Source organism: Bradyrhizobium sp. IC4060, from assembly GCF_020193715.1.
In the GTDB taxonomy this organism is placed as follows: domain Bacteria; phylum Pseudomonadota; class Alphaproteobacteria; order Rhizobiales; family Xanthobacteraceae; genus Bradyrhizobium; species Bradyrhizobium yuanmingense.
Genome location: NZ_JADYVJ010000004.1, coordinates 57,197 through 113,803 on the forward strand (window position 1 = coordinate 57,197; position 56,607 = coordinate 113,803).

Below are 56,607 nucleotides of genomic sequence, written 5' to 3' on the forward strand. Positions count from 1 at the left end.
GGCCTATGACTACGTCGTGTCCGAGGGCCGGCCGGAGTACTATCAGGAGTTCATCCGGATGTACCCGCACGACCCGCTGTGCGACCACATCCGCTGGCTGCTCAACAACATCCTGATCTCGCAGGCCTGGCACAAGGCGGTGCTCGCCAACTCGCCGCTCGCCTACAAGAGCTTCTATGACAGCTACGGCAACAGCCCCTATGCGCAGGTCGCGCTGAAGCTGCAGACGCAGCCGAAGCAGATCCCCCTGATGCAGGCGACCAAGTTCCTGGCGCCGCAGACCATTGCTCCGACGATCAAGATCGGCAATCTCGGCCAGCCCAAATACATGCCGCTGATGCAGCAGGGCAATGGCGCGCAGGTGAACGGCAATCTGCCTGTCGTGCAGAAGCCGCTCGACGGTAACGTCCTCGGCAAGCTCGGCAATGGCGGCCAGATCGTCACCCTGCCTGCCGGCAACAACCAGCCGAACCCGCAGAACGGCACGCCGCCGCAGACCCCGAGCAAGATCGTCACGCTGCCTGCGCCGACCAACACGATCAACGGCAAGGTCGGCATCGGCAAGATCGTGACCCTGCCTGCGACCAGCACCATGCCGAATGGCGGCACCGTCAAGCCGGGCAAGATCGTGACCATGCCGGTGAATGTCGGCAAGGGTGGCCCGAACATCGAGTCGAAGCCGGTCAACGTGCAGACTCCGAACCGCCCGATCCGGCTCAACAACGGCAACACCGGCATCGTTAAGCTCAACAATAACCCGTTGGATAAGGGGCAGGTGCAGAACAACGTGCAGAACACCCGCCCGCAGATCAACACGATGCCGAGCCGCATGGTCAGCAGCAACAACAACTTCCGGCAGTCGATGAACCAAGCGCCGAGCATGAACAATGGCGGCAACCGTCGCGGCGGCTTCACGCACTGATTGCGGCGAGCGAGACGACAAAGGGGCAGAGCGGAAACGCTCTGCCCCTTCTTCATGTCTGTTCTTGGTCATTCCGGGATGCGCCGTAAGGCGCAGGCCCAGAATCCATACTCCCGATCGTGGTTATGGATTCTCAGATGCGCAATTGCGCATCATAGCTCTCGCTGCGCGAGCCCCGGAATGACGATCAGGCCACCAGCTCCGCGAACAGTTCCGCATCGACATTGCCGCCTGACAGCACGATGACGACGTTCTTGCCGGCCACATCAAGGCGGCCCGCGAGTAGCGCAGCAAGCCCCACCGCGCCGCCGGGCTCCACCACCAGCTTCAGCTCGCGATAGGCAAAGGCGACCGCCGCGCCGACTTCCTTGTCCGACGCCGTGACGCCGCGCGCCAAGAGCTTGCTGTTGATAGCAAACGTCATCTCGCCCGGCATCAGGGCCATCAGCGCATCGCAGATGGTGCGGCCGGCCGGCGGATGCGGCTCGCGATGGCCTGCGCTGAGTGAAATGCCGTGATCGTCGAAGGCCTCGGGCTCGGCGACCACGATCTCGGCTTGCGGATAGCGCGCCTTCACGGCGGTCGCGACACCCGCGATCAAGCCGCCGCCGGAGGCCGGCGCCACCACGATGTCGGGGCCGAGCCCGAGCGTTGCCATGTCCTCGGCGATCTCGCGGCCGGCGGTGCCCTGCCCTGCGATCACGAACGGATCGTCGTAGGGTTTGACCAGCGTCGCGCCGCGCTTCTCGGCAATGCCGCGCGAGATCGCCTCGCGGTCGTCCTTGTCGCGGTCGTACAGCACGACCTCGGCGCCGTAGGATTTGGTGCGCTCGCGCTTCGACAGCGGGGCGTCCGCTGGCATCACGATGGTGGCCTGCATGTCGAGGATCTTTGCCGCCGCCGCCACGCCTTGCGCGTGGTTGCCGGAGGAGAACGCGACGACGCCGCCGGCGCGCTTGTCCTGCGGGATCGAGAACACCTTGTTGAACGCACCGCGGAACTTGAACGAGCCGGTGCGCTGAAGCATCTCCGGCTTCAGGAACACTTTCGCACCGACGCGCTCGTTGAGCACGGGGAAGGACAACAGCGGGGTGCGGATGGCGTAAGGCGCGATCACGCGCGCTGCGGCATCGATGTCGGCAGGGCCGACCGGAAGGGCCTGTTCGGTCATGGCGGAATGCTATCGCGGCCAATCAGGCCCGGGCAAGACACCTCCGCGAGAGGATTTCTTGCCTCAAGCCACGAAACGCGGCTGTTCCGCGCCGGTCCGGCCGGGCAGCACCGCCCCGACCGCCAAAATGCTGTCGATAAAGACCGTTGCCGAGGCCTCCCAGGTGTAGTTGGCGGCGAACGCGACGCAGTCCCGCCGGGAGATATCGAGCGCCGCGAAGCAGGCATTGCGCAGATCGTGATCGAGCGCGCCGACCGGCGCATCGCCAATCACGTCGCGGGGACCCTTCACGGGGAAGGCCGCGACCGGCAGGCCGCTCGCGAGCGCCTCCAGCAGGACCAGGCCGAAGGTGTCGGTCTTGCTCGGGAACACGAACACGTCGGCGGCCGCGTAGATATCCGCCAGTTCCTCGCCGTGCTTCTCGCCGAGGAAGATCGCATCGGGGTAGACCTCTTCCAGCGAGGCGCGCGCCGGGCCGTCGCCGACGACCACCTTGGTGCCGGGTAGGTCGAGGTCGAGGAACGCCTCGAGATTCTTCTCGACTGCGACGCGGCCGACCGACAGGAACACGGGTGCCGGCAGGCAGAGATCGATGACGCGCGGGTGGAACAGCGTGGTGTCCACGCCGCGCGGCCACAGCACGACATTGTCGAAGCCGCGCTCGGTCAGTTCGCGCGCGAGCGCCGGCGTCGCCGCCATCACGGCGCGGCTGGCGCTGTGGAAGCGCCGCAGCGCCCGCCAGATCAGCGAGCCCGGCACTGGCACGCGGGCGCGGACATATTCGGGAAAGCGGGTATGGAAGCTGGTCGTGAACGGCAGCTTGCGCTGGCGGCAATAGCGGCGGACCATCAGGCCGATCGGCCCTTCGGTCGCGATGTGGATGCTGTCGGGACGCGCCTCCTCGATCAGCCTTGCGATCCGGGCCGGGCGCGGCATGGCGAGGCGCACGTCGCGATAGCTCGGCATCGCGAAGGTGCGGAACGATTGCGGCGTCAGGAACGTGAACTCGACGCCGAGCGCTTTTGCAGCGTCAGAGAGCTTGGTCAGCGTCCGAACCACACCGTTGACTTGCGGGTGCCAGGCGTCGGTCGCGACCAGGATGCGCATCAAGAGGTCCTTGTTATGCAGCTCTGGCTGCGACCTGTGGCACCTGCTCCGGCTTCCGCAACTGATCCGCCCAGGTGATGATCTCGAAGTGACCGTCGTCATGCTCGACCAGGGCGGTGCAGCTCTCCACCCAGTCGCCGCAATTCATGTAGCGGATGCCGCCCTCGTCGCGGATCACGGCGTAGTGGATGTGGCCGCAGATCACGCCGTCGGCCTGGTGACGCCGCGCCTCGGCGGCGAGCGCCTGCTCGAACGCGCCGATATAGTTGACGGCGTTCTTGACCTTCTGCTTGGCCCATTGCGACAGCGACCAATAGGGCACGCCGAACAGGCGGCGGAAGAAGTTGACCAGGCGGTTCATCTGGATCGCGAAGTCGTAGGCCTTGTCGCCGAGATGGGCGAGCCAGCGCGCGTTCTGCACCACGAGATCGAAGATGTCGCCGTGAATGACCAGATAGCGCTTGCCGTCGGCGCCGGTGTGAACCGTGTTCTCGACCACGTCGATGCCGCCGAAATGCGTACCGTAATAGTTGCGCAGGAACTCGTCGTGATTGCCGGGAATGTAGATGACCTTGGCGCCCTTGCGCGCCTTGCGCAAAAGCTTCTGGACGAGGTCGTTATGCGATTGCGGCCAGTGCCAGCTCGATTTCAGCGCCCAGCCGTCGACGATGTCGCCGACGAGATAGATCGTATCGGCATCGTGGTAGCGCAGGAAGTCGAGCAGAAGATCGGCTTGTGAACCGCGGGCCCCGAGATGGACGTCGGAGATGAACAACGTGCGAAAGCGCCGCTCCGGGCTCTCGTCACTCACATCGTAACTTCCCATGCGCCAGCCTGTAACAATGTCCCGTGACAGGGGGATGACCGATTGAACCCTTGAGGCACCTTCAAATACGAATCACGCCTTGCCTCGCCCTCCCCGCGAATATCAGTCGCATGCGACAATCAGGCGACATGGCGCCGCAGGGTAGGTGCGCTCCCTCCCGCTTGCGGGGGAGGCGAAGCAAGCCCGCCTCAGTAGAACTTGTGGAAATGATGGATCGGCCCATGGCCGTGGCCGACGCTGAAGCGGTCGGCGGCGGCGATCGCGGCGCTGATCCAGGCCTTGGCGTTGCGCACGGCGGCCTCGAGGTCCTCGCCCCTGGCCAGCCCGGCCGCGATGGCGGAGGACAGCGAGCAGCCGGTGCCATGGGTGTTGCGGGTGGCCACACGCGGCGCGGCGAGCGCGATCGCGGTCTCGGCAGTGACGAGATAGTCGGTGCTCTCGGCGCCCTCGCCGTGCCCGCCCTTGATCAGGACGGCGCGGCAGCCCAGCGCCAGCAGGCGGCGTCCTTGGCTTTCGATCTCGGCCTCGCTCGCCGCCACCGGCGCATCGAGCAGGGCCGCAGCCTCCGGCAGGTTCGGCGTGATCACGGCAGCCAGCGGCATCAGCCTGGTGCGCAGGGCGTCGACGGCTTCAGTGGCGAGCAGGCGGTCGCCGGAGGTCGCCACCATGACGGGATCGAGCACGACATGCCGCGGCGCCCAGCGCGACAGCGCGGCCGCGATGGCATCGATGCTGGCGGCCTGGGCCACCATGCCGATCTTCACCGCACCGATGTCGAGGTCGGAGAACACCGCGTCGATCTGCTCGGTGACGAACCCGGCCGGCACCGCGTGAATGCCGGTCACGCCGCGCGTGTTCTGCGCCGTCAACGCCGTGATCACGGAGGCGCCATAGACGCCGAGCGCGGCAAAGGTCTTCAGGTCCGCCTGGATGCCGGCGCCGCCGCTCGAATCGGAACCGGCGATGGTGAGTGCGACCGGGGTCGTCATCGCGGGAGACATGTGCTTGAGGAGGCCGCCATGGCCTCTCGTAGCGCGACCGTGGAACGTCAGCAAGCGCGCCGGGCCGCCGCCAGGCGTGATTCGCGAACCGATTGCGCGCCTTGCGAATCAGTCGGACACCGCGCGGACCAAGGCCCGAAATGATGCGGGCTTGAAAATGCAACGGCGCCGGACCCTTGCTATAGTCGCGTACCTTAGCGTGCTTCGCCGGTTACGCGAGACGTCAGGTGGTGGAACCGTCCAGCGCCCCCATGTTGCGGGCCGCCGGCCCCGCAAGCCACCTGAACAAGACTCCTTGGGGTGGAACGATGTGGGCCTTCTTCGAACGTCTCCTCGACTCGTCCATGCTGTCGCCGCACGGCATCTGCCTTTTGTGGGAGCCTGAGCTGATCTGGCTTCACGTCGTTTCCGACGCCAGCATTGCCGCCGCCTATTTCTCGATCCCGTTCGCCCTCGCCATCCTCGTCACCAAGCGGCGCGACCTCAAATTCGGCTGGGTCTACTGGGCGTTCGCGATCTTCATCATGGCGTGCGGCCTGACCCACGTGCTGTCGATCTACACGCTCTGGGTTCCGATCTATGGCATCGAGGGCATGGTCAAGGCCGCCACGGCGGTCGCGTCGGTCTTCACCGCCGCCGCGCTCTGGCCGCTGCTGCCGAAGATCCTCACGATCCCCTCGCCGTTCGAGCTACGACAGGTCCAGGCCGCGCTCGAGGAGGAGGAAATCAAGAGCCGCGACGCCACGCTGCTGCTGCAGCAGGTCCGCGACGCCCAGCGCGCGATGCGCGAGAGCGTGGCGCGCCTCACCGCGATCGTCGAGACCGCGGTCGACGGCGTCATCCTGCTCGATGCGCAGGACCGCATCCTGCTGTTCAATCCGGCCTGCGAGCGCTTGTTCGGCTACCGTGCCGACGAGGTGATGAACCGCAACGTCGGCATGCTGATGCCCGAGGCGGATGCAGCATCCGAGCGCCAGGCGCGGCATTTCGCGACCAGCGGCGAGGCCGTCGGCCTGCGCAAGGACGGCACGACGTTTCCGATGGAGCTGTCGGTCGGCCAGGCGCGGCAGGACGGCGAATTGATCTTCGTCGGCATCGTCCACGACCTCACCGCGCGCAAGCTGACCGAGCAGCAGCTTCAGCAGGCGCAGAAGATGGAGACGGTCGGTCAGCTCTCCGGCGGCATCGCGCATGACTTCAACAATCTGCTGACCGTCATCATCGGCAATGCCGAGCACCTGAGCGAGCAGCTCAAGGCGAGGCCCGACCTCGGGCGCTTTGCCGACGACATCTGCCAATCGGGCGAACGGGGTGCCGAGCTGACGCAGCGCCTGCTCGCCTTCAGCCGCCGCCAATTGCTGCGGCCTCAGACGATCGATTGCCGGAGCCTGCTCGATTCCATGTTCAAGCTGCTCAAGCGCACCTTGCGCGAAGATATCGAGATCAGGACGACCTCCGGGCCCGGCACGATCCTGGCCTTTGCCGACCGCGCCCAGCTCGAATCCGCCGTGCTCAATCTCGCGCTCAACGCGCAGGATGCCATGCCATCGGGAGGCCACCTCACGCTGGCCACGGAGCTGATCACGATCGAGGATGATGACGGTGCCGTTCACCGGGAGGTCGCACCCGGCAGCTACGTCCTGATCGCGGTTACCGATGACGGCGAAGGCATGACGCCCGAGGTCGCCGCACGCGCGTTCGAGCCGTTCTTCACCACCAAGGAGGTCGGCAGGGGCTCGGGCCTCGGCCTCAGCATGGTCTATGGCTTTGCCAAGCAATCAGGCGGCCATGTCTCGATCTACAGCGAGGCTGGCCTTGGGACCACGGCCAGGATCTACCTGCCGCGCGCGAGCACCGGTAGGTCGCAAGCCGATCTTCCCGACGGCGAGGACACGGCGCCGCGAGGCTACGAGACGATCCTGATCGTCGAGGACGATCCGTTCGTCCGCTCCTCCGTCATTCGCAGGGTGGAAGCGCTCGGATATCGCGTCGTCGCCGCGGTCAACGGCAAGGATGCCTTGCAGCAGCTGCAGGGCGATCCCGGCATCGACTTGCTGTTCACCGATATCGTGATGCCGGGCGGCATGAGCGGCTGGGAGCTCGCCGATCAGGCGCGGCGGGTGCGTCCCGGCCTGCCGGTCCTGTTCACCTCGGGCTACGCGCTGGAGACCTTGGTCGAGCAGGGCCGCGCGCAGGCGCGAGCGGTCGTGCTGACCAAGCCCTACCGCAAGGTCGAGCTCGCCCAGCGCCTGAGGGATGCATTGGCCGCCGCAGTGGTCCCATCCTAGCATCGCGCCCGAATGCACCTCGGATGATCCAGCAAGTTCGCTTGCTAAATCCAGCCGGTTTTGGCCTATTAGCCGGAAGAATACGCTTTCGGAGTGCCCGCGATGGTTCCTTTTTTCGTTCAGATCAAGTGCAAGCTCGGCCAGTCCTATACGGTGGCCAATGCGCTTGCCGAAGCCGAGATCGCCTCCGAGATCTACTCCACGGCCGGCCAATACGACCTCCTGGTGAAGTTCTACGTCGACAAGGATACCGACATCGGCCACTTCGTGAATGAGAAGGTGCAGGTGCTGCCGGGCATCCAGGACACTCTCACCATCATCACCTTCAAGGCGTTCGGCACCGGCTAAAGCATGATCCGGAAAAGTGCGAAGCGGTTTTCCGGAAAGATCATGCGTAAACAACAACCTAAAGCGCGATGATGATTCATCCCAATCTCATCGCGCTTTAGATCACGCGCAAAACAACGGCCGAAGCGCCGGCAGCGCTAGCCGCCCTCCTTGCGCTTGGGCGGTGTCGGTCCCTGCACCGGCGGCAGCGACTTCAGATAGGCGGCCATCGCGGCGCGGTCTTCCGCGGTAAGTTGCGCCAGATTCTTGATCACCGCCCGCATCGCGCCCGAAGCGCTGTCGCCCTCGGGCAGGTCGCCGGTCTCGAGAAAATCCGCGATATCCTTCTCGCTCCAGTTGCCGATGCCCTGCTGCGTGATGTTGGGCACCCAGCCCTCCCCTTCGGGATTGGGCCCACCGGCAAAGCGCTGGCTGGCGATGATGCCGCCGAGCGCATTGCGCGGGCTGTGGCATTCGGCGCAATGGCCGAAAGCGTTCACGAGATAGGCTCCGCGATTCCATTGCGGCGAGCGCGCGGCGTCCGCGACGAACGGCGCGGTGTCCATGAACAGCAGCTTCCAGATGCCGACATTGCGGCGGATGTTGAACGGAAACGGCAGCGCGTGGTCGCCCACTGTGCCGGACACCGACGGAAGCGTCTTCAGATAGGCAAAGAGATCGCGGACGTCGTCGACACTGGCCAGATGATAGGACGTGTAGGGAAAGGCGGGGAAATAGTGCGTGCCCGTGGGCGAGATGCCGCGCATCACGGCGTTGACGAAATCGGCCTCGCTCCAGCGGCCGATCCCGTAGGCGGGATCGGGGGAAATATTGGGGACGTAGAACGTCCCGAACGGCGAGCCCAGCGCCAGCCCGCCGCCGAGCCGCAGGCGATCGGGCTGATTGGGGGTGGCATGACAGGACGAGCAGCCGCCGGCGTTGAACAGCTCCTGCCCGTTGGCGAGATCGGGGTTGCGTGTCGGCGCCGGCAAGGCCAGCACGGCCGGGGCGGTCAACCACCAATAGAGTGCGAACGCCGCGGCGGCGGCGATCAGGGCGGCAAGGAGCGTTCGTCGCAACATTCGATCATTCCATCGTGAACGCGCGAACTTAAGGGTCATGCCGCGCTCGATCCAACCACGAATATTTTAGACGGCCCGGATGTAATGCCGGAATAAACCGCATGACGCACTGTTTGAAAAGCAATCAGGCGTCAACAGGAGAAAGCCATGACCAAAGCCGTTTTTGCCACACTGGTACTCGGAGCCGCCGTTGCGTTCGCCGCCCCGGCCAGCGCGGAGAAACTGAAGGCGACGCTGGACGGCAAATCCGAAGTCCCCGCCAACACCAGCAGCGCGACCGGAACGGCCGATCTGGACTACGACGCTGCCAGCAAGAAGCTGTCCTGGACCGTCACCTATTCCGGCCTCTCGGGCCCCGCCACCGCCGCGCATTTCCACGGGCCTGCCGAAGCCGGCAAGAACGCCGGCGTCGCGGTCCCGATCCCGAATGCAGCCTCGAGCCCGGTCAAGGGCGAAGCCACGCTCACCGACGCGCAGGCCGCCGATCTGCTCGGCGGCAAGTACTACATCAACATCCATACCGCGGCGAACCCGGCCGGCGAGATCCGCGGTCAGGTGACGAAGTAAAGCGAAAACGCGGGCTTCGTCGCGGAAAGGCCGGACGCAAGGAGGGAGCGTCCGGCCTTTTCGATTCCAAGCAACTTCGTAGCCCGGATGGAGCCAACGGTCGGCGCGAAGCGCCGCCCGTTGGTGCAATCCGGGAGCCCTGCGCGTTGCGGACAGGTCCCCGGATTTCGCTGCGCCCCATCCGGGCTACGACGCTACGACTCTGACCGTGCTCAAGCCGCGTTCAGCGCCTGCGCGAGGTCGGCGATCAGGTCCGACGGGTTCTCGATGCCGATCGACAGCCGGATCGTGGAATCGAGCACGCCGATCTTTTGGCGGATGTCGGCGGGAACGCCGGAATGGGTCATCGTCGCCGGCAGGCTTGCGAGCGATTCCGTGCCGCCAAGGCTCACCGCCAGCTTGAGGATCTGCAGCGCGTTGAGGAATTTCACCGCCGCCTCCTTGCCGCCGACGATGTCGAACGAGAACGTCGAGCCCGCGCCCAGGCATTGCCGCGCGAACACACGGCCGGACAGCGAGCCCTGCTCGTGGTGACCGAGGTAGTGCACCCTGGCGACCTTCGGATGGTCGCGCAGGAAGTCTGCCACGAGCCGCGCATTCGCATCGGCCTTCTCCATCCGCAGGCTGAGCGTCTCGAGCGAGCGGTTGATCATCCAGCACGAATGCGGATCGAGCTGGGTGCCGATGGCGCCGCGCAGCGCCTTGATGCCTTTCATGATCGCCTTCGATCCGAGCGCGGCGCCCGCGATCAGGTCGGAATGACCGCCGACATACTTTGTCAGCGAATACAGCGACAGATCCGCGCCGTGCTCGATCGGCCGCTGAAACACCGGCCCGAGCAGCGTGTTGTCGCAGGCGATGACCGGCGTGTGTCCCTGGGCCCTGCCGATGGAATCGGCGATGCGGCGGATCATTGCGATGTCGACGAGGCCGTTGGTCGGATTGGCCGGCGTCTCGATCAGGATCATCGAAACCCGCCCCTTGCCCATGGCCTCCTCCGAGGCCTGCTTGACCGCCGTCTCGTCGATGCCGTCGGCAAAGTCGACGGCGCCGATCGACAGGCGCGCGAGCGTGTTCGTCAGCAGCGTCTCCGTCCCGCCATAGAGCGGCTGCGAGTGCAGGATGACATCGCCCGGGCGAACAAAGGCCAGAATCGTGGTTGCGATGGCCGCCATGCCGGACGAGAACAGCGCGCAACTCTCCGTGCGCTCGTAGATCGCGAGCCTGTCCTCGACGATCTCGCTATTGGGATGATTGAAGCGCGAATAGACCAGGCCGGCGCCCATGCCTTCCGGCGGCTCGCGCCGTCCGGCGACGTAGTCGAAGAAGTCCTGGCCATCCTCGGCGGTCTTGAACACGAAGGTGGAGGTCAGGAACACCGGCGGCTTGATGGCGCCCTCGGACAATTGCGGATCATAGCCATAGGTCAGCATCAGGGTTTCCGGATGCAGCATATGACTGCCGATATGGGTCTTGGAGGGGAACGGTTTTGCCATGGCCTGTCTCGCTGTTGATCGAGGTGCTCGCCGCGCGCTGGGAATCCCGACGTGAGGATGCCGGGAGGAGACTCGTGTGAGCGCACGGCCGTTGGCGCAAGGATAGCCGCTCTCGCGGCAATCCGTCAGGCCTTGCGGACGGAAGTTCCTGCGGGCCGCGGTCAAGAAAAAGGCGGTTGCTTTCGCAACCGCCCTTCTGAAGTCCTTGGTAGCCCGTTAACTGCGCCCGCTATTTCAATTTCACGCGATAGGTTTCGTGACAATCATTGCAGCGGTCGTTGATCGCCGTGTAGGCCGCCTTCAGGCCCGCGACATTGGTGATCTTGCCTTTGGCGTCGGCGATCGCCTTCTGCACCGGCGGGATCTTGGCATCGAAATCGGCCTTGTTCTGCCAGACCTTCGGCGACGAGCCGTAGGTCGCGTTGACGACATCCTGCTTGGGATTGATCTCGAAGGTCTTGGCGATCTTGGCAACATCGGCCTCGATGCTGGCGATGGCCTCATCGGCAGCCTTCTTGTCGAAGGGAATATCGCCCTTGCTCATCTTCTGAAGCACGCCATACTGATTCTTGGCGATCGCTCGCATCAGATTGTCCTGCTGGACGGCAATCTCCTGTTGCGCCATGACGGCGCCCGCGCCCAGCACGAGGGCGCCCGCGACAATCATCGTCCGTTTCATTGGTTCGTTTCTCCGGCTCTCGAGACGTTCGGGGAATGAGACTGTCACCGGCTTCGCGCGAAGCCGGGACCCATCATGGGTAGAACCCCGCGCGGCGGGTTTATTCCCGTGCGCGCGGGAAGCGCGGCTTCACAAGCTGTGACGGCGGTGATGCTCGCTGATCGCAACCCACACCCGCTCGGGCGTTGCCGGCATGTCGATGTGGTCGATCTTGTACTCGCGCCAGAGCGCATCGACGATGGCGTTGACCACGGCCGGACAGGAGCCGATCGCGCCGGCCTCGCCGGCCCCCTTCACGCCCATCGGATTGGTCTTGCAGGGCACGTTGTGGGTCTCGAACACGAAGGCCGGCCCGTCCGCCGCGCGCGGCAGCGCATAGTCCATGAAGGTCGCGGTGATGAGCTGGCCGTCGGTCGGTCCATACACCACCTGCTCCATCAAGGCCTGGCCGATGCCCTGCATGGCGCCGCCATGCACCTGGCCGGCCAAGAGCAGCGGATTGAGCGTCTTGCCGAAATCGTCGACGATCACGTAGTTGACGATTTTGATGATGCCGGTCGCCGGATCGATCTCGACCTCCGCAACATGGGTGCCGTTGGGATAAGTGCCGTCGGCGCTGGCAAAGGTCGCGCTACCGTTCAGCTTCGATGGATCGACGCCGGGCCGCTTGGCCAGGTCGGCAAACGAGATCGAGCGGTCGGTGCCGGCGATCCGCACCACGCCTTCGGAGATTTCGAGGTCGCCCGCGCTGGCTTCCAGCGCCTGTGCCGCGATCTCCTTCAGCCTCGAACCGAGCTCGCGCGTGGCGCGCTCGACGCTGACGCCGCCGGAGGGGATCGAGGCCGAGCCGCCGGTGCCGAGGCCGGTCGCGATCTCGTCTGTGTCGCCCTGGCGAACATGCACGCGCTCGGGCGCCACGCCGAACTGTTCGGCGACGATCTGCGCATAGGCGGTCTGATGGCCCTGCCCGCTCGATTGCGTGCCGATCAGCACGGTGACGTCGCCATTGGCATCGAGGCGGACGTTGGCCGTCTCTTCACCCATCACGCCGCAAATCTCGACATAGCTCGCAAGCCCGATGCCGCGGATCAGGCCGCCCTTCTTGGCCGCCTTGGCGCGCTTGGGGAATTCCTTCCATTCCGCGATCTCCATCGCGCGCTTCAGGTGCGCGGCGAAGTCGCCGGAATCGTAGACCTTGCCGGTCGCGGTCTTGTAGGGCAGCGCCTTCGGAGGGATGAAATTCTTGCGGCGGATGGCATCCGGCGTCATGTCGAGCTTTCGCGCGCAGGCATCGACGAGGCGCTCGATGACATAGGCGGCTTCGGGCCGGCCCGCGCCGCGATAGGCGTCGACCGGCACGCTGTGGGTGAAGATCGTGCGCACCCGGCAATGGAAGGCCTGGATGTCGTAGAGGCCGGGCAGCATGCCGGCGCCGCCATGCGGGATGTAGGGCCCGAAGGTCGACAGATACGCGCCCATGTCGCCCATGAGGTCGCAATCCATCGCGAGGAACTTGCCGTCTTCAGCCAGCGCCATCTTGGCAGTGGTGACGTTGTCGCGGCCCTGCGCATCGCCCATGAAATGCTCGGAGCGGTCGGCCGCCCACTTCACCGCCTTCTTCAGTTTGCGCGCAGCGACGGCCATCAGGGCATATTCCCGATACGGAAACAGTTTTGTGCCGAACCCGCCGCCGACGTCGGGGCAGATCACCCGCATCTTGTCGGTGGGGATGTTGAGCACGTTCTGGCAGAGGATGTCGCGCAGACGGTGGCTGCCCTGGCTGCCGACCGTTAGCGTCAGATGGTCGCGCTTGGAATCGTATTCGCAGACGGCAGCGCGGGTCTCCAAGAAGCTTGCAACCACGCGCGGATTGACGATGGAGATCTCGGCGACCGCATGCGCTTTCGCGAAGGCAGCTTCCGTCGCCGCTTTGTCGCCGATCGAGACGTCGAACAGCACGTTGCCCGGCTTGTCCGGCCAGACCAAGGCTGCGCCTTTCTTCACGGCGTTGACGACGCCGGTCACCGCGGGCAGCGGCGACCATTTGACCTCGATCGCCTCGATCGCGTCGCGAGCCTGGTCGATGGTCTCGGCGACCACGAAGGCGATGGCGTCGCCGACATGGCGCACCTCGTCCTTGGCCAGGATCGGGTAAGGCGGGCCGGTGAACGGATCGGTCTCGAGGTTGAACAGGCAGGGCAGATTGCCGAGATCCCCGACGTCGTCGGCCGTCAGGATCAGCGCAACGCCCGGCAGGCCGCGGGCGCGGGTCGCATCGACGGTGTATTTGGCATGCGCATGCGGCGAGCGCAGCACCAGGCAGCGGAGCGCGGCCTGCGGCGCGTAATCGTCGGTATAGCGGCCCTTGCCGCGGATGAGCGCATCATCCTCCTTGCGCAGCACGCTTTGGCCAACGCCGAACTTGATGGGAGCCGCCATTTTATCTTCCCGTTCTCATGGTTGTTTTGTGGGCATATTGCCGTGGAAAAACTGGCAACGCAAACGGGTTTAGGCGGGCGCAGGGGTCGCAGGTTCAATCGCGCCACGCGTGCCTCACTGGAATGCTCGGCAAGGTCCCAGCGTGATCGTGTGACGTTGACGGCGAGAGCCAAGCGCTCCCACTTAGCTGTTCTCGTGCTCACCCCGAGCTTCAAATAGCTGATGAGCATCGGAGGCCGTGAGCGTCAGCCCGTACAAATCTTTCAGCGTCGAAATGCGTTGCAGCGTCGCAGGCTCGAACGGAGTCTTGCCTTCGAACGAATGCAGGAGAACGCCCTCCAGCAAATCACCGAGGCTCATATCCAGGTATTCGGCGAGGCCCTTCGCGACCTTGAGAATGCGCTTCTCGATCCGAACTCCCGTCTGTACGCGTTGGACTGAATGTTTGTGAGCTTCTGAGTTCATAATGTGTGACCTCGATCGGAAGACGGGGGTTTAGTCGCATCATGCCATTGCCGGACTTGCTCGGGCATCGGTCTCCAGCCCTGCAACTCACGTCCTCAGAGACCAGGTGAATCTTGGATTCGTTCGGACGCCTGCGGGGTCGACGCTCTGATCGCGGAACGATTGTTGTCACACAGGCAGACCCCTGGGCGGCCGAGTTCAATTTGCCTTTCCCGTTCTAGAATGTTACCTTGGTACCAAGGTAACATAGGACGCCGCCATGAGCAACAGACGTAGCTGCACGGATGCTGCAGAGGTCGCCGAACTGAGCGAGGGCTTCCTCGCGCATACACTTCCGGGGGCACGTTTCAGCCATCGTGAACATCTGATCGTGACGAGCTACTTGCTCGCCACTGATCCGGCTCGGGACTGGCGGGTCGAACTCCCCGAGATGATCCGCGCCTACAATGTTGCCGCTGGCGGCGTGAACGACGATGTGCGTGGCTATCACCACACGATTACGATGGCTTTCTTGATGATCATCGAAGGAATTCTTGCGGAGGTCGGCCGCCGCGACATTGTCGCCGCCTGCAATGCGGTGCTTGCGTCCCCGGCAACCGAAAAGGATGCACTGTTGCGTTTCTGGAGCCGCGAAGCGCTGTTCTCGCGGGAGGCGCGGCACGGCTGGATTGAGCCAGACCTTGCCGAGTTCAAGCCGCGCGCGTCAGGTCATATGCCAGCGTGAGGATCGTCGATTACTCACATCCCGCGGCTCAACAGATACCTCGTACTATCTCTGAGCGCATCGATCGCCCGCCCAGGTGCGAGATAGTTGATCTCGGCGCGCGTCAGGCCGATGTCGGTCAGCTCCCTGTCGCTCAGATCCATCAAACTGACCCGCGGGTGCAGGCGCCACGTCCCAAAAGCAGACCAATATCGCTTGAGCAGGCCCAGGAGACTTTGCGCCGGCGCGGCTGCGGCAGCTTCTCTCCCCGACAAGGCTTGGCCCGGCGTTGCAACGGACACGTTGAGACGAGCCGCTGCCGCCAGAACCTCGTCCATGGCCTGCTTCGCGAGCGCAATGGATTGGTCGAGGCGAAGCACCGCCGCATCGTGCTCGGCCTCGGATGAGATGTTCGTCAGTTGTGGTGGCATCGGACGCTCCTGCTGTTGAGCCGGCAGGGAGCGTGGCCAATGAAAAGGCCCCGTCCGATGCCGGCGGGGCCTGGTGGAAAAGATGTCGTCGAAATCCTAGCGCACGACTCCTCCCACCGCCCAGCCGAAGCGGGTGATGTGGTTGCGGGAGACTTTGCGCGACGATTTGATCATGACGCGCTGATATCACGGCAACCGCGCAAAATCAAGAGATGTAGGAATACCGGTTGCAGCCTGGAGGCGAACGCCGTGCTTACTAGCCGCGCACCAGCGAGACCAGCCACTTGCGGCCGAACAGCACGAGGATCGCGAGCGCGTAGACGATCGTGCCTCCGACGGCGAGCAGGACAAGTGTCAACTCGTCGTGGAAGTGCATCGCGCCAAGCCAAGGGCCGCTGAAGCGCGCGATCAGCCAGAACGCGGCGGCGAGGATGAGGCCGCTTAGCAAGAACTTCGCGAGCGACAGCAGCCAGGCGCGGTCGAGCACGAGAAAGCCGCGCCGCATGGCGAAGAACAGCACCAGCAAGAGATTGGTCCAGACGCCGACGGCGGTCGCCAGCGCGAGACCGATCTGGGCCAGCGATCCCATCAAGGCAACCTTCAGCGCGACGTTGACGGCGATGCCGGTCAGCGACGCGCGGACCGGCGTTGCGGTATCCTTGCGGGCATAGAAGGTCGCGACCGCACTGCGGATCAGCACGAACGGGATGAGGCCGATGGCATAGGCCGCGAGCGTCGCACCGGCGGCGGCGGCATCGGCCTTGGAGAACGCACCGCGGGCGAACAGTGCGCGCATGATCGCATCGGGCACGGTGAGGAAGGCCGCGACGAACGGGATCGAGAACAGCAGCGTGAAATCGAAGGCACGGCGCTGCGCGCTCAGCGCACCGTCGTGGTCGTTTGCGGTGATCCGCCGCGACATCTCCGGCAGCAGCACCGTGCCGATGGCGATGCCGATGACGCCGATCGGCAGCTGGTTGAGCCGGTCGGCATAATAGAGCGCGGACAACGCGCCGGCGGGCAGGAAGGTCGCGATGATGGTGTCGGCGAACAGCGCCACCTGCGTGCCCATCGAGCCCATTGTTGCCGGCCCCAGTGCCTTGAAGAAGCCGCGGACATCTTCGTCGAGCTTGAGCGGCGCAAAGCGCGGCAGGCCGCCATGGCGGGCGAGATCGCCCGCGAGCAGGAAATATTGCAGGAAGCCGGAGATCAGCACGCCCCAGGCCGCGGCATGGCCCGCGGTCGGAAACCAGACGGCAACCGCCAGCGTCATCATCATGGCGACGTTGAGGAAGATCGAGGCGGCCGCGGCGCTGGCAAAGCGCTGCATCACGTTGAGCATGCCGCCATAGAGCGTCACCAGCGTGATCAAGAGCAGATAGGGAAAGGTGATCCGGGTCAGCTCGATCGCGAGCTTGCGCTGCTCGGCATCCTCGGAAAAGCCCGGCGCCAGGATGCTCATGGCCTGGGGCATGAACAGCCAGGCGGCGATCAGCAGCATCACCTGCGAGGCCAGGAGCAGCGTGAAGATGCGGTCGGCGAATAGCTTTGCCGCCGCCTCCCCCTTCTCGCCATGGACATGCGCATAGGCCGGCACCCAGGCGGCATTGAAGGCGCCCTCGGCGAAGATCGCGCGGAAATGGTTGGGCAGCCGCAGCGCCACGAAAAAGGCATCCGCCACCGGACCGGCGCCGAGGATTGCCGCGAGCATGATGTCGCGGGCAAACCCCGTCAGCCGCGACAGCAGCGTGTAACCACCGACCGTGAAGATGCGTCCGAGCATGCGGATTGTTGTAGAGACTTATCGGACGGAGGTCGATGCATCTTGCGATGCGCATTACTGCGCCCTCTCCCCTTGCGGGAGAGGGCAGCACCGCAGGCAGATACAGACTCAATCGGGTGAGGGGTATCTCTCAGCGCATGCCGTACGGAGAGAGGCCCCTCACCCGGCTTCGCTTCGCGAAGCCAACCTCTCCCGCAAGGGGAGAGGGAAGAACTCAGCCCGCCAGCGCGCCGCGGACGGCGGCGATGATTCGCTCCTGATCGGCCTCGGTCAAGTAGGCATGCATCGGCAGGCTGATGACGTCCTGCGACAGGCTCTCGCAACCCGGCAATCCGCCCTCGGCGACCGGGTACTGCTTGTAGGCGGTCTGCTGGTGCATCGACTTGCCGTAATAGATCGCGGTCGGCACTCCCTGGGCTTTTAGCGCGGCAGCGAAGCCGTCGCGGTCGATACCCTTGGGAAGACGAATGGTGTACTGCGCCCAGACTGAGGTATTGCCCGGCGCGATGCGCGGCACGGTGACGACATTGGACAGGCCGCGCGCATAGCGCTCGGCGACCCTGTTGCGGGCGGCGATCTCGTCGTCAAAGATCTTCAGCTTCTCGATCAGGACCGCGGCCTGCATAGTGTCGAGCCGGCCGGTCAGGCCGAGGCGGACGTTGTCGTATTTGTCGACGCCCTGCCCGTGCACGCGGATGCTGCGCAAGGTGGCGGCGAGCTCGTCGTCATCGGTGAAGATGGCGCCGCCGTCGCCGAAGCAGCCGAGCGGCTTTGCCGGGAAGAAGCTGGTCGCAGTGGCGTGGCCGAAGGTGCCGAGCTTGCGGCCCTTGTAGCTCGCGCCAAAGCCTTGCGCGGCGTCGTCGAGCACGAACAGGCCTTCGGCCCTGGCGATCTCGGCGATGGCGTCGTGATCGGCGGGCTGGCCGAACAAATCGACCGGAATCACCGCGACGGGCTTGAGACCGGCCTTGCGGGCGGTGGCGATGCCGCGCTTGAGCGATTCCGGGCTCATGTTGAAGGTGGTCTCGTCGACGTCGACATAGACCGGCGTCGCGCCGGTCCGCGCCACCGGCGAAGCGGTCGCGATGAAGGTGAAGGACGGACACAGCACGGCATCGCCGGGCCCGACATTCCTGGCCATCATCACCATCAGGATGGCGTCGGTGCCGCTGGCGCAGCCGATCACGTGCTTGGCGCCTGAGTAGGCCGCAAGCTGCTTCTCGAGCTCGAAGACCTCCGGCCCGTTGACGAACTGGCAATGGTCCATCACGCGCTTCACGGCGGCATCGAGCGAGGCGCCGAGCCGGCGGCGCTGCGAGGCGACGTCGATGAAGGGAATGGGTTCGGAACGTAAGTGCTGGTTCATGACGCCTTGTGACGTTTGAGCGGTCGACATGGAAGGGATCAGCCGGCGACGCGGCGCGGCCCCTTGCGCGCGGGTGACGTCGCCGCAGGACGCGAGGGCCTCTCCAGGCATTGCGTGGCGATCTCGAGGCTGGCGACGCCCTCGTCGCCCGTCACCGCCGGCGTCTCGCCGTTGCGCACTGCCTTCAAGAACGCGATCAGCTCGGCGCGAAGCGGCTCGTCATGGCCGACCGGCAGATGCCGCATCGAGTAGCTGCCGTCCGGCTTGAAGCCGAAGCATTCGGTGACCTGGCGCGTCAAGAGATCGCCCATCACGTATTTGCCGCGCGTCGCGACCGTGACGCTGCGCGCCTTGAACGGCGTCAGCCAGTTGGTGTTGATGTGGGCGAGCACGCCGCTCTCGGTGCGGAACTGCAAGAGCGCGATGTCCTCGCGCTCGGCGACCGCGCTCGACAATTGCGGCTGCACCTCGACGATGTCGGATTCGGTGAACCAGCGGATCAAATCGATGTCGTGCACGGCAAGGTCGATGACGACGCCGACATTGGACATGCGCGGCGGGAACGGGCCGACGCGGGTGATCGCGATGGAGAGAATGTCCTCGCCCGCGATCGCCTGCTTGACCGCGGCGACCGCCGGATTGAAGCGCTCGACATGGCCGATCATCAGCGTGACGCCCGCCTTGTGCGCGGCGGCGACGATCTCGCGGCCCTCTTCCACCGTGGAGGCGATCGGCTTTTCGACCAGCACGTGGATGTTCTTGGCGATGCATGCGAGCGCGACCTCGTGATGCAGATGGGTCGGTGCCGCGATGGTGACGGCATCGACGCCTTCGGCGAACAGCTGGTCGAGCGTCTCGAAGCTTTCGCAATTGGCGAGCTCCGTGGCCCGCGCACGATGTGCCGGCGAGGGATCGACGACGCCGACGAGGCTGACGCCGGGCAGGCCGCTGAGCACGCGCGCATGGTTGCTGCCCATCACGCCGGCGCCAATGACACCGACGCGCAAGCCGGCCTTTGCCGGTGCAGATCCCCTGGAAGTCATCTGAGCAAACCCCGATTCAACGCAAATCCCCGGGCCGCTTCTAGCACGGACGCCACATTTGTGGCGAATGCCCGCCTTTCGGGCCGGACACGATTTGATTCAAAAAGTTACACGTTCCCCGGGCCTTAGGCCGAAAGAGATACCGCTTCTCGGCCCGGGTCGCGTGATTCGGAGTTTGCTGGTTACGACCTTTGATAGTCGTCTTCAATCCGGATGATGTCGTCTTCCCCCAGATAGCTTCCAGTCTGGACCTCGATCAGCTCCAGCTGGATCTTGCCGGGATTCTCCATCCGGTGGACGGCGCCCATCGGGATGTAGATCGACTCGTTCTCGTGCACCGTCTTCACGGTCTCGTTGACGGTGACCTGCGCCGTGCCGCGGACCACGATCCAGTGCTCGGCACGATGATGGTGCTTCTGCAGCGACAGCCGCCCGCCCGGCTTCACCACGATGCGCTTGACCTGGTGGCGCTCGCCATTGTCGACGGATTGATAGCTGCCCCAGGGCCGGTGCACCTTGAGATGCTCTTCGGTGACCTTCGGCGCGACCGACTTCAATTTCGTCACCAGGCGCTTCAGCCCGTTGGCATCCTTCTGCCGCGAGACCAGGACCGCGTCCGCGGTCGCGACGACGACGAGATCGTCGACGCCTTCGAGCGCGACCAGCGCGGAATCCGTGGTGACGTTGCAATTGCGGGAATCCTCGAACACGGCGGTGCCGTGCGCGGCATTGCCTTGCGCGTCCTTCTCCGACAGCTCCCACACCGCATGCCATGAGCCGACGTCGGACCAGCCGCACGACACCGGCACGACGGCGGCGCGCGAGGTCTTCTCCATCACCGCATAGTCGATCGAGATCGCCTTGGCCGCGCCGAACGCCTCGGGCTCCAGCGTGACGAAGCCGAGATCGCGGCCGGCATTGTTGACGGCATTGGTGACGGCCTCGACGCTTGCCGCATCGACCCTGCGATATTCGTCGAGCAGCACGCTCGCCGGGAACATGAAGTTGCCGCTGTTCCAGAGATAGCCCGAATTGACGTAGTCGGAGGCCTTCACCGCGTCCGGCTTCTCGACGAAGCGCGCAACCGCCTGCACCTCGCCCGCGATCACGTCGCCCGGATTGATGTAGCCATATTCCGTTGCCGGCCGTTCCGGCTTGACGCCGAAGGTGACGATGCGCCCGGCATTCGCGGCGGTGAGGCCCTCGCGACAGGCGGCGACGAAGGCAGCATTATTCTGCACGACGTGATCGGCGGCGAGCGCGAGCACGATCGCCTCGCTGGCGCGGTTCTGCGCGAACACCGCGCCGGCCGCGATGGCAGGGCCGGAATCGCGCCGCATCGGCTCGAGGATCACGTCGGCCTCGATGCCGATCTCGGCGAGCTGCTCCAGCACCATGAAGCGATAGGAGGCGTTGGTGATGACGATCGGCCGGTCGAACAAAGAGGGCTCGGACACGCGCAGCAGCGTGTCCTGGAACGTCGAGCGCGTGCCGAACAGCGGCAAGAACTGCTTGGGCCGAACCTCGCGCGAAGCGGGCCACAGCCGCGTGCCGGCACCGCCGCACATGATCAGGGGGATTATGCGTTTGTCCATCGTGATCTCAAACCTTGAAATGGTCCCGATACCAGGTGACGAAGTTATGAACCCCATGCTCGATCGGCGTTGACGGTGCAAAGCCGGTGTCGCGCGAGAGATCCTCGACATCCGCGAACGTTTCCAGCACATCTCCCGGCTGCATCGGCAGCAATTCTTTGATCGCCGTCCGGCCCAGCTCCCGCTCCAGAAGACCGACGACGTGCATCAGTTCCTCCGGATGATGATTGCCGACATTGTAGAGCTTTGACGGCGCATTTGCGGCAGCCGGATCGTCCGCAGGCACGAGATCGATCAGCTTGGACACGACGCGCGTCACATCGTCGATATAGGTGAAATCGCGGCGCATTTTGCCATGGTTGAAGAGCCGGATCGGCTTGCCGGCCATGATGGCGCTCGCGAACAGAAACATGGCCATGTCGGGGCGGCCCCATGGCCCGTAGATGGTGAAGAACCGCAGCCCCGTGACCGGCAGGCGATAAAGATGGCTGTAGGACTGCGCCATCACCTCGTTCGCCTTCTTGGTCGCGGCGTAGAAGCTGACCGGATGGTCGGTGCGGTCCGCAACCGCAAATGGCAGTTTTGTGTTGGCGCCGTAAACGGAGGATGACGAGGCGTAGACCAGATGACCGCAGCCATTGTTGCGGCAGCCCTCCAGCACGTTGAGAAAGCCGAGAAGATTGGAATCGGCGTAGGTCTGCGGCTGCTCGATCGAGTAGCGCACGCCGGCCTGCGCGGCCAGATGCACGACTTTGGCAAAACGATGCTGCGCGAACAGCGCCGCCATGGTCTCGCGGTCGGCGAGATCGGCCTCGACGAACGAGAAACGCGGTTGGTCCCGGAGCAGAGCAAGGCGCGCTTTCTTCAGCGCCGGATCGTAATAGCTGTTGAGATTGTCGAGCCCGACGACGGCGCGACCTTCGCCCAGGAGCTGCCGGGCGACGTGGAAGCCGATGAAGCCGGCCGCACCCGTGACCAAAATCGCCCGATCCGTCATCCTGTTCCCTGGGTGATCCCTCGCCCGATCCTGTCTAGCCGCCACCTCGACGGGGTCGCAATAGGCTCCCCGCTCCTTCACGCGGTCTCCTCATGGCGTCCTTAACGACGGCTCCTCGACGAGAGCTATTGCAAGATCGGCGCCAAAACCATACCAAAGCGGCCGAATTCGGCGCCTCGCGTCGGGTTGCCTCCAATCTTAGCAAACCCTGTTCATGCGGACGAGATGCGCCGAATCCTGTTGTCGACGGCCAAGATCCTGATTTCCGCGGCGCTGCTCTATCTGGCGCTGCGCAAGGTCGACCTGTCCGAGCTGTTTTCCCGATTCACCCTGACCAGCCTGTTCTGGCTCGGTGTGGCGATCGCGGTCACGTTCCTGCAGATCTTCGTCGGCGTGCTGCGCTGGCGCGAGATCAGCGCCGCCTGCGGCGCGCCGCTCGAGCTCGGCCGCGCCATGCGATACAACGTGATCGGCTCGTTCTTCAACCAGACGCTGCCGTCGGCGATCGGCGGCGATGCCGTGCGCCTGTGGCTGGTCGCCCGCGCCGGCGCCGGCTGGCGCACGGCGACCTACTCGATCTTTGTCGACCGCGCCATTGGCCTGGTCGCGCTCGCGATCTTGATCGTCGCCAGCCTGCCCTGGAGCTACACCCTCATCACCGATCCGCACGGTCGCTCGGCGCTGCTGCTCATCGACCTCCTGGCGCTCGCCGGCGGCCTCGGCTTCCTGATCTTCGGCGCGCTGAAATGGCGCTGGCTGAAGACCTGGTGGGCAACGCATCACATCCACGCCTGCGCCGTCATCGCCAATCGCGTGATCTTCAGCGGCACAAGCGGCCCCGTCGTCGCGATCCTGTCGGTCCTCGTTCACGTGCTCGCCGTCGTCATCGCCTGGTGCGTCGTGCAGTCGATTGGGGCCCCGGTTCGCTTCAGCGACGTCTTTCTGCTCGTGCCGCCGGTGATGCTGATCACGATGATGCCGATCTCGATCGCCGGCTGGGGCGTGCGTGAGGCCACGATGAGCCTTGCGTTCGGCTTCGCGGGACTTTCCGCCAACGAGGGCGTCAACGTCTCGCTGCTGTTCGGCGCCGTGTTCTTCCTGGTCGGGGCAGTCGGCGGCCTGGTCTGGATCCTCAGCGCCGAGAAAGCCGCGCAAGGGTCGGCCCCGATCGGAGTGCCGGAGTGAATTCGGCTGCCGATGCGCTCGCCGGCGCGGCCCTGCTGCTTGCCGTTGCGGCGGCCGCGCTGATCTCGGCGCTCGTGACCTGGACCAGCCGCCCCCTGCTGCAGCGCTACGCGCTGGCGCGGCCGAATGCGCGGTCCTCCCATCGCGTCCCGACCCCGCAGGGCGCCGGCATCGCGGTGATCGCCGCGACGCTAATCGTTGCCTCGCTGTGGGGGGTCTCCGCCAATGTCGCGATCCCGCCGGCGCTGGTCGCTGCGACAATAGTGATCGCGCTGGTCGGCTTCGTCGACGACATCGTATCGCTGCCCGTGCTGGTGCGCCTGGTGCTGCAGGCCGCCTGCGTCGGCGCCGTGGTGTTCACCGCCCCCGACACCGCGCGCATCGTGCCGGCGCTGCCGCTCGCGCTGGAGCGCGGCCTCATCGTCCTTGCCGGCGTCTGGTTCGTGAACCTCGTCAACTTCATGGACGGGCTCGACCTGATGACGGTGGCGGAAGTCGTTCCGGTCACCGCTGCGCTGCTGCTGCTGGGAATGCTCGGGGATCTCCCATGGCCGGCCGTGCTGATCGCCACCGCGCTGTGCGGCGCCATGCTCGGCTTTGCGCCGTTCAACCGTCCTGTCGCAAAAGTCTTCCTGGGCGATGTCGGCAGCCTGCCGATCGGCCTCCTGCTCGGCTGGTGCCTGCTCGAGCTCGCCTGGCACGGACAAGCGGCTGCGGCGCTGCTGCTGCCGGCCTACTACCTCGCCGATGCCACCATCACGCTGTTTCGGCGCATCGCGCGCCGCGAGCCGTTCTGGTCGGCGCACCGTTCGCATTTCTATCAGCGCGCGACCGACAACGGTTTCTCGGTGTCCCGGGTGAGCGGCGAAGTCTTCCTGCTTAACCTCGTGCTCGCAGGGCTGGCGATCCTCGCCGTTCGCGCCGCGACGGTGGTCGTCACGCTGCCCGCGCTGATTGCCGGCGCGATCGCGGTCGCCCTCCTGCTGCGCCGCTTCTCCCGCCCTCAGGCGTCCTGAGCCGACACGGCGAGCCGCAGCCCCTCATCGAGCGAAACCTCCGGCCGCCAGCCGGTCGCGAGCGCATTCGAGACGTCGAGCTCGAGCGAGCCGATCAGGCTGTCATGCATGTCCTGCCGGCCGATCATTCGGAAAAGCGCGCTGAGCAGGCCCGGCGGCACGCCGAACAGTCGCGGGCGCTTGCCGGAGGCCTTAGCCAGACGCGCGATGAATTCGGGCGTCGAGAACTGCTCGCTGTCGGCGAGCAGGAATATCTCAAAATGGCCGGCCGCATCTGGATGAGCGAGCCGGTGCAGGATGAAGGACGACAGGTTCTGCACGGCAAGGAAGGCGCGGCGATTGCGGATCGCGGCGAACGGCAACGGCACCCCAAGGTTCATCGCGCGCGTCAACAGAGCGAAACTTCCCTTGGCGCTCGCGCCATAGACCATGGGCGGCCTGATCACAGAGATCTTCATGTCGCTCTCGCCCGCGAGCGTCCTCAGGCCTGCCTCGGCCGCCGCCTTGGACGTCCCGTAGAGGCCGCGCGGCGTCGGGACGTCGTTCTCGTTGAACGGGGCCCTGCCCTCGTTGCTGCGGCCATGCACCAGCACGGTGCTGATGAAGATGAAATGGCGCACGCCCGCCTTCGCCGCAGCGCGCGCCAGGTGCACCGTGCCGGCGGTGTTGACGTCCTGGTAGAGCTGGGCTGCATGCTCCTCGCGCCTGTGATGCACGCGCGCGGCAAGGTGGACGACCGCCTCCACCCCCTCGAGCGCGGCCCGCCAATCGGTGTCGGGGCCGATCGATTCGATCACGACCTCGCCGTCGATGCCCTGACGCTTGCGGACGACGGGGCGGACCGACCATCCCTTGCGCACCAGCGCCTGCCCGAGGTGACGGCCGATGAAGCCGCTCGCTCCTGTCACCAGCACGACCGGTTTGCGTTCGCTCATCGTCGCTCCCCGAGCGCTGGATTGCGCAACAATGGTCAGGCCGCCGTGGATCCAAATTCCGGCACGGCATCCTTCAGGATGGTCCTGATGGTGGCGCGATCGTCGCGCGCGATCGCCTGCTCAAGCGCCGCATTCCATTTGCGCAGCGTCTGCATCGGCGGCTCGTTCGGCTGCGCGGCCATGATGCCGGGCACGCCGATCTCGCGGGTCGGCTCCTCCGAGGCAAACAGGATCTCGTGCAGGCGCTCGCCCGGCCGCATGCCGGTGAACACGATCTCGATGTCGTAGCCCGGCTGCAGCCCGGACAGGCGGATCATGCGCTCGGCGAGATCGACGATCTTCACCGGCTGGCCCATGTTGAGCACGTAGACCGAGACGTCGGGACGCTGCGTCCCAAGCGCATGCGTCGCCGCGGTGATGACGAGATCGCAGGCCTCGCGGATGGTCATGAAGTAACGGACCATGTCGGGATGAGTTACCGTCACCGGCCCGCCGGCCTCGATCTGGGCCTTGAACTTCGGCACCACCGACCCGTTCGAGGCCAGCACGTTGCCAAACCGGACCGAGATCAGCCGCATCGGCGGCTTGCTGCCGCTCGCTCCGGCTGCGAGGTCGCGATCGAGCGCCTGGCAGTACATTTCGGCAAAGCGCTTGGTGAGGCCGAGCATCGACACCGGCTCGATTGCCTTGTCGGTAGAGATCATCACCATCGCCTCGGCGCCGGCGGCAACGGCGGCGTCCGCGACGTTGATGGAACCGAAGATGTTGGTTTTGACGCCCTCACTCCAATCGCGCTCGAGGATCGGCACGTGCTTGAGCGCCGCGGCATGGAAGACGATGTCGGGCTTGAACTCGGCCATCAGGCGCATGACGCGCTCGCGGTCGCGAATGTCGGCAATCCGGCCTTCGATCTGTGCGGTGGCACCACGCGCGGCCAGCGCCTCGGTGACCGCGTAGAGAGCCGGCTCGGAATTTTCCACGATCAAGAGACGTGCCGCGCCGAAGGCGACCACACGCTCGCAGATCTCGGATCCGATCGAGCCGCCGCCGCCGGTGACGATCACGGCCTTGCTCCTGATCAAGGCCTCCAGGCGAGCATAGTCGATCTTCTCGCTCGGACGCAGCAGGAGGTCCTCGACCGCAACCGCCGTGAGCCTTGGCGTATCGCCGCTCTCCAGCGAGGGCATCCGGCTCACGATCACACCCAGTTTGCGCGCCCGCATCAGGATCGATTCCGGATGCGACTCCGGCTCGAAAGCCGATGGTGTCATGATGAGGCGCGCGATGGGCTTGTCGCGCTTGGCGAAATCCGAGATCACATCCTCGACGTCGTCGATGCCGCCCAGCACCGGCACGTTGCGAATGAGCTGGCCCCGATCGGCAGGCGATGGTGACAAGACGCCGATCGGCCAGATGCGCTTGATCGCTCCGCTCTCAATGCCGCGCAGCAGCACTTCGGCATCCGCGGCGCGGCCGATCAGCAGCGTCGGCGCGGCCTCCCCGCCCCTCGCGTGACGCCGCACCCGCGTATAGCGGAAGTAGCGGTACGCCATGCGCAGCGCGCTGAGGAAGAAGATCTCGAGAAACCAGTAGAGGACGATCGTCACCTTGCCGAGAAAGAAGGCGCCGCGAACGTTGGGGGCAACGAGGATGTAGTCGAGCACGAGCAGCGCAACCGTGAGCACGGTCGCCGCGCGAATGATGTTCAGCGCGTCAGGCAGCGAGATGAAACGCCATTTCGTCGTGGTCAGATTGCAGAAGAAGAACACGACCACGCTGAAGGCGAGGAAGTAGGGCAGGATCTGGAACAGCAGCGGCAATCGAGCGTAGAAATCGTCGCCACCCTCGAATCGCAGATAGAAGGCGGCAAAAAGCGCCGCCGTGGTCGCCAGCAGGTCGTGGAGCGCGATCAGGAAATTGCGCGAGGTGAGATGCGAAAGTCGCGTCATCCGCCGACCGATGAAAACCCAGTTAAATGCAACTTGACCGCGCTGATAGCCCATCTCGACAAGACTTGCCAGCCGCGTGGCCCCTCAGGAACCGGCTTCCCTCATCTTCGCCCCGAGCTGTTGTTCCCGGATCACCATTCCGCCGGCGACGCCGACGCCAATGACGTACATCCAGCCCTCGTGGAAGTCGAACAGATGCGAGTTGAACAGCGAGGTAAAGACGTTCTGCACCACGACTAGGAGTCCGATCCAATTGGCAAGCCCGTCGCCGCGAAACAACCGCAGATGCAATATCCAAATCGCGTAGAGAATGGCGACGCCGATCGCGCCCCATTGCACCGCAACGTTCAGCGTCTGGTTGTGCGGGTTGCCGATCACCTCGGCTGACGCCCGCCCCTGACCGGCGGGCGTCGCGACGCGTTCGAACAACCCGCGGGTCGAACCGGTGCCGTGCCCCAGGATCGGCGCCTCCGCGAAGAAGCCGAGCGACTTCCGCCAGAACTCGAGCCGCATGCCCATGGAGGTTGCCTCGCCCCGTTCCACATAGCCGGTGTAATCGGTGGTAAACCTCTCGGCGGTGTGGCGCAATTGCGGCGAGGCCTGCCAGGCGAGAACGGCGCCGACGAGCAGCGCGCCGGAGATGATCGCGATGCTGCGCCATTTGAGGTGAAGCAGTGCAAACACGCCGAACATGATCGGAATGGTGACGAGCGCGGTGCGCGACACCACCACGAAGGTCATATTGATGAAGAAGCTAAGCGCCAGCGCCGTCAGCAACGCGGCGAACCAGTATCGCTTCTCGCGCAACAGCATCACGATCGGATAGGCGAGCGCCACCGCGCAAAGCGCGAATTCCTGGCTCTGGTCAATGTAGTTCTTGACGAAGATGCCGCGCTCGGGCGGATCGGTCTTGAGCGCGAGGTTCGGGTAGAAGGCGACCAGCCAGGACATCACCGACAGCAAGGCGCAGGACACCAGGAAGGCGATGAATATCCAGTGGCCACGCGGCGAGCGCTCGAAATGATAGAGCAGGACCGGCAGCACGAGCAGCTTGACGGTCGGATTAACCGCATAGAAGCGCGCGCCCCACGGGGCATCCGACCACAGCGTCCCCAGCAGCGCGAGAACGACCAGCGCGATCGGCGCAATGCAGATCGGACGCTTCAAGGACTGCAGGAAATCGCGTAGATCGAGGAACGGCACCATGCAGATCAGCATCAGCGCGTTGAATATCCCCGCAAGCGATGTCGACCAGGGCAGAGAGGCCGCGGTCAGGATCGCAAACAGATCGACGGTCTCGCGCCAGGCAGCGGGGCTGCGCAGACGGCGATGCAACATCTCGCTGGTCGTTTCGCGGGCGAGCGCCGTCACTTGCTCCCTCCCCTGGCGCGATGCACCAGCGCCGTCGTGCTGAAGCCCTGGAGAATGTCGACCAGCACGACCGCCCCGCCCGCGGCCTCGACCACCTCATGGCCGACGACCTGTTCGCGTGTGTAATCGCCGCCCTTCACCAGCACGCCGGGCTTGATCCTGGTGATCAGGTCGATCGGCGTGTCCTCAGTGAAGATGACGACGAGATCGACGGCCTCCAGTGCGGCGAGCACCTCGGCACGCGCGCGCTCGTCCTGGACCGGACGATCGGCACCTTTCAGCCGCCGCACCGAGGCGTCGCTGTTGAGCCCCACGATCAGGCGGTCGCAGGCGGCGCGCGCCGCGGTCAGCACCTTGACGTGGCCGGGATGAAGGATGTCGAAACAGCCGTTGGTGAAGCCGACGCGCAGGCCCTGCCTTTTCCATTCGGCGAGCTGCGCGTCGAGTGCTGCCGGGTCGAGCACGATCTTCTCTTCGGCCGCGAGCGTGGCATGCGGCAGGATCTTGCGTCGCAGCTCGGCCGCGCTGACGCTGGCGGTGCCCCGCTTGCCGACCGCGACGGCGGCGGCGGCGTTGGCCATGCGCAGTGCCGTGTCCCAGTCCGCGCCGGCCGCGAGCGACACCGCAACCGCAGCGGCGACGGTGTCACCGGCGCCCGAGACGTCGCGCACCTTCACCGGGACGGCCGGCACGTGGACGGCCCCGCCATTCCGCGGCACCAAGGTCATGCCGTGCTCGCCCTGGGTGACCAGGATCGCCTCGCAATCGGCGAGCCGCATCACGTCCTCGCTGGCCTCGACGATGCTCTGCACCGTGTCGGCGCGGCTGCGGGTCGCTTCCGAGAATTCCTTGCGGTTGGGCGTGAGCAGCGTGGCGCCGCGATAGATCGCCCAGTTCAGGCTCTTGGGATCGACGATGACGGGCTTGCCGAGCTTGCGCGCGGCATCGATGGTGTGGCGGATCACGCGCGCCGTCAGCACGCCCTTGGCATAGTCGGACAGCAGCACGATGTCGGCGCGCGCGATCTGCGGCAGGATCGCGTCGATCAACTTCGTTTCGACCTCGTCGGACGCAGCCAGCGCCTGCTCCCAATCCGCGCGCAGCATGTGCGTGGAAAAATGTTCGGAGACGAAGCGGACCTTTCGCGTGGTCGGCCGCGAGGCGTCGCGCACCAGCACGCTCTCGATGCCGGCTTGATCATTGAGCGCGGCCTCGAGCCGCGTGCCGGCGTCGTCCTCGCCGATCAGGCCGACGAAGATGCAGCGCGCGCCGAGCGAAGCGACGTTGCGCGCGACGTTGCCGGCGCCGCCGACGTGGATCTCGCTGCGCTGGGCGGCGATGACGGGCGCCGGCGCTTCCGGCGAGATCCGCGACACCTCGCCGTAGACGAACTCGTCCAGCATGATGTCGCCGATGCACAGCACCGTACGGCCTGAGATGGCTTGCGCGAGGGCATCGAAATCGAGAATGGGCGTCGGCATGGTCGAAAGGGCCTCAGCGAAAGCGGTCGGGCCGGTCGAGATAATCCCCGACATAGGCCTTCACCGCGTCCTCGAGCGTCGTGAAGCCGCCGTTATAGCCGGCGCGGAGCAGACGATCGACCTCGCTCTGGGTGAAATACTGGTAGCTGTCCCGGATCTGCTCGGGCATGTCGATGTATTCGATGTTGGGACTGGTGCCGAGCGCCGCATAGGCAGCCAGCATGAGGTCCTTGAAGCTGCGCGCCTTGCCGGTGCCGACGTTGAACAGGCCGGACACCGACGGCGTCGCGAGCAGCCAAAGAACCACGCGCGCGACATCGTCGACATAGATGAAATCGCGACGCTGATCGCCGTCCTCGATGCCCTCGCGATGCGACTTGAACAGCTGCACGACGCGGCCTGCCCTGACGTCGTCGAAGCGCCGCGCCAGCACGCTCATCATCGAGCCTTTGTGATATTCGTTCGGCCCGAACACGTTGAAGAATTTCAGGCCGGCCCATTGCGGCGGGAGCCGATCGCCGCGCGCCACACGTTCGGCGACAGCGAGATCGAACAGGTGCTTGCTCCAGCCGTAGAGATTCATCGGCCGCAACTTCTTCAGCGCCGAAAGCGAAGAATCGTCGTCGAAGCCTTCCGTGCCGTCGCCATAGGTCGCCGCCGAGGACGCGTAGATGAACGGCACGGCATTCATCGTGCACCAGTCCAGCAGGCGCATCGACAGGCGGAAATTGGTCTCGACGACGAGATCACCGTCGGTCGCCGTGGTCGCGGAAATCGCCCCGAGATGGATCATAGCCTCCAGCTTGCGGCCCTTCAGCCAGTCCATCAGCTCGGTCGGGGGAACGATATCCACAAGCTGCCGCTTGGCGAGATTGCGCCATTTGCCTTCGGTTCCGAGGAGATCGCAGATCACGACGTCGCTGCGACCGACCTCGTTCAGCGCGGCCACGACATTCGATCCGATAAAACCGGCCCCGCCGGTCACCAGCAACATTCCACCTACCTGCCCGATTTTAGGTGCCCGATCCTGCCCTAGCGCATGATCCGCCAAAGTGTAAGCTGTTTTGGGATTGCTCTTCTGCCGCCTTTACCTGCCGGCCCGGAGCGGCTAACCGAGCCGCCATATCGGCACGTGTTCGGCCCTCATAACGAATGAATATTGATTCGCAACTTGGTAGTGATGCAGATCGGAGCGACACACGCCCGATCCTGATCGTCCCCTACATGTGGATCGGCGATTTCGTGCGGAATCACACCGTCGTGCGGGTCCTGAAGGAGCGCTGGCCGAACCGGCCGGTCGATCTCCTCACCACCTCCCTGTGCGCCCCGCTGGTGGACTACATGCCCGGGGTGCGCGCCGGCATCGTCTGGGATATGCCGCGCAGCCGGCTGGCCGTCGCACGCCAGTTCGGCTTGGCAGGGCTGCTGCGGAAACAGAATTACGGCACTGCCCTGGTGCTGCCCCGGACCTGGAAAGCGGCTATCGCGCCGGCACTCGCCGGTATTCCTGAACGGATCGGCTTCGTCGGCGAGTTCCGGTTCGGCCTGCTCAACCGCTGGCGCTGGGGAGAGAAGAAGCTGCCCCGCTTCATCGACAAGAACGCCGCCCTAGCCCAGCCAGACGGCGCGCCCCTACCCGCGGAATGGCCGGTACCGCAACTGCGCGTCCCGGCCGAGGAGATCGCCCGGTGGCGCGAGGCCAATGGTCTCGGTGCCGGCGCCGCGGTGGCGCTCGCCCCGGGCTCGGTCGGCGTCTCCAAGCGCTGGACCTCTTATCCCGAAGCCGCCCGCCTGCTGGTCGAGAGCGGCCTCGAGGTCTGGGTGGTCGGCGGTCCCGCCGAAAAGGAGCTCGCCCAGGAGATCGTCGCCGCCGGCGGCCCGGGCGTCCGCGATCTCACCGGCTCGGACTTGCGCAACGGCATCCTCGCCATGGCCGCCGCCGGCGTTGCCATCTCCAACGATTCCGGCCTGATGCACATCGCAGCCGCCCTGGGCACGCCGACCATGGGCATCTTCGGTCCCACCAGCCCCTATCTCTGGGCCCCGCTGAACGGCCTCGCCGCGACACTGGTGCAGGACAAGGAAAAGCTGTCCTGCCAGCCCTGCCAGAGCACGGTCTGCAAGGTGAACGACCACCGCTGCATGCGGAATATTGCGGCAAGCGAGGTGGTGGGGATTGCGGAGAGGGTGCTGGGGGAAGCGGGAAGCGGGTGACGAACTGAGGCGATCGTGGCTCGGGCCGATGATGACATCCTGCCACTGTTTTGCCCGACGAGTCAAAATTCGTTCGAAAAATCCGCAATCTCTCGAACTCTCCGCCAACTCCTTGATTTTGCTGACCCCGGCTACTGTGCATGGGGTTGTTTTCGCGGTTTTGTTTGCGACAGGCGAAAACGGCCTCAGAGCAGCGGCCGATAGACCGCGCCGATCCGCGCCGCCTCGGCATCGAGGCTGAACTTCTCGAGCACCCGCGCCCGCCCGCGCTCGCCCATCGCGGTCGCCACGGCCACATCACGCATCAGCGGCTCGAGCGCCGCAGCGAGCGCGTCGGCATCCCCCGTCGGGACCAGCACGCCCGTGACACCATCCTCGACGACGAGCTCGGCCGCGCCGGCGCGTGCGGCAACCAGCGCGCTGCCCGCCGCCATCGCCTCGATCAGCGTCAGACCGAAACCTTCGTTGCGCGAGGTGAAGGCGTAGATCGTCAGCCGCTGATACCAGCGCTGCACTGCTTCGATCGGCAGCTCGCCGGTGATGACGACGCGCGATTGCAGGTTTGCTGCTTCGATGCGCTTCTTCAGGTCGTTGGCAAAGGGCGTCTGCTCGGCTGTGATCTGCCCGACGATGACAGCAGTGAAATTTGGATAACGCGGCAGCAGACGGCACATCGCATCGACGAACAGATCAGTGCCCTTCTGCGCCCGCACGCGACCGAAGCAGCCGATGGCGTAGCGGCCCGGCAGGCCGCTTTCGGCAAAGGCCGCAGCGCGGTCCTGGGGCGGCGCATAGACGTCGGTGTCGACGCCGTGCGGGATCACCGTCGCCGTCACCTTCAGGAACGAGGCCGAGATGTCGCTCGTCGCGATGATCGCATCCATCTGTCGGATCAGCCAGCGCGTGATCCAGCTATGGTGCCGCTGCGCCGCCGAGGTGAACACGAGCTTGAGCGGCCAGCCGAGCGCGCGCAAGCCAACGCCCGCGATCATCTCGTTGTTGCGGCGCGCATGCCAGATCACAGGCCGCTTGCGGCGCCAGAGCTTGAGGAGATCTCCGATGCTCAGGCGCGCGATCCCCGCCGGCGCGTCCGAGCCGAACCAGGCGGCGCGGTACAGCTTTGCCAGCCGCAGCGCCACCATCCGGTTGGTCGCGGTGACCCCGGAATAGCGCCTGTGCAGATTTGGCACGATCAATTCGAGATCGCCGGGGAAACCCGCCACGTCACACTCCATTTCGCAAAGTCCCTATACGCAACATTAAGCATAGTGACCAGTTCAGCCGCTCCGATACCCCCTCTTCACCACGCAAGCGCTAGCCTTGCGCGTTGATCGAAGACGGGTGAGATCATGACTGTGCTAGTCACCGGCGGCGCCGGCTATATCGGAAGTCATACGGTTCTCGCGCTGGCGGAAGCCGGCGAGGACGTCGTCGTGATCGACGATCTCTCCACCGGTTTCTCGGCCTACCTGCCCGAAGGCGTGCCGCTGTTCATCGGCGATGCCGGCGACGAGAACCTGCTCGAAGGCGTGATCGCCCAGCACGACATCGAGAGCATCATCCATTTCGCAGGCTCGGTCGTCGTGCCGGATTCGATGCGCGATCCGCTCGGCTATTACCGCAACAACTTCACCACTGCGCGCAACCTGCTCAACGTGGCGGTCAAGCGCGGCATCGGCCGCTTCATCTTTTCCTCGACCGCCGCGGTCTACGGCAATCCGGATCAGGTGCCGGTGCCCGAGCATGCGCCGACGCGGCCGCTGTCGCCTTACGGCTCCTCGAAGCTGATGACCGAGATCATGCTGCACGACGTCGCTGCCGCCTACGGCATGCAATACGTGACCTTGCGTTACTTCAATGTCGCCGGCGCCGATCCGCAGGCGCGCATTGGGCTAGCCACCGTCGGCGCCACGCACCTGCTCAAGATTGCGGTTGAGGCCGCCACCGGCCAGCGCGCCAAGATTGACGTGTTCGGCACCGACTATCCGACCCCGGACGGCAGCTGCATCCGCGACTTCATCCACGTCACCGACCTGTCGCAGGCCCATCGCTCGGCACTCGCTTATCTGCGCAATGGCGGCGCCTCGTCCACGCTCAATTGCGGCTATGGCCGCGGCTATTCGGTGCTGGAGACCATCGACGCGGTGCGCCGGGTTTCGGGCCGCAGCTTCGCCGTGCAATACGCCCCGCGCCGGCCCGGCGACATCATGACCATGGTCGCCGACACCAGCCGCATCCGCAGCCTGCTCGACTGGCGGCCGCAATACGACGACCTCGAGACCATCGCAGCCCATGCGCTGGCCTGGGAGGACAAGTTGTTCCGCGAGCGCCACGGCGAGCTCCGCCACGCCGCCTCCGCCTAGAATCATCCCAAGCGCAAGCCCTTAATTGGGCTTGAAAAACCCGGCTTGAGCGGGCACAGAGGCCCATCGATCCCTGACGCGCGGGCAGGCTTTTGTCCTGCGCCGTCAATGGACACCGGATGGCCCAGTTTCCAAAGAAAATCACCGACGATCCCTACGCGGCAGCGGTCCTGATTCGCCGCCTGATCACGGAACAGGGAATCGTCTACTGGCGGCGCTACCTCGTGGCCTTCGCGCTGATGGCGCTCGCGGCCGGTGCGACCGCAGGCGCGACCTACGTGCTCGGCCAGGTCATCAACCAGGCCTATGTCGACAAGAACATCCCGGGCATCGCGATGTTTTCGGGGATCACGGTCGTTCTGCTCTTCATCAAAGGCGTGGCGACCTACGGCCACATGGTGATCCTGACCAAGATCAGCAACGCCATCCTCGCCACCAACCAGCGCCAGCTGTTCGCCAAGCTGATGCGCGAGAGCGTCGGCTTCTTTTCCGAGCGGCACTCCTCCGAATTCCTGGCGCGGCTGACCGCCGGCGCCAAGTCGATCACGGACGTGCTCAACATGCTGGTCAACGCCGTCGGGCGCGACCTCCTGATGCTGCTCGCCATGATCGGCGTGATGGTGTGGCAGGATCCGCTGATGTCGTTCATCGGCCTCGTCGCAGTGCCCCCGGCGATGCTGGTGCTGCGCAAGCTGGTCAAGCGCATCAAGGGCCTCGCCTTCAACCAGTTCACCGGCACCGCCGACATCATGGAGACGATGCAGGAATCGCTGCAGGGCATCCGCACCGTCAAGGCGTTCACGCTCGAAGAGACGATGCAGAGGCGCATCGACGAGAACATCGCGGTCGTCGAACGCAACGCCAACAAGATGGCCCGCGTCGCCAACCGCTCCAACCCGCTGATGGAGATGCTGGGCGGCTTCGCCGTCGCGGGCTGCCTGATGTATGGCGGCTATGCCGTGGTCGCGCTCAACGCCACGCCCGGCGCGTTCTTCTCCTTCATGACCGCATTCCTGATGGCGACCGAGCCGGCCAAGCGGCTGGCCCGGCTCAACATCGATCTCAACAGCCAGCTCGTCGGCGCCCGTATGCTGCTCGAGGTCGTCGACAGCCCCGCGAGCGAGCAGTCCGACGATGACAAGCCGGCGCTGAAGCTGACAGATGCCCGTATCGAGCTGCGCGATGTCAGTTTCTCCTATCGCTCGGGCGAGACGGTGCTCAACCGGATGAGCTTCGTCGCGGAGCCCGGCAAGGTGACTGCGCTGGTCGGCCCCTCCGGCGGCGGCAAGTCGACCGTGCTGGGCCTGCTCCTGCGCTTCTACGAGGTGACGCAGGGCGACATCGTGATCGACGGCCAGCCGATCTCGTCGGTCTCGCGCAAATCGCTGCGCGCCCAGACCGCCTATGTCGGCCAGGACGTCTATCTGTTCCGCGACACCATCCGCAACAACATCGCCTTTGGCAAGCCGGACGCCAGCGAGGACGAGATCGTCGAGGCGGCGAAGGCGGCCTGCGCGCACGACTTCATCACCGGCTTTCCGCTCGGCTACGACACGCCCGTCGGCGAGCACGGCACCCAGCTCTCGGGCGGACAGCGCCAGCGCATTGCGGTCGCGCGCGCGCTGCTCAAGAACGCGCCGATCATCCTCCTGGACGAAGCCACTGCCGCGCTCGATTCCGAATCCGAGCGGCAGGTGCAGGAGGCGATCGAGCATCTCTGCCAGAACCGCACCACCATCGTGATCGCGCACCGCCTGCACACCATCATGCACGCAGACAGCATCCTGGTGGTCGAAGGCGGCGAGATCGTCGAGCAGGGCCGCCATGACGAGCTGCTCCGTCGCGGCGGCCGCTATGCCTCGTTCTTCCGCCTGCAGCATCACGACGCCGGCGCTCTGGCGCCGATCAGCGCAACCGCATAGAGTTCGTTCCACCTCAAGAGCAGCGAGACCCGCATGAACGCCGCCTCCTACGTCATCCCGCTTCCGCCCCAGGCTTCGCTTCCCGTCGTCGGCGAGAGCGGCCGTTATCCGGTACGCCGCATCTGGTGCGTCGGCCGCAACTATCTCGAGCACATCCGCGAGATGGGCAATGACGAGCGCGCCCCGCCGTTCTTCTTCGCCAAGCATGCCGACATGCTGGTGCCCGACGGCGCCACCATTCCCTATCCGCCTCTGACCAAGGATCTGCATCACGAAGTCGAGCTGGTCGTCGCGATGAAGAGCGGTGGACTGAACATTCCCGCCGACAAGGCTCTGGACCACGTCTACGGCTACGCCGTCGGCATCGACCTCACCCGGCGCGATCTCCAGATCGCCTCGCGCAAGAAGGAGCGCCCGTGGGAGATCGGCAAGTCGTTCGACTATTCGGCGCCCTGCTCCGCGCTGCAGCCGGCCTCGAAGATCGGCCATCCCTCCAAGGGCAAGATCTGGCTGACGGTCAACGGCAAGGAAGCGCAGAAGGGCGACCTCACCGAGTTGATCTGGAACGTGCCCGAGATCATCTGGCAGCTCTCCCAGCAGGTGAAGCTCGCCGCCGGCGACATCATCATGACCGGCACGCCCGCCGGCGTGTCGCAGCTCCAGCCTGGCGACAAGCTCGAATGCGGCGTCGACGGCATCGGCACGCTGAAGGTCAGCATCGGCCAGCCGGAATAAGGCTCGCTGCAGCTCGAACTCAAAAGGCCCCGGAATGGGGCCTTTTGCATGTCGATCGTGCACGCGGTCGAGCTACCAGGCCTTTACCGGCCGATTGGCGTGGCTCGCCTGCGGCACACCGCGATTGAGCGACATGTGCGAATGCACGCACAGCCAGCCATCGCCGTTCCTCGAAAACACCATCGTCGCGCGGCCTGGGCGCGCGAACGTGCTGCCATCGGGATGATAGCCCGTGCTCGTCCACGGCGCGACGACGGTTGCCATCATACCGTCCGGTGATGCCAGAACGGAGGTCTGATCGAGGACGAAACGGAAGTCGGTCGTCTTCGGCCAGACATTGTCCCATTGGGTTTTGACCCATTGATCGAGGCCGGGGATGACGTCGCTATGGGTGCCGAAGGCGAGCACGTCCGGATCGAAGAGCGGCCGCGCCGAGGCGTAATCGACCTCTCGGACATAACCCGCGAAGGTGTCCAGCCATCGGCGGAAGAACTGCGTGATCTCAGTATTCGCGGTCGGCAAAGAGGTCATCACCTGCTCCACATTCGGCAACTCAATCACGGCGATCTTTGTTGCCATGGGCCGGACGATCCAGCAAGATTTGTGCTCCGGGATCACTCGATCGCGACAGGTGTCACGTCACAGCCGGGTTCGATGCTTCGACATCGGCCGGCTCCATTTTGTGGGAGCCAGATTCATGAACCGCGTCCTTCTGCTTGCAGCCTCCCTCCTCCTCACGGGCAGCACAGCCGGCGCGCAGTCCAGTCAACCCTATGCCGGCCTTGAGAAGCGCCCCATCAAGGCGCTGTCACAGCAACAGATCGACGATCTCCGCGCCGGACGCGGTATGGGCCTGGCTCTCGCTGCGGAGCTCAATGGATATCCCGGTCCCAGCCACGTCCTCGAGCTCAGTGATCGTCTCGGCCTGACCGCCGATCAGCGCGCCGAGGTTCAACGGCTGTTCGATGCCATGAAACAGGAAGCCGTTCCGCTGGGTAACAAGCTCGTCGAGCAAGAGAGAGCGCTGGAAGACCTCTTCTCTTCCCGCAGGGTCACATCGGAAGCGCTCAAGACCAGCATTGGCGCCATTGCCGAAACTCAGGGGCAGCTCCGCGAGAGCCACCTCAAATACCACCTCTCAACCGCTGCCGTGCTCGATCAGAGCCAGATGCAGCGATATGCAGAGTTACGGGGCTATCAGCGTCCCGACGGCTCCGCAGGGCACAAGCACAAGCACCATCACTAGACAATGCCGACCGAGATCAGACGATCGCGCTAGGGCGGATCGAGATGAGGCAACGGCCGACCAAGCTTCGCTGATCCGCCCCGCGCATTTGCCTCAATTCAGTGCCGAATACACGATCAGGCCGAGGATCAAGGCCGTCAGCGAGTATTTGAGCGTGTAGTAGACGTTGCGGTTCCACTCCTTCACCTTGCGGCTGGCAAGGTGGATCTCGTAGAGCTTGCCGAACACCTTGTTGAGCACGCCGACGTGCTCACCGTCGACATTCTGGGTCGCCGACGCCTTGACGATGTGATGGCTGACCCAGCGGTTGATCGCGGTCATGAAGCCGTATTTCATCGGGCGCTCGACATCGCAGAACAGGATGATGCGGTTGACGTCGGTCGCATTCTCGGCGCTGTGGATGAAGGTCTCGTCGAACATGAAGGCCTCGCCATCACGCCAGACGCATTCGACGCCATCGACGAGGATCCGGCACTTGTTCGAGTTCGGCGTGACCAGGCCGAGGTGATAGCGCAGAGAGCCGGCGAAGGGATCACGGTGAGCGCCGAGCTTGCCGCCGGGCGGCAGCATCGCGAACATCGCGCCATGCACGCTCGGGATCGATTTGAGTAGCTCCACCGTCGTCGGGCACAGCGTGTTCGCCGACGGCAGGAAGTCGTCGTACCATTTCAGGTAGAACCGCTTCCAGCCGCTCTTGAAGAACGAGTAGAAGCCCCAATCGTTGTTCTTCGCCGCCGCGCGGATAAAACCTTCATCGAACAGGCGCACGGCTTCGTCGCGGATGGTCTCCCAGTTCTCGCGGAGGGGCTTCAGCTCCGGAAACTGATCGACCGAGATCACCGGCTTGTTCGGCACCGCCGAGCCCGCATACATCAGCACATTGTAAGGTGCGAGATAGGTCGAGTGATCGCCGAGCTGGCGCGCGAAGCGCAGCCGCTGCTTGCCGCGGAAGTGGACGTAAATCGTCGAAGCCGCAAGCACGTACAAAATGACGAGCTGCGGCGCAAAAAGCTGTTTCAACATTTCCCCAATCCCCAAGTGACCCAGCCGGGGTGTCGTGTAGCCCGACCCGGCCGGAGCGGCAAGATATTCACCGCTGGGTTGCAATCACGCCGGGGAGAGCAAGGGGATGGACTGGGGTCCAAACCGGCCGAAACGAGCCGAATCAAGCCCGCGACAGCGCCTGCAGACCCTTGAAGGTCAGGCGCTTGGGGTCGGTGACGCCGGCGAGATAGAGGCGGCGGATGAAGGCGATGACGGCGTCGCGGTCGCAATCGGTCAGCGCGACGACGGCGTCGACCGCTATTCTCTGGGCTTCCATTGGGCTCACCTCGGCCTTGCGAGTAACCCCGGCCGAGACAGGGTAGGACTCATCCGTTAAATCGGCGTTAACCGTTCAGGAACCATCGCCGATTCAGCCGCCCCGCCGTATACGCGAAAACGCGCATTGCGGGGGCATGAAGCGGCTCAACGCGCCTTGGTGCTCTGCTTCAGCAGCGCAAACTGCTTCTTCAGCCGGGGCACGGCGAAGTCGGTGAAGGCGCGCACCTTGGGCACCGAAAGCCGGCCCTGCGGGCAGATCAGATGCGCCGGCATCTCCGGATCCTCGTCGTCCGCCAGCACGATCTCGAGCTCGCGGCGCGAGACCTGCTCGGCCACTTGGTACGAATACATCCGCGCCACGCCGCGCCCGGCCACAGTGGAGGCCACTGCCGCATAGGTGCTGTTGACGACGAGCCGCGGGGTGAACTGCACGGTGCGCGGCGCCGATGAGCCCGGCTGCGGCGCAAAGGTCCAGGAATTGGGCAGATGCGCCATCGCGACGATCTGGTGTTTGGCGAGATCGCCCGGCTCGGTGATGCGCGGATGTTGTTTCAGGTAGCGGGGAGCTGCCACCACGACGCGGCTGATCCCGCCGACCCGCATCGCCACCATCGCAGAATCCGCCAGCGGACCGATGCGAAGCGCGATATCGACGCCTTCCTCGATCAGATTGACCGCACGGTCGAACAGCAGGAGTTTTGCCGATACGGTCGGATAGGCGTCGAGAAACGTGTCGAGGATCGGCCGCAGTACCATCTCGCCGGAGACCACCGGAGCGGTGATCGTGAGCAGACCACGCGGAGCCGTGCGCGGTCCGGCCGCGATGTCCTCGGCCTCCTCCAGATCGGTGAGCACGCGGCGGCAGATCGCGACATAACGCTCGCCTTCCTCGCTCAGCTTAATCGAGCGTGTCGTCCGGTGCAGCAGCTCGGCGCCGACCCGCTGCTCCAGAAAGGCGATGGCGCGGCTCACCGCAGCCGGCGATCGGCCGAGCTTGCGTCCTGCGGCAGCCAAGCTGCCCTCGTCCACCGCAAGGACAAACACCTTCATCGCGTCCAGACGATCCATGCGCTCGCCGCAGCCCCCTGAGATTTCGGCTGAAAGCTAGGCGTTTGCGCCGGCTGCGACAACCTCCGCAAGGATCGATCCGGCATTCGTTCGCGTCGCGAAAGAGTGTCTGCCGGGCAGCGGATATTCGCAAGCAAGCCGCTGCAGCGTACCTCAACGCCCAAGCCAGCCGCCGCTGGCGCAGGTTTTCAAGCCAACAACAGGAGCCCGTCATGGGTATCGAGCAGAAGGTCGCCATCATCACCGGTGCATCGCAGGGTATCGGCGCCGCCCTGGTCCAGGGTTTTCGCGATCGCAACTATCGCGTCGTCGCAACGGCGCGCTCCATCAAGCCGTCGGGTGATGACGACGTCCTCGCCGTTGCAGGCGACATCGCCGAGCGGTCCACCGCAGAGCGCGTGGTGTCGCAAGCGATCGCCCGCTTCGGCCGAGTCGACACGCTGGTCAACAACGCGGGCATCTTCGTCGCAAAACCGTTCACCCAGTACACGGCCGAGGACTATGCCGCAGTTATGGGCACCAATGTCGCGGGCTTCTTCAACATCACGCAGCTTGCCATCGCCGAAATGGAGAAGCAGGGGTCTGGCCACGTCGTCCAAATCACGACGACGCTGGTCGATCAGGCCAATTCGAATGTGCCCTCGGTGCTGGCCTCGCTGAGCAAGGGTGGGCTGAACGCCGCGACCAAGTCGCTCGCGATCGAATACGCCAGGCGCGGCATCCGCGTGAATGCGGTGTCGCCCGGCATCATCAAGTCGCCGATGCACCCGGTCGCGACGCATGCCCAGCTCGACGCACTGCACCCGGTCGGCCATATGGGGGAGATGTCTGACATCGTCGATGCCGTGCTCTATCTCGAGGGCGCCTCCTTTGTCACCGGCGAAATTCTGCATGCCGACGGCGGCCAGAGCGCCGGCCACTGAGAGGAGGAGAACCACGATGCCCATCGTCACCATTAAAGTGACCCGCGAGGGAACGGCGCCGGGTGCGGCGTCGCTCACGGCGGAGGAGAAGGCCGCACTGATCAAGGGGTCGAGCGAGCTGCTGCGCGACGTGCTCGGCAAGCCGCTCGAGTCCACCTTCGTCGTGATCGAGGAAGTCGACACCGACAATTGGGGCTGGGGCGGCGTGCCCGTGCAGGAATTCCGCCGCCGCCGCGCCACGCAGACAGGATGATCTGCACGCCGTCGCGCGCAAGAGGATGACATGACCTCGGCACGATCGTCGGCCCGCTCGTCGCCGACCATCTCGGCGACCGCTCGGGTTTTGGTCCCGCCCTTCGCGCAGGCGAGCTGCATCACCTGGCACTGGGCTTTGTCATGCTTTGAGCAAGCGACCTCAGCAACTCGGTTTGCTTCAGGACCAACTCACATTGCTTTCGCGCATGCGTGCCCGACAGCTCAACCAACTCTGCCAGAGTCTTTGCACGCCCTAGCTCCCGCGCATACTCCAAGGTCGCGCCCGCATTAACCTTCATCAGTTCGAGCACGACGGTGCGACACTCGGCTGCCGTCCCAATCGCGTCGATAAGATCGCTTTCCACGACGACGGTTTCATTGGCCTCTGATGTCACACTGGCCAGCCGTGATTTTGCGAGGTCGTTGGCGAAGTTGAGCGTAGCGCTCATGCCGTCCAAAGCGCAGGCTTGATATCCCTTAGCCATGTCCACGATGAGATCAGTGCTGCTCGAAGGTTCAGGTCTTGCAACGATGACGCTGGCCGCTTCTTGTACCGGAACAGTCATCGGAGCAGGCGCTTCTTGCGCAATCTGCGGCGCATCTTGGGGGAAGACGGCGACTGAGCCCTGCGGCATGGCCAAGCCCTCGTCGACCGCACGGCTCACTTCCTCCGCCAGTTCCAGCAGCGAGCGACGCCCGGTGCGTGCAACGTCAGCAGGCAGCTTTGAGCGCGCCTTTCCCATAATCATCCGACTCCTGGGCCAAGTGCGCCGCGATCCAACCCCACAAACTTACAATTTCGTCCGAAGCTTTGCCCGCCGGTGCGAACTCCGTCACGCCCAACCCTGCTCCGAGTGCATCCTGGTGATCGTTACGCTGCGCAATAAACGGGAGTGCAAGCACGCCGAGCGAGCTTAGCGATGTGGCAGCTTCGCTCAGCCGGCACCCTCGCGTCGGTGTCTGATTGAGGATAAAGGCAAATCGGCGGTTGAGTCTGCGAATGGCGATCAGTGTAGGAATTGCGGCTTCGATATCGGCCGGGCTCGGGCGCGCCGGGATGAGACAGAGATCGGCGCAGGCGATGACGCGCATCGCCAAGCCGTTGGTCGTGGCAGCTGTGTCGATGATGGCAAGCGAGACGCCTTCGGCCTTCAGCCGCGCGATCAACGGTTCGATCTCGGCAGGATCGGCAACGCGCTCGACGCGGGGATAGGGAAGATCGCGGCGCTCTTTCCATTTCGAGATCGTACCTTGCGCGTCCGCCTCAATGAGAACGACACGCTCAGCGCGCTCCATTGCTGCCACCGCCAGTACAACGGACAGCGTACTCTTGCCGCTTCCGCCTTTTTGCGTGACCAGGGCAAGGACGTGCATGTCCTGCGCTCCCCTTAAGACGGCGACTACGCGAAACTCAGACGTTGTCGGAACTAAACTTCTTGCAGCGCAAAAATACTACCGCAAGTCGCGATTCGTCTCAAGCGAACGCGGGGCTATCCCGGTATCCTACGTAGCAAGATCAGGAATACTGCATCACGCCATCGTCGATCCGACCGAAGCGCAACGAGACGATGTCGAGCGCGTAGTTCTGGTGGAGCCGCCAGGGCCGCTTCGAGCCCTGCTTCGGCATCTTGGCGATCGAGCGCTGCACGTAGCCCGAGGTGAAATCGAGCGAAGGCTGCGCGGTGATAGTGGGATCATCGTTGTGCGGCATGCACTGGCGGAAATTGTGCCGGTCCATGTAATTGATGAGGCGACAGACATATTCGCAGGTGAGGTCGCATTTCAGCGTCCAGGACGCGTTGGTGTAGCCGAAGGCCGAGGCCATGTTCGGCACGTCGGCATACATCATGCCCTTGTAGGTCAGCGTGTTGGCGAAATCGACGGAGCGGCCGTCGACGCTGACCTCGAGGCCACCGGCGACCTGGAGCACCAGCCCGGTCGCCGTCACGATGATGTCGGCCGCCAGCTCGCGGCCGTCCTTCAGACGGATGCCATCATGCGTGAAGGTCTCGATCTCGCTGGTGACGACGCTGGCGCGCTGCTCGCGGATCGCCTTGAAGAGGTCGCCATCGGGCACGAGGCACAGCCGCTGGTCCCAGGGATTGTAGCGCGGCGTGAAGTGGGTCGCGACGTCGTAGTCCGGGCCGAGCGCCATCTGCACGCCCTTGAGGATCAGATCCTTCACCTTCGCCGGCCTGCGCCGGCTGAGCTGGAAGAAGAACATCCCCCACATCACGTTGCGCCAGCGGATCAGGTGATAGGCGAACTTCGCCGGCAGGTTGCGGCGCAGCTTGTTGGCGAGGATATCCTGCGCCGGCCGCGACACCACATAGGTCGGCGAGCGCTGCAGCATGGTGACCTGCTCCGCCTGCTTGGCGAGCTCCGGCACCAGCGTTACTGCTGTCGCGCCCGAGCCGATCACGACGACACGCTTGCCCGCGTAGTCGATGTCCTCGGTCCATTTCTGCGGATGCACGATGCGGCCGGCGAAATCAGCGGCGCCCTTGAACTCCGGCGTATAGCCCGCTTCGTATTTGTAATAGCCTGAGCACATGAATAGAAAGTTGCAGGTGAAGCGCACCAGCTCGGTCGCGCCCTCGCCCGTGATGCGCTCGGCCTCGACGGTCCAGCGCGCATCCGGCGTCGACCACGCCGCGCGCTTGACGCGGTGGTGGAAGCGGATGTGCTTGTCGATGCCGTTCTCGCTAGCAGTCTCGCGCACGTAGTTCAGGATCTGCGGCCCGTCGGCGATCGCCTTCGGATCAGTCCACGGCTTGAACGAATAGCCGAGGGTGAACATGTCGCTGTCGGAGCGGATGCCGGGATAGCGGAAGAGGTCCCAGGTGCCGCCGATGCAATCGCGTCCCTCGAGGATGACGTAGCTCTTGGCCGGACACTTGGTCTGCAGATGATAGCCGGCGCCGATGCCTGATAGCCCGGCGCCGACGATCAGCACGTCGAAATGTTCTTGTTGCATGGTTTCCTCCGCCGGGGCGGATTGTCCGCCTGCCGCTGCTGGCCGTCAATCGGCAATCAACGTGCCGCAACTGCAAAGCGAGTTGAATTCCATGCCCCGAAACAACAAAGCCCCGGATCGCTCCGGGGCTTTGCGTCGATGGTTGGTCGAACCGGTGGCTCAGTAGCGGTAGTGGTCCGATTTGTACGGGCCTTCCTGCTTCACGCCGATATAGTCGGCCTGGTCCTTGCGGAGCTCGGTGAGCTTGACGCCGATCTTGGAGAGGTGCAGGCGGGCGACCTTCTCGTCGAGCGTCTTGGGCAGCACGTAGACCTTCTTCTCGTACTTGCCGTCCTTGTTGTTGGCGAACAGCTCGATCTGCGCCAGCGTCTGGTTGGTGAAGGACGCCGACATCACGAAGGACGGATGGCCCATCGCATTGCCGAGGTTCACGAGGCGGCCCTCCGACAGCAGGATGATGCGGTGCTTGTCGGGGAACTCGATCTCGTCGACCTGCGGCTTGATGTTGGTCCACTTCAGATTGCGCAGAGACGCGATCTGAATTTCGTTGTCGAAGTGGCCGATGTTGCAGACGATGGCGCGATCCTTCATCGCGCGCATGTGTTCGATGGTGATGATGTCCTTGTTGCCGGTGGCGGTGACGAAGATGTCGGCCCGCGGCGCGGCGTCTTCCATGGTCACAACCTCGTAGCCTTCCATCGCCGCCTGCAGCGCGCAGATCGGATCGACCTCGGAGACCATGACGCGGCAGCCGGCCTGGCGCAGCGAGGCGGCCGAGCCCTTGCCGACGTCGCCGAAGCCGGCGACCATCGCTACCTTGCCCGACAGCATCACGTCGGTGCCGCGGCGGATGCCGTCGACCAGCGATTCACGGCAGCCATAGAGGTTGTCGAACTTCGACTTGGTGACGCTGTCGTTGACGTTGATGGCCGGCCACAGCAGCGTGCCCGCTTTCTGCATGTCATAGAGACGATGCACGCCGGTGGTGGTCTCTTCGGAGACGCCCTTGATGCTGTTGGCGATCCCCGCGAAGTAGCCCTTCGGCTTTTCCTTGAGCTGCTTCTTCAGAAGCGCGAAGAATACTTCCTCCTCCTCGGAGCCGGGCTTGTCGAGGAAGGCGGTGTCGCCGTTCTCCGCGCGCAGACCGAGATGGACATACATGGTGGCGTCACCGCCGTCATCGAGGATCATGTTCGGGTGACCGCCGCCGTGCCAGTCGAACAGCTTGGCGGTGTAGTCCCAGTACTCGGTCAGCGTCTCGCCCTTGACGGCGAAGACGGGAATGCCGGCGGCGGCGATCGCAGCGGCAGCGTGATCCTGCGTCGAATAGATGTTGCAGGAGACCCAGCGGATGTCGGCGCCGAGCGCGGCGAGCGTCTCGATCAACACGCCGGTCTGGATCGTCATGTGCAGCGAGCCGGCGATGCGCGCGCCCTTCAGCGGCTGCTTCGGGCCGTACTCCTCGCGGGTGGCCATCAGGCCAGGCATCTCGGTCTCGGCCAGCGAGAGCTCCTTGCGGCCGAAATCGGCGAGCGAAATGTCCTTGACGATGTAATCGGTGAAGCCGGGCTTCGCGTTCATGGCGAGTGTCCTGTTGTTGAACTCGTCATTCCGGGGCACTTCCAAGAGGCGAACCCGGAATCTCGACGTGATAGATGAGGATCCCGGGGTCGCTCGCGTACGCGCCCCGGGATGTCGCGTTTATTAGAGCGCGCGCTTGAGCTGCTCGACGAGGTCGGTCTTCTCCCAGGAGAAGCCGCCCTCGTTGTCGGGCGTGCGGCCGAAATGGCCGTAGGCCGAGGTGCGCGCGTAGATCGGCCGGTTGAGATCGAGATGAGTGCGGATGCCGCGCGGGGTGAGGTCCATCGCCTTGGCGGCGGCCTTCTCGAGCTGATCTTCCGAAACCTTACCGGTGCCGTGGGTGTCGATGTAGATCGACAGCGGACGTGCCACGCCGATGGCATAGGCCAGCTGCAGCGTGCAGCGGTCGGCAAGGCCGGCGGCGACGATGTTCTTCGCGACGTAGCGTGCGGCATAGGCCGCGGAGCGGTCGACCTTGGTCGGATCCTTGCCGGAGAACGCGCCGCCGCCATGCGGGGCCGCGCCGCCATAGGTGTCGACGATGATCTTGCGGCCGGTCAGGCCGGAATCGCCGTCGGGACCGCCGATGTAGAACTTGCCGGTGGGGTTGATGTGCCAGATTGTCTTCGCGGTGATCCAGTCCTTCGGCAGCGCCTCGCGCACATAGGGCTCGACGATCTCGCGAACCTGGTTCGAGCTGAGGTCGGGAACCAGATGCTGGTGCGACACGACGATCTCGCGCACGCCGACCGGCTTGCCGTTCTCGTACTGCACGGTGACCTGGCTCTTGGAGTCCGGACCCAGCACCTTCTCCTTGCCGGAGTGGCGGGCTTCCGAGATCAGGCGCAGGATCTTGTGGGCGTAGAAGATCGGCGCCGGCATCAGATCGGGCGTCTCGTTGGTGGCGTAGCCGAACATGATGCCCTGGTCGCCCGCGCCTTCTTCCTTGACCTCGCCCGGCTGCAGCGCATCGACGCCCTGGGCGATGTCGGCCGATTGCGGATGCAGGAGGATCTCGATGTCGCAGGTCTTCCAGTGGAAGCCTTCCTGCTCGTAGCCGATGTCCTTGATCGCGCCGCGGACGACGCCCTCGATCTGCTCGTTGGTCACCGACTTCGGGCCGCGGGTCTCGCCGGCGATCACCACCTTGTTGGTGGTCGCGAGCGTCTCGCAAGCGGCGCGGATTTGCCAGGGGTCGATGCCCGCCTTAGGCCCTTCACGGTAGAACAGGTCGACGATCTCATCGGAGATCCGGTCACAGACCTTGTCCGGATGGCCCTCGGACACGGACTCGCTGGTGAAGAGATAGGACGCGCGCATCAGTAACCCCTTGTTCCGCCGCTAGCCGGCGGGCGTTTGCGATGTTTACTTTTGATGATGTCAATCACGCCGGCGCGAGATGACGTAGGATTCGTCGAGAAACCAGAGCCCGTTGTACTTCCGCAGCACATCCCTGGCGGCATCCAGAGTGCGGCCGTTTTGAGTCATTTCTGTCAATCGGTCGTCCTCAATCTGAGCCACATACACCGCCGCATTCCACGCTGCAAAGGCCGTCGAGGTTCCGATGGTGCCGGTGACCTCGTTGGGCAGAGCTTCCATATCATACCTGAAGATCGAACGATTGTCCGCGTATGCATTAAAATTTAAGTCGCGGCCCACCGATCCAAGTTCATACTTAACGGCACGCAGTAGCTCATGACGGCTGACTGAGAAAGGATTTTCTCCCGGCCAGATCGCCTGGATCATTTCCATGCCCGGATCCTGCCCATGGGAGTGGATACCGATCAGCCTGCCGCCCGGCCGCAGCGCCCGCGCCAGAGGTGCAATGATCCGCTTGGCCCGGAAATTGACCGATGACAGGGCCCGGTACGGCTGGGATGCGATGACGAGGTCGAAATTGGCCTCAGTCTGACCTGGCCGCGGAATGGTCGAATCCAGCAGGAACCTGTGGTCCTCGCGATAGAGCACGAGGACGACCGGCCGCTCGTAGAGCGGCATGGCCGTGCGCGGGCTGATCGCAGCGCGCCAGTTCTGCTCCAGAAACGGCCTCAGCTCCGCGATCTGCTGCTCGAACTCGCCCGACGAAGCGCCGCGGAGCGGCACCTCGTGCCAGACGGTGGCGGCCGCCGCGGCGGGCGACGCTGGCGTCAGCCAGGGCGCCTCGGCGTAGAACATGTTGGTGAACACGAACACCGATGCCGGGTGCTCGAAAATGCGGTCCGGCACCTTCTCCAGCGTCAGGCGCAAATCCTCCAGGCTGAGTTCCTTGCCCGCGACGTAGAACGGCATGTGCGGAAAGCGCTGGTGCGTGGCGCGCAGCACCCGCGCCAGCACCGTGCCGTCGCCGACGCCGGCGTCGAACAGACGCAGCGCCGGCGGGCGCGGATGGATGGAGCTCAGCTCCAAGGCAACCCTGTCTGCGATCACCCGCTTTTCGCTGCAGGTGTGGACGAACAGCAGATATTTCTGGCGGTTCTCGAAGAAGCGGAAATTGCCGCGCGGATCGCGCTTCTCGGGGGGCACCTGAAGTCCCCGCGGCGGCGGCACGCCGCCGGCCATCGAGGCCGCCATATAGGCCTGGATCCGCTCCAGCGTGTCGATGGTGATGCGCTTTCCCTCGCGCAGGCGATGCACCAGCTTCCCATCGTTCACTGCGCGCCGGCCGAACGTCGATTCCGCCATGTCCGCCTTGCGGCAGAAGTCGGTGATCTGGCTCAGGATTTCGTCGTTCTTCATGAGTGGGAAATCGGTGGGCAGACGGATTGGGACCAACCTCCTAGCAAAATCTGCCCACTGAGGGAATAGCGGATCCAAGCGCCTCCTTCACAGTTTGCTCCGGCCGCGAGCCGCGCCCCACTCTGGCCCCGCCGAGCAACAACTGGCGCTTCTCCTCTGATCGCCTCCTTACCGTGCGCGCCTGCCCGGTCGCCCTGCTCGCCGCGCTCCTGTGGTCCGCCCGCGGTCGCGCAGGCACGCGCAATCAGCTCGAGCCGAGCTGCACGGCGGACACGACGCCGCAGACAAGATGATCAATTCCTGCGAAGGAATCATCGCGTGGGAGGTGCAGGGGCACGGCCCGCCGAGCGGCACGAGCTCAATCGCGGCAAGGCCAGGCGCGGCAAGGTGATCTCGACCCCGAAGAACAAGCATGTGCCCATGGTCGAACTCCTCTCTGTGGGGGTCTATCTGGCGGAGAAGTGACTCGTGCCCGGACGCAGCGCAGCGCTTCTCAGCGGTGCTCTGCAGAGGTGAGGCCTATAGCTCCGCGCAGCAAGTCGAGCAGCATGGGCCCCGGCTCTGCGCAGCAACGCTGGAGCGTTGCTGCGCGTCCGGGACACGGGTGAGCCTTAACGGCGGAGCCTTACTGCCCCCACACTTCCTTCGCGATCTCGACCGCGAGGCTGAGCTTGGCCCACTGCTCCTCCTCGGAGAGGATGTTGCCCTCTTCCGTCGAGGCAAAGCCACATTGCGGCGACAGCGCGAGCTGCTCCAAGGGCGCGAACTTGGCGGCTTCTTCCAGGCGTCGCTTGATGTCGTCCTTCTTCTCGAGCTCGCCGAACTTCGAGGTGATGACGCCGACCACGACAACCTTGTTGCCCTTGGGCAGGAAGCGCAGCGGCTCGAAACCGCCGGCGCGGTCGCTGTCGTACTCCAGGAAGTAGCCGTCGTAATTGGTGCCGGCGAGCATGGTCTCGGCCACCGGCTCGTAGCCACCCGAGGAAATCCAGGTCGAGCGGAAATTACCGCGGCAGACGTGGGTCGTCACCACCATGTCGGCCGGCTTCTCCGCCAGCGCGTAGTTGATGATGCGCGCATAGATCTGTTGCAGCCCATCCGGATTATCGCCGCGCTCGCGTGCCTTCTGCAATTCGTCCTGCGAGCAGAGATAGGCCCAGACGGTGTCGTCGAACTGGAGATAGCGGCAGCCGGCGTCGTAGAACGCCTTCACGGCCTTGCGGTAGGTCTTGCCGAGATCTTCGTAGAAGGTGTCGAGATCGGGATAGACGTCCTTGGAGATCGACTTGCGTCCGCCGCGGAAGTGGAGCACTGCCGGCGAAGGGATCGTCATCTTGGCGGTGACGTGAGCCTGGTCGGCGACCTTCTTCAGGAAGCGGAAGTGGTCCAGCATCGGGTGGCTGTCTGGAAAGTCGAGCTTGCCGATGACGCGGACCGCATCGTGACGGGTCTGCACGCCCGTGAACTGGATGCCGGTGTCGGGGTGAAACAGCTCGCAGCCGGTGAGCTTGGCCAGGAAGTCGAAATGCCACCAGGAGCGGCGGAATTCGCCGTCGGTCGCGAGCTTCAGCCCGATCGAGGCCTGCTTGTGCACGACCTTCTCGATCTCCATGTCCTCGATCTTGCGCAGATCGTCGGCCGAGATCTCGCCCTTCTCCAGCCGGCTACGGGCTTCCTTGATCTTGAGCGGACGCAGGAGGCTGCCGACCTCGTCGGCGCGGAAGGGGGCTGTGGTTCGCTGCATGTGTTACTCCCTGGACATCTTAGTGGGCCGCCGCCCCGGCGACGCCGAGATGGCGCTCCAGGACAGAGGGGTCGGTCTTCAGCGCGGCGCTCGGAGCGTCGTGGACGATCGTTCCGCGCTCCAATATCACAACGCGATCGGCGAGCCCCAGAATCTTTTGGGCATTCTGCTCTACGATGATCGAGCAGATACCTCCGGACCGGGTGATGGTCCCGATCGCCTTCAAGAGTTCCTCGACGATGATGGGCGCAAGGCCCTCCATCGGCTCGTCCAGCAGCAGGACTTTCGGATTGAGGGTAAGTGCGCGACCGATCGCCAGCATCTGCTGCTCGCCGCCGGAGAGCTGGTTGCCGAAATTGCTCCGCCGCTCCTTCAGCCGCGGGAACATCTCGTACACCTTCTCGACCGTCCAGGGACCGGGCTGCGCTACGGCGGTCATGTTCTCTTCCACCGTCAGCGAGCGGAAGATGTTACGCTCCTGCGGCACCCAGCCGATGCCGGCGCGCGCCCGCTGGTCGGGCCGCATCGCCGTGACATCGGTGCCGGCCAGCGCAATGGAGCCTGCGAAGCGGCGCGTGACGCCGACGATGGAGTTGATCAGCGTGGTCTTGCCGGTGCCGTTGCGCCCGAGCAGCGCCAGCACCTGTCCTTCGGCGAGGCTGAGCGTCATCTTCGGCAGCACCACCGCCTCGCCGTAGCCGGCGCGAAGCGAATCGATCGCGAGCAGGTCAGACATCGACCGCCTCCTCGCCGAGATAGACCGCCTTCACCTGCGGATCGCGCGCGACCTCTTCGGGCGGGCCTTCGGTCAGCAGCGCGCCCGAGACTAGCACCGAGATGCGATCAGCGAAGGAGAACACGAGGTCCATGTCGTGCTCGATCAGGAGCACGGTGACGTCCCGCGGCAGGCTGCCCACGACGGCGAGAATGTCGTGGCGCTCGCTCTCGGGCACGCCGGCGGCGGGCTCGTCGAGCAGCAGCACGCGCGGCTTGGCCGCAATGGCCACCGCGATCTCGAGCAGGCGCTGCTTGCCGTAGGGCAGCGTCACGGTCTCTTCGTTCATGACGTCGAGCAGATGGAAGCGGGAGAGCAGATCGGCGGTCTCGCCATTGACGTCACTGCGCGTGCCCATCCGTCGCCACCAGTCGCCGCCATGGCCGAGGCGCTCGGAGACCGCGAGCCCGATGGTCTCCAGGGGAGTCAGGTCCGGGTAGAGCTGGTTGATCTGGAACGTGCGCGACAGTCCGCGCAGCACGCGCTTGTGCACCGGCAGATCGGTGATGTCCTGACCTTCGAGCAGGATGCGGCCTGCGTTCGGCTTCAGCACGCCGGTGAGCTGGTTGATGACCGTGGTCTTGCCGGCACCGTTCGGGCCGATCAGCGCGTGGCGGGCGCCCTGCTCGACCTTCAAAGACAGATCGCGGGTGACGCGCAGGCCGCCGAACTGCTTTTCGAGATTTTGGGTTTCGAGCGCGATGGTCATGAATCGCTCTCCGGCACGGCGACGATCGCCTTGCGGCCCGCAATCTGCCTGATGATCAGGTTCGGCACATACAGCACCCAGCGATGCAGGCGCTGGCGGCCGACCAGCACGATCACGACCAGCACGAGGCCGATCCAGAACTGCCAGTATTGCGGCGTGATGGTCGAGAACAATTCCTGGAGCAGGCGGAAGATCACCGCGCCGACCAGCCCGCCGTAGAGATAGCCGGTACCGCCGATCACCAGCACCAGCATCAGGTCCGCGGAGCGCTCGAAGGCGAACACGTCGAGCGAGGCGATCGCGGTCGTCTGGGTGAACAGCGCGCCCGCAATGCCGGCATAGAACGCAGCCAGCGTATAGATCGCGACCAGGCGGCGGTTGACCGGAATGCCAATGGCGGCGGCGCGGAGAGGATTGTTCTTGATGGCGCGCAGCGACAGGCCGAACGGGGAATTTACGACGCGGCGGGCCAACAGGAACAGCAGGAACAACACGGCGAGCGAATAGAAGAAGCCGGCCTTGCCGAACATGTCGAACGGGATCTCGCCGAAGATCGGCTGCATCTCGATGCCCTGCAGGCCGTCGGTCCCACCGGTGATATTGGAGAAGCGCTCGGCGAGCGCTTCCAGCAGCAACGCAATGCCGAGCGTCACCATCAGGCGCGTCAGGTCGACGCCGCGGATCACCAGAAAGCTGGTGGCAAAGCCGAGCACCATGGCGGCAAGGCCGGCGACGATCAGCGCCAGCACGGGCTCCTTGACGATGCCATGCAGCGCCAGCAGCCCCGCGGCATAGGCGCCGACGCCGAAGAAGGCGGCATGGCCCAGCGAAACGATGCCGGCATAGCCGAGGATGAGATCGAGCGACATCGCGAACAGCGCGAGGCGCAGGATGTCGGTCATGATCAGATAGCGCGACGGAAATGCGAAGCCGCAGGCCAGCACGATCAGCCAGAAGGCGATTTCGCCGTAGTGCCAGCGCGCCTGGCGCTGGGCATGGTAGCCGACGTCGGAAGCAGCGCTCATCGGTGAACTCAACGCGCGGCCGTGCGGCCGAACAGGCCGTTCGGACGCCAGATCAGGATCACGATCATGATGGTGTAGATCACGAAGGGGCCCATCTTCGGCACGTAATATTTGCCGGCGACGTCGCCGATGCCGAGCAGCAGCGAGGCGAGGAACGGGCCCGTTATCGAGGAGGAGCCGCCGACGGTGACCACGATCAGGAAGTAGATCATGAACTTCAGCGGGAAATACGGATCGAGGCCGAGGATCTCGGCGCTGAGCGCGCCGCCGAGGCCGGCGAGCCCGCAACCGAAGGCAAAAGTGAAGGCGAATACCTGCGGCACGTTGATGCCGAGACCGCTCGCGGCGCGGGGGTCATCGACCGCCGCCCGCAGGCGGCTGCCGAAACGCGTCTTCGCCAGCACCATTTGAAGCGCGATGGTCAGCAGGCCGCAGATCACGATGATCATCAGCCGGTAGCGGCCGATGCCGACGCCGAACAGATCGAACTGGCCTTGGAGCGCGGCGGGCAAATTGATGAAGACCCGCGAGGATCCCTGGATGTAATCGACGGCTGCCACCGACATGAAGGTCAGGCCGATCGTGAACAGCACCTGGTCGAGATGGCTGCGGGCGTAGAGATGACGGTACAGCGTCCGTTCGAGCGCGATGCCGATTGCAGCCGAGGAGACGAAAGCGAGCGGCAAAGCGGCGAAGAACGGCCAACCCATCCGGTTGACCAGCACCATGCAGATATAGCCCCCCGCCATCGCGAAGGCGCCGTGGGCGAGATTGACGAAGTTCATCAGGCCCAGCGTGACCGCGAGCCCGCAGGCGAGCACGAACAGCAGCATGCCGTAAGCGACGCCATCGAACAGGTTGGTGAGGATTGCGGTCATCAGCAGTCGAGGGTCATCTCAAGTGTGGCCAAGGGCCGTGCTGCACTCCCTCTCCCGCTTGCGGGAGAGGGTTGGGGAGAGGGTCTTTCCACTTGGAGGATTCCCGACGACGAGAGAACCCTCACCCGGCGCTCCGCGTCGACCTCTCCCGCAGGGACAGGCGGGAGAGGTGAGGAGAGCCCCGGATGACGCGCTTTCGCGCGTCACTTCTTGGTCTTGCCGAGATCTTTGACAGCCTCGAAGGTCGCGAACTCGACATTGTAGAGTTCGCCATCCACTTTCTCGACCTTGCGGATGTAGATGTTCTGCACGATGTCGCGGGTCTCGGGGTCGATCGAGATCGGACCGCGCGGGCTCTCCCACTTCTGGCCCTTCATGGCCTCGATCAGCTTGTCGCCGTTGGTGTCGCCACCTGTCTTCTTCAGCGCCTCGTAGATCAGGTGGATGCCGTCGTAGCCGCCCACGGCCATGAAGCCCGGACGGTTGCCGAAGGCCTTCTTGTAGGCCGCGACGAAATCCTTGTTCATCTGCGAGGGGTGCGCCGCGGAATAGAGATGCGCGGTGACCGTGCCGAGCACGGCGTCGCCCATGTTGTTGAGCAGATCGTCGTCGGTGACGTCGCCCGGCCCGATCACCTTGATGCCGGCCTTGTCGAGGCCACGCTCGGCATATTGCTTCATGAAGTTGCCGCCCTGGCCCGCCGGCACGAACACGAAGATCGCGTCCGGCTTTGCGTCCTTCATGCGCTGCAGGAACGGAGCGAAGTCGGGGTTCTGCAGCGGCACCTTGACTTCTTCGACCACCTCACCGCCGCCGGCCGTGAAATGCTGCTTGAAGAAGTTGAGGGCGTCATTGCCCGGCGCGTAGTCCGAGGTCAGCGTCGCGACCTTCTTGATGCCGTTCTTCACCGCCCAATCGCCGATGATGGTCGAGGACTGCGCCAGCGTGAAGCTGGTGCGCACGATATAGGGCGAACGTTCGGTGATAATGGAGGTGCCGGCCGCCATCACGACTTCAGGAATCTTGGCCTGGGTAGCCAGCGGCGCGGCGGCGAGCGCGGCCGGCGTCACGCCGAAGCCGGCGATGAAGTTGACCTTGTCGTTGACGATCAGCTCCTGCGCGGCAGTCTTGGTCTTATCCGGGATCGCCGCGTCGTCCTTGACGATGATTTCGATCTTCTTGCCGGCGACGGTGTCGCCCTTCTGCTGCATGTAGAGCTTGATCGCGTTCTCGATCTGCTTGCCGGTCGAGGCCTGGCCGCCGGTCATCGGCAGGATCAGCCCGATCTTGACCGTGTCTTGCGCCTTGGCAGGCGCGACGGCCGCGAGGCCCGCGATCGCAACGACCGCTGCGGTGCGTAAAAAAATCCTGCGTTCGAACATCAGATGTCCCTCCCCTTCATTCCTCACCTCTTGTGCGGCGGACCGAGTACCCGGTCCTTGCCGCGCTTCACTCACGGACAAGCCATGCCGTGCGGCCACATGGCGTCCTCTGTAACCCCGTTGTCAATCGAACGTTGGGCGACCATTCGGCGCAAGCCGCGCAATCTGCCTCAACAACGGCGGAGAGCTATTTGTACGATTGTACAAATGAAATGGTCCTGTCAACGAAAAAGCCCTGTGACACTGGGCCGGAGGGCGATGGCTTTGCCACCCTACGAGGGCCGCACCACACCGGGGATGGAGGATTCAGTCTCTCATTTGCAGAATCCGGACATCTTAAGTGCGGCCGTGGCATGCCCCGTCCTACGATCCGTCCAATGACAAATACCCGGTGTATACCGTACCAACGGCGGCGACCTCATCAAGTACAAAATATGCTTATTATAATACCTTCTCTGTATACAGCTTTGCCCTCCCTCGAATAGGCCAATTTTACCTATTGAGAGATATGGTTGCCGCTAACGCC

General features: G+C 64.6%; 52 protein-coding genes (1 of these 52 running past the window's edge). 15 read left to right on the top strand and 37 right to left on the bottom strand.

All coding sequences use genetic code 11. The features are described from left to right. Positions 1–922, top strand: partial view of a caspase family protein gene (locus I6F16_RS16250; RefSeq protein WP_225173866.1) — the 3' portion only. Its footprint begins 890 nt before the window's first position; 922 of the gene's 1,812 nt are visible here — the last part of the coding sequence; its start codon lies off the left edge, out of view; the stop codon is at positions 920–922. Positions 923–1,109: 187 nt separating this feature from the next. On the opposite strand, the gene I6F16_RS16255 is transcribed toward I6F16_RS16250, so the two are convergent. From I6F16_RS16255 to thiD, 4 genes are all read right to left on the bottom strand, one after another. Continuing rightward, entirely contained in the window at positions 1,110–2,093 is a 984-nt protein-coding gene (locus I6F16_RS16255) for a threonine/serine dehydratase (protein WP_225114178.1), read from the bottom strand. Positions 2,094–2,156: 63 nt separating this feature from the next. Then, positions 2,157–3,200: a glycosyltransferase family 1 protein gene (locus tag I6F16_RS16260; RefSeq protein WP_225114177.1), complete on the bottom strand. Its 1,044-nt coding sequence runs from the start codon at positions 3,198–3,200 to the stop codon at positions 2,157–2,159. Positions 3,201–3,213: 13 nt separating this feature from the next. Next, positions 3,214–4,026, bottom strand: coding sequence for a UDP-2,3-diacylglucosamine diphosphatase (locus I6F16_RS16265; RefSeq protein ID WP_128264429.1), 813 nt, complete (start codon positions 4,024–4,026; stop codon positions 3,214–3,216). Positions 4,027–4,214: 188 nt separating this feature from the next. Continuing rightward, a complete protein-coding gene (gene thiD / locus I6F16_RS16270) occupies positions 4,215–5,015 on the bottom strand; it encodes a bifunctional hydroxymethylpyrimidine kinase/phosphomethylpyrimidine kinase (RefSeq protein ID WP_036030282.1) in 801 nt (266 codons plus the stop codon). A 320-nt stretch (positions 5,016–5,335) separates the two neighbouring features. Here thiD and I6F16_RS16275 point away from each other — a divergent pair, with 320 nt between their 5' ends. Further along, positions 5,336–7,315 (top strand): PAS domain-containing sensor histidine kinase, encoded by a 1,980-nt coding sequence (locus tag I6F16_RS16275; RefSeq protein ID WP_225114176.1) that lies wholly within the window; start codon positions 5,336–5,338, stop codon positions 7,313–7,315. A gap of 102 nt (positions 7,316–7,417) precedes the next feature. After that, on the top strand, positions 7,418–7,663 hold the full coding sequence (locus I6F16_RS16280; RefSeq protein ID WP_018642903.1) for an Lrp/AsnC family transcriptional regulator: 246 nt from the start codon (positions 7,418–7,420) through the stop codon (positions 7,661–7,663). Between the two features lie 137 nt (positions 7,664–7,800). Here I6F16_RS16280 and I6F16_RS16285 read toward each other — a convergent pair whose 3' ends face one another. Beyond that, the gene (locus tag I6F16_RS16285) at positions 7,801–8,724 is read right to left on the bottom strand and encodes a cytochrome c (RefSeq protein ID WP_036015538.1); all 924 of its coding nucleotides are present in this window, start codon (positions 8,722–8,724) and stop codon (positions 7,801–7,803) included. A gap of 147 nt (positions 8,725–8,871) precedes the next feature. On the opposite strand from I6F16_RS16285, the gene I6F16_RS16290 reads away from it, so the two are divergent. Further along, positions 8,872–9,291, top strand: a complete 420-nt coding sequence (locus I6F16_RS16290) for a CHRD domain-containing protein (protein ID WP_036015536.1) — start codon at positions 8,872–8,874, stop codon at positions 9,289–9,291. 212 nt (positions 9,292–9,503) lie between these two features. On the opposite strand, the gene I6F16_RS16295 is transcribed toward I6F16_RS16290, so the two are convergent. The 4 genes from I6F16_RS16295 to I6F16_RS16310 form a co-directional block, all read right to left on the bottom strand. Then, a complete protein-coding gene (locus tag I6F16_RS16295) occupies positions 9,504–10,787 on the bottom strand; it encodes a cystathionine gamma-synthase family protein (protein ID WP_225114175.1) in 1,284 nt (427 codons plus the stop codon). 229 nt (positions 10,788–11,016) lie between these two features. Next, positions 11,017–11,466 (bottom strand): cytochrome c, encoded by a 450-nt coding sequence (locus I6F16_RS16300; protein WP_057028751.1) that lies wholly within the window; start codon positions 11,464–11,466, stop codon positions 11,017–11,019. Between the two features lie 129 nt (positions 11,467–11,595). Further along, positions 11,596–13,905, bottom strand: a complete 2,310-nt coding sequence (locus I6F16_RS16305; protein ID WP_225114174.1) for a xanthine dehydrogenase family protein molybdopterin-binding subunit — start codon at positions 13,903–13,905, stop codon at positions 11,596–11,598. Positions 13,906–14,088: 183 nt separating this feature from the next. Then, a complete protein-coding gene (locus I6F16_RS16310) occupies positions 14,089–14,370 on the bottom strand; it encodes a hypothetical protein (protein WP_036015526.1) in 282 nt (93 codons plus the stop codon). A gap of 259 nt (positions 14,371–14,629) precedes the next feature. Here I6F16_RS16310 and I6F16_RS16315 point away from each other — a divergent pair, with 259 nt between their 5' ends. After that, entirely contained in the window at positions 14,630–15,094 is a 465-nt protein-coding gene (locus tag I6F16_RS16315; protein ID WP_225114173.1) for a hypothetical protein, read from the top strand. A gap of 14 nt (positions 15,095–15,108) precedes the next feature. On the opposite strand, the gene I6F16_RS16320 is transcribed toward I6F16_RS16315, so the two are convergent. From I6F16_RS16320 to I6F16_RS16345, 6 genes are all read right to left on the bottom strand, one after another. Beyond that, on the bottom strand, positions 15,109–15,504 hold the full coding sequence (locus I6F16_RS16320; protein WP_225114172.1) for a DUF1127 domain-containing protein: 396 nt from the start codon (positions 15,502–15,504) through the stop codon (positions 15,109–15,111). Between the two features lie 256 nt (positions 15,505–15,760). Continuing rightward, positions 15,761–17,287, bottom strand: coding sequence for a murein biosynthesis integral membrane protein MurJ (gene murJ, locus I6F16_RS16325; RefSeq protein WP_225114171.1), 1,527 nt, complete (start codon positions 17,285–17,287; stop codon positions 15,761–15,763). 214 nt (positions 17,288–17,501) lie between these two features. After that, positions 17,502–18,653, bottom strand: a complete 1,152-nt coding sequence (locus I6F16_RS16330) for a DegT/DnrJ/EryC1/StrS family aminotransferase (protein ID WP_036032061.1) — start codon at positions 18,651–18,653, stop codon at positions 17,502–17,504. A gap of 38 nt (positions 18,654–18,691) precedes the next feature. Next, positions 18,692–19,696, bottom strand: coding sequence for a Gfo/Idh/MocA family oxidoreductase (locus I6F16_RS16335; protein ID WP_036032059.1), 1,005 nt, complete (start codon positions 19,694–19,696; stop codon positions 18,692–18,694). A 182-nt stretch (positions 19,697–19,878) separates the two neighbouring features. Then, positions 19,879–21,291, bottom strand: a complete 1,413-nt coding sequence (locus I6F16_RS16340) for a mannose-1-phosphate guanylyltransferase/mannose-6-phosphate isomerase (RefSeq protein WP_225114170.1) — start codon at positions 21,289–21,291, stop codon at positions 19,879–19,881. Positions 21,292–21,298: 7 nt separating this feature from the next. Further along, the gene (locus tag I6F16_RS16345; protein WP_225114169.1) at positions 21,299–22,288 is read right to left on the bottom strand and encodes an SDR family NAD(P)-dependent oxidoreductase; all 990 of its coding nucleotides are present in this window, start codon (positions 22,286–22,288) and stop codon (positions 21,299–21,301) included. Between the two features lie 225 nt (positions 22,289–22,513). Between I6F16_RS16345 and I6F16_RS16350 the strand changes: the two genes are divergently transcribed. Beyond that, on the top strand, positions 22,514–23,473 hold the full coding sequence (locus I6F16_RS16350) for a lysylphosphatidylglycerol synthase transmembrane domain-containing protein (RefSeq protein ID WP_225114168.1): 960 nt from the start codon (positions 22,514–22,516) through the stop codon (positions 23,471–23,473). Continuing rightward, positions 23,470–24,489, top strand: a complete 1,020-nt coding sequence (locus I6F16_RS16355) for a glycosyltransferase family 4 protein (protein ID WP_225114167.1) — start codon at positions 23,470–23,472, stop codon at positions 24,487–24,489. Before I6F16_RS16350 ends, I6F16_RS16355 begins: the two co-directional genes overlap by 4 nt. Here I6F16_RS16355 and I6F16_RS16360 read toward each other — a convergent pair. From I6F16_RS16360 to rfaD, 5 genes are all read right to left on the bottom strand, one after another. Beyond that, positions 24,477–25,424, bottom strand: coding sequence for an NAD-dependent epimerase/dehydratase family protein (locus I6F16_RS16360; protein ID WP_225114166.1), 948 nt, complete (start codon positions 25,422–25,424; stop codon positions 24,477–24,479). The genes I6F16_RS16355 and I6F16_RS16360 overlap by 13 nt on opposite strands. A gap of 35 nt (positions 25,425–25,459) precedes the next feature. Then, positions 25,460–27,373: an SDR family NAD(P)-dependent oxidoreductase gene (locus tag I6F16_RS16365; protein ID WP_225114165.1), complete on the bottom strand. Its 1,914-nt coding sequence runs from the start codon at positions 27,371–27,373 to the stop codon at positions 25,460–25,462. 84 nt (positions 27,374–27,457) lie between these two features. Then, positions 27,458–28,744 carry an O-antigen ligase family protein gene (locus I6F16_RS16370; protein ID WP_036015786.1) on the bottom strand — a complete coding sequence of 429 codons (1,287 nt, stop codon included), beginning with the start codon at positions 28,742–28,744 and terminating at the stop codon, positions 27,458–27,460. Continuing rightward, positions 28,741–30,225: a D-glycero-beta-D-manno-heptose-7-phosphate kinase gene (gene rfaE1 / locus I6F16_RS16375; protein WP_225114164.1), complete on the bottom strand. Its 1,485-nt coding sequence runs from the start codon at positions 30,223–30,225 to the stop codon at positions 28,741–28,743. The genes I6F16_RS16370 and rfaE1 overlap by 4 nt, the downstream gene beginning before the upstream one ends. Before the next feature lie 13 nt (positions 30,226–30,238). Further along, positions 30,239–31,219, bottom strand: coding sequence for an ADP-glyceromanno-heptose 6-epimerase (gene rfaD, locus I6F16_RS16380; RefSeq protein ID WP_225114163.1), 981 nt, complete (start codon positions 31,217–31,219; stop codon positions 30,239–30,241). 158 nt (positions 31,220–31,377) lie between these two features. Between rfaD and waaF the strand changes: the two genes are divergently transcribed. After that, positions 31,378–32,439, top strand: coding sequence for a lipopolysaccharide heptosyltransferase II (gene waaF, locus I6F16_RS16385; protein WP_225173867.1), 1,062 nt, complete (start codon positions 31,378–31,380; stop codon positions 32,437–32,439). 185 nt (positions 32,440–32,624) lie between these two features. On the opposite strand, the gene I6F16_RS16390 is transcribed toward waaF, so the two are convergent. Beyond that, complete coding sequence (locus I6F16_RS16390) at positions 32,625–33,662, bottom strand: glycosyltransferase family 4 protein (protein WP_225111889.1); 1,038 nt, start codon at positions 33,660–33,662, stop codon at positions 32,625–32,627. Positions 33,663–33,788: 126 nt separating this feature from the next. Here I6F16_RS16390 and galE point away from each other — a divergent pair, with 126 nt between their 5' ends. The 3 genes from galE (at position 33,789) to I6F16_RS16405 (ending at position 37,459) form a co-directional block, all read left to right on the top strand. After that, complete coding sequence (gene galE, locus I6F16_RS16395) at positions 33,789–34,802, top strand: UDP-glucose 4-epimerase GalE (protein ID WP_036015779.1); 1,014 nt, start codon at positions 33,789–33,791, stop codon at positions 34,800–34,802. Between the two features lie 119 nt (positions 34,803–34,921). Continuing rightward, positions 34,922–36,724 (top strand): ABC transporter ATP-binding protein, encoded by a 1,803-nt coding sequence (locus I6F16_RS16400; protein ID WP_225111890.1) that lies wholly within the window; start codon positions 34,922–34,924, stop codon positions 36,722–36,724. Positions 36,725–36,757: 33 nt separating this feature from the next. Then, positions 36,758–37,459, top strand: a complete 702-nt coding sequence (locus I6F16_RS16405; protein ID WP_036029941.1) for a fumarylacetoacetate hydrolase family protein — start codon at positions 36,758–36,760, stop codon at positions 37,457–37,459. A gap of 72 nt (positions 37,460–37,531) precedes the next feature. Here I6F16_RS16405 and I6F16_RS16410 read toward each other — a convergent pair whose 3' ends face one another. Next, positions 37,532–37,990, bottom strand: a complete 459-nt coding sequence (locus tag I6F16_RS16410; RefSeq protein ID WP_225112031.1) for a nuclear transport factor 2 family protein — start codon at positions 37,988–37,990, stop codon at positions 37,532–37,534. Between the two features lie 166 nt (positions 37,991–38,156). Here I6F16_RS16410 and I6F16_RS16415 point away from each other — a divergent pair, with 166 nt between their 5' ends. After that, complete coding sequence (locus I6F16_RS16415) at positions 38,157–38,705, top strand: periplasmic heavy metal sensor (RefSeq protein ID WP_036015773.1); 549 nt, start codon at positions 38,157–38,159, stop codon at positions 38,703–38,705. 93 nt (positions 38,706–38,798) lie between these two features. Here I6F16_RS16415 and I6F16_RS16420 read toward each other — a convergent pair whose 3' ends face one another. From I6F16_RS16420 to I6F16_RS16430, 3 genes are all read right to left on the bottom strand, one after another. Next, positions 38,799–39,728 (bottom strand): aspartyl/asparaginyl beta-hydroxylase domain-containing protein, encoded by a 930-nt coding sequence (locus I6F16_RS16420; RefSeq protein ID WP_225111891.1) that lies wholly within the window; start codon positions 39,726–39,728, stop codon positions 38,799–38,801. Between the two features lie 142 nt (positions 39,729–39,870). Further along, complete coding sequence (locus tag I6F16_RS16425) at positions 39,871–40,026, bottom strand: hypothetical protein (RefSeq protein WP_007612486.1); 156 nt, start codon at positions 40,024–40,026, stop codon at positions 39,871–39,873. A gap of 146 nt (positions 40,027–40,172) precedes the next feature. After that, positions 40,173–41,096 (bottom strand): LysR family transcriptional regulator, encoded by a 924-nt coding sequence (locus I6F16_RS16430; protein ID WP_225111892.1) that lies wholly within the window; start codon positions 41,094–41,096, stop codon positions 40,173–40,175. Between the two features lie 212 nt (positions 41,097–41,308). On the opposite strand from I6F16_RS16430, the gene I6F16_RS16435 reads away from it, so the two are divergent. Both I6F16_RS16435 and I6F16_RS16440 read left to right on the top strand, forming a co-directional pair. Further along, entirely contained in the window at positions 41,309–42,019 is a 711-nt protein-coding gene (locus I6F16_RS16435) for an SDR family oxidoreductase (protein ID WP_225111893.1), read from the top strand. Between the two features lie 16 nt (positions 42,020–42,035). Continuing rightward, a complete protein-coding gene (locus I6F16_RS16440; RefSeq protein ID WP_193375002.1) occupies positions 42,036–42,272 on the top strand; it encodes a 4-oxalocrotonate tautomerase family protein in 237 nt (78 codons plus the stop codon). A gap of 121 nt (positions 42,273–42,393) precedes the next feature. Here the strand turns inward: I6F16_RS16440 and I6F16_RS16445 are convergent, their stop codons facing one another. The 6 genes from I6F16_RS16445 to I6F16_RS16470 form a co-directional block, all read right to left on the bottom strand. Continuing rightward, positions 42,394–43,017 (bottom strand): phasin family protein, encoded by a 624-nt coding sequence (locus I6F16_RS16445; protein ID WP_225111894.1) that lies wholly within the window; start codon positions 43,015–43,017, stop codon positions 42,394–42,396. Then, positions 42,986–43,648 (bottom strand): ParA family protein, encoded by a 663-nt coding sequence (locus tag I6F16_RS16450; RefSeq protein ID WP_225111895.1) that lies wholly within the window; start codon positions 43,646–43,648, stop codon positions 42,986–42,988. The genes I6F16_RS16445 and I6F16_RS16450 overlap by 32 nt, the downstream gene beginning before the upstream one ends. A 142-nt stretch (positions 43,649–43,790) precedes the next feature. Beyond that, positions 43,791–45,251 carry an NAD(P)/FAD-dependent oxidoreductase gene (locus tag I6F16_RS16455; RefSeq protein WP_036015789.1) on the bottom strand — a complete coding sequence of 487 codons (1,461 nt, stop codon included), beginning with the start codon at positions 45,249–45,251 and terminating at the stop codon, positions 43,791–43,793. Positions 45,252–45,410: 159 nt separating this feature from the next. Continuing rightward, the gene (gene ahcY / locus I6F16_RS16460) at positions 45,411–46,832 is read right to left on the bottom strand and encodes an adenosylhomocysteinase (RefSeq protein WP_036015760.1); all 1,422 of its coding nucleotides are present in this window, start codon (positions 46,830–46,832) and stop codon (positions 45,411–45,413) included. A 123-nt stretch (positions 46,833–46,955) separates the two neighbouring features. Further along, positions 46,956–48,152 carry a methionine adenosyltransferase gene (gene metK, locus I6F16_RS16465; RefSeq protein WP_036015759.1) on the bottom strand — a complete coding sequence of 399 codons (1,197 nt, stop codon included), beginning with the start codon at positions 48,150–48,152 and terminating at the stop codon, positions 46,956–46,958. Between the two features lie 60 nt (positions 48,153–48,212). Beyond that, positions 48,213–49,568, bottom strand: a complete 1,356-nt coding sequence (locus I6F16_RS16470) for a hypothetical protein (protein ID WP_225112032.1) — start codon at positions 49,566–49,568, stop codon at positions 48,213–48,215. Between the two features lie 318 nt (positions 49,569–49,886). Here I6F16_RS16470 and I6F16_RS16475 point away from each other — a divergent pair, with 318 nt between their 5' ends. Then, the gene (locus tag I6F16_RS16475) at positions 49,887–50,033 is read left to right on the top strand and encodes a hypothetical protein (protein WP_157784118.1); all 147 of its coding nucleotides are present in this window, start codon (positions 49,887–49,889) and stop codon (positions 50,031–50,033) included. Positions 50,034–50,193: 160 nt separating this feature from the next. Here I6F16_RS16475 and I6F16_RS16480 read toward each other — a convergent pair whose 3' ends face one another. From I6F16_RS16480 to I6F16_RS16505, 6 genes are all read right to left on the bottom strand, one after another. Beyond that, positions 50,194–51,312, bottom strand: a complete 1,119-nt coding sequence (locus tag I6F16_RS16480) for a cobalamin-independent methionine synthase II family protein (protein ID WP_225111896.1) — start codon at positions 51,310–51,312, stop codon at positions 50,194–50,196. 19 nt (positions 51,313–51,331) lie between these two features. Further along, positions 51,332–52,048, bottom strand: coding sequence for an ABC transporter ATP-binding protein (locus I6F16_RS16485; protein ID WP_225111897.1), 717 nt, complete (start codon positions 52,046–52,048; stop codon positions 51,332–51,334). Then, the gene (locus I6F16_RS16490; RefSeq protein ID WP_036043305.1) at positions 52,041–52,796 is read right to left on the bottom strand and encodes an ABC transporter ATP-binding protein; all 756 of its coding nucleotides are present in this window, start codon (positions 52,794–52,796) and stop codon (positions 52,041–52,043) included. The genes I6F16_RS16485 and I6F16_RS16490 overlap by 8 nt, the downstream gene beginning before the upstream one ends. Next, a complete protein-coding gene (locus I6F16_RS16495; RefSeq protein WP_225111898.1) occupies positions 52,793–53,821 on the bottom strand; it encodes a branched-chain amino acid ABC transporter permease in 1,029 nt (342 codons plus the stop codon). Before I6F16_RS16495 ends, I6F16_RS16490 begins: the two co-directional genes overlap by 4 nt. Before the next feature lie 8 nt (positions 53,822–53,829). After that, on the bottom strand, positions 53,830–54,699 hold the full coding sequence (locus tag I6F16_RS16500; protein WP_036015727.1) for a branched-chain amino acid ABC transporter permease: 870 nt from the start codon (positions 54,697–54,699) through the stop codon (positions 53,830–53,832). Positions 54,700–54,902: 203 nt separating this feature from the next. After that, entirely contained in the window at positions 54,903–56,081 is a 1,179-nt protein-coding gene (locus tag I6F16_RS16505) for an ABC transporter substrate-binding protein (RefSeq protein ID WP_036015725.1), read from the bottom strand. Between the last annotated feature and the right edge of the window lie 526 nt (positions 56,082–56,607).

Bases quoted from the DNA above. Each gene is read 5' to 3' on its own strand.
- I6F16_RS16255 (WP_225114178.1), bottom strand. From the start codon at position 2,093: ATGACCGAACAGGCCCTTCCGGTCGGCCCTGCCGACATCGATGCCGCA.
- I6F16_RS16260 (WP_225114177.1), bottom strand. From the start codon at position 3,200: ATGCGCATCCTGGTCGCGACCGACGCCTGGCACCCGCAAGTCAACGGT.
- I6F16_RS16265 (WP_128264429.1), bottom strand. From the start codon at position 4,026: ATGGGAAGTTACGATGTGAGTGACGAGAGCCCGGAGCGGCGCTTTCGC.
- thiD (WP_036030282.1), bottom strand. From the start codon at position 5,015: ATGACGACCCCGGTCGCACTCACCATCGCCGGTTCCGATTCGAGCGGC.
- I6F16_RS16275 (WP_225114176.1), top strand. From the start codon at position 5,336: ATGTGGGCCTTCTTCGAACGTCTCCTCGACTCGTCCATGCTGTCGCCG.
- I6F16_RS16280 (WP_018642903.1), top strand. From the start codon at position 7,418: ATGGTTCCTTTTTTCGTTCAGATCAAGTGCAAGCTCGGCCAGTCCTAT.
- I6F16_RS16285 (WP_036015538.1), bottom strand. From the start codon at position 8,724: ATGTTGCGACGAACGCTCCTTGCCGCCCTGATCGCCGCCGCCGCGGCG.
- I6F16_RS16290 (WP_036015536.1), top strand. From the start codon at position 8,872: ATGACCAAAGCCGTTTTTGCCACACTGGTACTCGGAGCCGCCGTTGCG.
- I6F16_RS16295 (WP_225114175.1), bottom strand. From the start codon at position 10,787: ATGGCAAAACCGTTCCCCTCCAAGACCCATATCGGCAGTCATATGCTG.
- I6F16_RS16300 (WP_057028751.1), bottom strand. From the start codon at position 11,466: ATGAAACGGACGATGATTGTCGCGGGCGCCCTCGTGCTGGGCGCGGGC.
- I6F16_RS16305 (WP_225114174.1), bottom strand. From the start codon at position 13,905: ATGGCGGCTCCCATCAAGTTCGGCGTTGGCCAAAGCGTGCTGCGCAAG.
- I6F16_RS16310 (WP_036015526.1), bottom strand. From the start codon at position 14,370: ATGAACTCAGAAGCTCACAAACATTCAGTCCAACGCGTACAGACGGGA.
- I6F16_RS16315 (WP_225114173.1), top strand. From the start codon at position 14,630: ATGAGCAACAGACGTAGCTGCACGGATGCTGCAGAGGTCGCCGAACTG.
- I6F16_RS16320 (WP_225114172.1), bottom strand. From the start codon at position 15,504: ATGCCACCACAACTGACGAACATCTCATCCGAGGCCGAGCACGATGCG.
- murJ (WP_225114171.1), bottom strand. From the start codon at position 17,287: ATGCTCGGACGCATCTTCACGGTCGGTGGTTACACGCTGCTGTCGCGG.
- I6F16_RS16330 (WP_036032061.1), bottom strand. From the start codon at position 18,653: ATGAACCAGCACTTACGTTCCGAACCCATTCCCTTCATCGACGTCGCC.
- I6F16_RS16335 (WP_036032059.1), bottom strand. From the start codon at position 19,696: ATGACTTCCAGGGGATCTGCACCGGCAAAGGCCGGCTTGCGCGTCGGT.
- I6F16_RS16340 (WP_225114170.1), bottom strand. From the start codon at position 21,291: ATGGACAAACGCATAATCCCCCTGATCATGTGCGGCGGTGCCGGCACG.
- I6F16_RS16345 (WP_225114169.1), bottom strand. From the start codon at position 22,288: ATGACGGATCGGGCGATTTTGGTCACGGGTGCGGCCGGCTTCATCGGC.
- I6F16_RS16350 (WP_225114168.1), top strand. From the start codon at position 22,514: ATGCGCCGAATCCTGTTGTCGACGGCCAAGATCCTGATTTCCGCGGCG.
- I6F16_RS16360 (WP_225114166.1), bottom strand. From the start codon at position 25,424: ATGAGCGAACGCAAACCGGTCGTGCTGGTGACAGGAGCGAGCGGCTTC.
- I6F16_RS16365 (WP_225114165.1), bottom strand. From the start codon at position 27,373: ATGACGCGACTTTCGCATCTCACCTCGCGCAATTTCCTGATCGCGCTC.
- rfaE1 (WP_225114164.1), bottom strand. From the start codon at position 30,225: ATGCCGACGCCCATTCTCGATTTCGATGCCCTCGCGCAAGCCATCTCA.
- rfaD (WP_225114163.1), bottom strand. From the start codon at position 31,219: ATGTTGCTGGTGACCGGCGGGGCCGGTTTTATCGGATCGAATGTCGTG.
- waaF (WP_225173867.1), top strand. From the start codon at position 31,378: ATGAATATTGATTCGCAACTTGGTAGTGATGCAGATCGGAGCGACACA.
- galE (WP_036015779.1), top strand. From the start codon at position 33,789: ATGACTGTGCTAGTCACCGGCGGCGCCGGCTATATCGGAAGTCATACG.
- I6F16_RS16400 (WP_225111890.1), top strand. From the start codon at position 34,922: ATGGCCCAGTTTCCAAAGAAAATCACCGACGATCCCTACGCGGCAGCG.
- I6F16_RS16405 (WP_036029941.1), top strand. From the start codon at position 36,758: ATGAACGCCGCCTCCTACGTCATCCCGCTTCCGCCCCAGGCTTCGCTT.
- I6F16_RS16410 (WP_225112031.1), bottom strand. From the start codon at position 37,990: ATGACCTCTTTGCCGACCGCGAATACTGAGATCACGCAGTTCTTCCGC.
- I6F16_RS16415 (WP_036015773.1), top strand. From the start codon at position 38,157: ATGAACCGCGTCCTTCTGCTTGCAGCCTCCCTCCTCCTCACGGGCAGC.
- I6F16_RS16420 (WP_225111891.1), bottom strand. From the start codon at position 39,728: ATGTTGAAACAGCTTTTTGCGCCGCAGCTCGTCATTTTGTACGTGCTT.
- I6F16_RS16425 (WP_007612486.1), bottom strand. From the start codon at position 40,026: ATGGAAGCCCAGAGAATAGCGGTCGACGCCGTCGTCGCGCTGACCGAT.
- I6F16_RS16430 (WP_225111892.1), bottom strand. From the start codon at position 41,096: ATGGATCGTCTGGACGCGATGAAGGTGTTTGTCCTTGCGGTGGACGAG.
- I6F16_RS16435 (WP_225111893.1), top strand. From the start codon at position 41,309: ATGGGTATCGAGCAGAAGGTCGCCATCATCACCGGTGCATCGCAGGGT.
- I6F16_RS16440 (WP_193375002.1), top strand. From the start codon at position 42,036: ATGCCCATCGTCACCATTAAAGTGACCCGCGAGGGAACGGCGCCGGGT.
- I6F16_RS16445 (WP_225111894.1), bottom strand. From the start codon at position 43,017: ATGGGAAAGGCGCGCTCAAAGCTGCCTGCTGACGTTGCACGCACCGGG.
- I6F16_RS16450 (WP_225111895.1), bottom strand. From the start codon at position 43,648: ATGCACGTCCTTGCCCTGGTCACGCAAAAAGGCGGAAGCGGCAAGAGT.
- I6F16_RS16455 (WP_036015789.1), bottom strand. From the start codon at position 45,251: ATGCAACAAGAACATTTCGACGTGCTGATCGTCGGCGCCGGGCTATCA.
- ahcY (WP_036015760.1), bottom strand. From the start codon at position 46,832: ATGAACGCGAAGCCCGGCTTCACCGATTACATCGTCAAGGACATTTCG.
- metK (WP_036015759.1), bottom strand. From the start codon at position 48,152: ATGCGCGCGTCCTATCTCTTCACCAGCGAGTCCGTGTCCGAGGGCCAT.
- I6F16_RS16470 (WP_225112032.1), bottom strand. From the start codon at position 49,568: ATGAAGAACGACGAAATCCTGAGCCAGATCACCGACTTCTGCCGCAAG.
- I6F16_RS16480 (WP_225111896.1), bottom strand. From the start codon at position 51,312: ATGCAGCGAACCACAGCCCCCTTCCGCGCCGACGAGGTCGGCAGCCTC.
- I6F16_RS16485 (WP_225111897.1), bottom strand. From the start codon at position 52,048: ATGTCTGACCTGCTCGCGATCGATTCGCTTCGCGCCGGCTACGGCGAG.
- I6F16_RS16490 (WP_036043305.1), bottom strand. From the start codon at position 52,796: ATGACCATCGCGCTCGAAACCCAAAATCTCGAAAAGCAGTTCGGCGGC.
- I6F16_RS16495 (WP_225111898.1), bottom strand. From the start codon at position 53,821: ATGAGCGCTGCTTCCGACGTCGGCTACCATGCCCAGCGCCAGGCGCGC.
- I6F16_RS16500 (WP_036015727.1), bottom strand. From the start codon at position 54,699: ATGACCGCAATCCTCACCAACCTGTTCGATGGCGTCGCTTACGGCATG.
- I6F16_RS16505 (WP_036015725.1), bottom strand. From the start codon at position 56,081: ATGTTCGAACGCAGGATTTTTTTACGCACCGCAGCGGTCGTTGCGATC.